Consider the following 57,671-nt stretch of genomic DNA (forward strand, 5'->3'; position numbering starts at 1 on the left):
ACTCACCGTAGGCGCGGGGCTGTTGTGGACGACCCGTCGACCGTGACCGTCCCGGTGCGGGTGAGCGCGTCGCTGCCGAGCCCGGCCAGTACGGTCATGAGACCCCGGCCGGGGAAGGCCCTGTCAGCAGTGACCCCGGTGGGCGTACAGCGACACGCGGGCGCCGTGCGGACGGAGCGTCCGGCACTCCTCGAACCCCTGGGACAGCGCGGCCCGTTTCGCCGCCTCGCTCGGCGACTCGTCCAACGGCTCGCCCTCGGGGTCGCTCAGGACGACGATCCGCTGTTCGTGGCGGATGCGGGAGCTGATGGTGGAAGCGGGCAGTTCGGTGCCGTAGAGCCATCCCGACCGGTCCGCGGTCCCGGTGCTCGCGAGGTCGTGCAGGCCCGTGAAGGTCTGCGGGCTGGTCAGTGACCACACGCGGCGGCGGCCCGGCTCGTAGAGCACGCCGTCTCCTGGCGCCGCCAGCTGCCGTACGGCGTGGGCGATGGCGGTGGCGTCGTCACGGCGGCTGTCGGGTGTGCGCAGGTGCGGGGAGTGGACCGACACGGCGAGGACCGCGAGGGCGACCGCCGCGAGCGCGGGCTTCCGGGTGCGCCGGCCGCGCAGGGACCGGTCGAGGACGGCGCCGACCAGGAGTGCCTGCCCGGCGATGCCGTAGAGGACGTAGCGGTCCACGAACAGGGGGTGGACGAGCGAGGCCAGCAGGAGGATCGCGCCGGGGAGCACGGCCAGCGGCAGGGCGATCCGGACCAGCCGGGCCTCACGGGAGTCGTCACCTGTTCCGGGAAACGGCAGCCCGCGCCACGCGCGGGAGTCGGCACCGGTCGCGGAGTACGGTGCCGGTCGCGGCAGCAGCAGGCGGGCGCACCACACGGAGACCGTGCCCGCGCCCAGGTACCAGGCCAGCCCCCCGACATCCACGCCGATCCAGGACACCTGCGCCGACTGGCCCGTGCTGAGCAGCGCGAGCGGCGCGACCCCGGCGACGGCGACGAACGCGGCGGCGGCCCAGCGCCGCCGTAGGTCCCGGGGCACCGCACAGACATGTGCGGCCAGGGCCAGCATCGCGAACTCGTGCAGGAGTCCCGCCGTCAGCATCAGGACCGTGTATCCGGCCCACGCCCAGGCGGACCGGCTGCGGATCGCGCGTATCAGGAGATACGTCGCCCATACGACGCACGCCGTGACCAGGGCGTAGGAGCGGCCCTCCTGGGCGAAGCGCTGCACCTGTGGTGTCACGGCGAACAGGACGCCGGCCAGCACCCCCGCGCGCGGCCCGGCGAGCCGTCGGCCGAGGACGGTGACGCCCGCGGTGGCGACGGCCGCGGCGGCCACCGAAGGCAGCCGCATCACCAGCAGCGGGTCCACCGAGCCGAAGACGCGGAACATGCCGTGCATCAGCAGGTAGTAGAGCGAGTGGACGAGGTCCACGTGCGCGGCCGTGGCCCGCAGCTCCGGGAGGGTGCGGTGGGCCATGTCGTACGTCACCGCCTCGTCGCGCCAGACGCTTCCGCCCCGCCGGACGCCCCACAGGCCGAGGGCGAGGGACAGGAGGGTGGGCAGGGCTATGCGGCCGAGCAGGTGGAGGCGCCGGCGCCGGGGGGCGGGATGAACCGGCGCAGGTGCGGTGACCCGAGGACGGAGAAGGGACGCGGTACTGATGGGTGGCTCCGAGGGGGTGTGCTGTCCACTCGTCGGGAAGGGGTGGCACGACGTCGGGGGACTGCGGGGCGATCGTGTGGATGGACGTCAGGGCCTCGACGACCTGACGGCGGCCGTGGCGATGTCGGCGACCGCCGGGGAGGCGCCGTGCCGGATGAGCGGGACACGCGTGGTTCCCCGGTGCCCGGTCCGCCGGAGTCCGGCTGACCTGACCGAGACTGGCAACCCGAGAGTTGACGCTCACCCCCCTCCACCAGGGAATTCAATCCGGCGAGGTATTCCGGGGGCCGATGCGTGGGGCCGCTCCGAGACTGTCGTCCCGGCCACATCGGGCGGGAACCACGTGACGTCCGTTCGGCGTGGAACGTATGTTCGTCGTCGTTGAACGTGCTTTTCGTGTGGTGTGCGGAAAATGTGGGGAAGTGGGTGAGCCCGTGGGGCGCCCGGAGACACCGGTGGACCGCGAGGCGGGTCCCGTGCAGCGGCTCGCCCATGAGCTGCGGGGGCTGCGCGGGGCGGCCGGGAGTCCGTCGTACCGGACCATGGCCGAGGCCGCCGAGTTCACGGCAGCAACGTTGTCAAAGGCGGCGAAGGGCGAGCGCCTGCCCTCGCTCGCCGTGCTCCAGGCGTATGTGCGGGCGTGCGGGGGCGACCCGGCGGAGTGGGAGTCGCGCTGGAAGGAAGCCGAGGCGGAGGTCGCCGGGCAGCGGAGGGACGATGAGGACGAGGTCCCGCCGTACCGGGGGCTGGCGCGGTTCGAGCCGGGGGACCGGGAGCTGTTCTTCGGCCGGGACCGGCTGATCGGGGAACTGGGCGCGTTGGTGCGCGGGCACCGGTTCGCGGTGGTGTTCGGCGCGTCGGGGAGCGGGAAGTCGTCGTTGCTGCGGGCCGGGCTGATCCCGCGGCTTCAGGAGGAGGCCGCGGAACTGGGGCGCCCGGCGGTGCTGCGGGTGTTCACGCCGGGGGCCCGGCCGGCCGAGACGTACGGGCATCTGCTGGCACCGGCGGACGGCGAGCCGGACAGTTATGTGGTCGTGGACCAGTTCGAGGAGGTCTTCACGCTCTGCCGGGACAAGGCGGAGCGGACCCGGTTCATCGACCTGCTGCTCACCGCCCGCGAACCCGGCAGCCGGCTGAAGGTGCTCGTCGCCGTACGCGCCGACTTCTACGCGCGGTGTGCCGAGCACCGGGAGCTGGCTCAGGCGTTGTCCGGCGCCGGGATGCTGGTCGGGCCGATGAGCGCGGACGAACTGCGGGACGTGGTGATCAAGCCCGCTCAGACGGCCGGGTTCGTCGTGGAGCGGGAGCTGGCCGCGCGGATCGTCGAGGAGGTCCTGGACGAGCCCGGCGGGCTGCCGATGCTCTCGCACGCCCTGCTGGAGACCTGGCGGCGCCGACGCGGCCGGATGCTGAGCCTCGCCGCGTACGAGACGGCGGGCGGGGTGCGCGGCGCGATCGCGGCGACCGCCGAGGAGGTGTACGGGAAGCTGTCCGAGGAGGAGGCGCGCACCGCCCGGCGGGTGCTGCTGCGGATGATCGAGCCGGGGCAGGGCACTCCCGACACCGGGCGTCCGCTGACCGGGGCCGAGCGGGACGAGTGGCGGGACCCGTCGGTCGGGACGGTGCTGGAGAGGCTGACCCGCGCCCGGCTGCTGAGCGTCGACGACGACGGTGTCCATCTCGCCCACGAGGCGCTGATCACCTGCTGGCCCAGGCTGCGCGGCTGGATCGAGGAGGACCGGGAACGGCTGCGGCACCACCGCCGGCTCACCGAGGCGGCCCGCGTCTGGCTGGAGCACGACCGGGACCCCGGCGCGCTGTACCGGGGCGCCCGGCTCGTCCGTACCGAGGAACTGTTCCCCGAACACGCCGACGACCCCGCGCTGACCGTCACCGAACGGGCGTTCCTGACCGCCGCGTTCGAGATCCGTGAGACGGAACACCGGGCCGCCGCCCGGACCAGGCGCCGGGCCCGGACCCTGGTATCGACGCTCTCGGCGGTCCTGGTGGTGGCGCTGGTCGCCGGTCTGGTCGCCTGGACGCAGCACCGCGACAACCAGCGCCGGAGCATCGACGACGCGGCCCGCCGGGTCGCCGAGGTCTCCGACTCCCTGCGCACCACCGACCCGCGTACCGCGCAACTGCTCGGCCTCGCCGCCTGGGGCACCGCCCAACTGCCGGAAACCCGGCGGGCGTTGCTCGGTGCCCTCGCCCAGCCCGAGACGGACGCCTTCACCGACCCCGCGCCCGGGAACAGCCCCCTGCGTTTCCTCACCGACTCGGGCCGCACCCTGCTCAGCGTCGACGGCCGCACCTGGCGGACCTGGAACGTGGTCACGCATCGCCGTATCGCCTCGGGCCGGCTGCCGGCCGGACGGGTCGCCTCGGCCTCGCCCGACGGACGGCTGCTCGCGGTCTACGAGGAGAGCGCCCAGGGCAACGGGGACGAAGGCCTCGTCAGGCTCTGGGACACGGTTACCGGACGGTGGACCGGCGGTGCGCCCCAGTCGACCGTCGCCGGGGTCGACTTCGGCGCCGACGCCCGCAGTTATCTGGAGAGCGGCCCGGACGACGACCGGGTGCGGCTGCGCTCGGTCAGGGACGGCCGGCTGCTGTTCGAGACCCTGGCCCCCGGCTCGGCGGACGTCGCCCCGAGCGCGGACGGGCGGCTGGTGGCCGTCTGCCCCTCCGGCCGCGCACCGCAGGTCTGGGACATCGCCCGCCACCACACGGTGCCCGGTGCCTGGGAGCAGGCCGGCGCGCTCTGCCACGACGACGACCGTTCCTCGGTGGTGTTCGACGGTGGCGGCCGGTTCGCCCTCGTCGACAGCGGCGGGGCGCACGTCTGGGACACCGCGTCGGGACACCAGGTCGCCCACTTCGCCGCTCGGGGCCTGACGTCCGCCGCCTTCAGCGAGGACGGCGACTTCCTGGCCACGGCGGACGGCACCGAGATCAAGGTGTGGCGGCTGTCCTCACCCGACACACCGGTCTTCCGGCACGCCCTGAACAACCAACTCCTCTACCAGGGCCTCACCTGGGACCCCGGCCACCCCCTCCTGCGCTATGTCGAAGGCGGCACCGTCCACACCCTCGACGTCACGGCGGCCGTCACCTCCGCCTGGACCGACCACCCCGTGGACAAGGTCCTGCTCAGCCCGGACGGCCGCACCCTGGCCACCGCCGAACGCACCGGCGGCACCTACCGCGTCCAACTCCGCGAGACCGGCGCCGGACACACGACACGGACGCTGCCCGCCCCTCATCTGCCCGTCTCCGACGATCCCGCCGATCCGGTCGACCCGTCCCACACGCTGGCCATGATGACGTTCAGCCCGGACGGCACCACCTTCGCCTACGGCATCGCCGCCCCCGGCCGGGACGCCACCACCCAGCCTGTCACGGTCTGGGACCTGGACGCCGCTCGTGAGCGCACCACGCCGGACCTGGCGACACCGAGATCCCCCGGGGCCGTGATCACCCTGGCCCTGGGCCCCGGTGGACGCGCCCTGCACGCCGTACGCGCGCCCCGTCTCGGGCACTTGAGCGACGAGACATGGGACACCGCCCGCCACCGACGAACCGCCGTGTTCCCGGCGGTGGACGGCAACCATCTCGCCGTCCGCCCCGATGGACGGCTGCTCGTCGGGGACAACCGCACGTTCCGCCTGCCCTCCGGTACGGTCGGTGCGCCCGACCTCGCCCAGGGCGCCGGGATCGGCGCCCTCACCTTCGCCCCCGACGGCTCCCGCCTCGCGGCCGGCGACGACACGGGCAGGGTCACCCTCTGGGACTCGACCGTCCGACACCGCGCCGGTGTCCTGCGCAACGTCTTCCCGGCCCCGCTCGGTGACTTCCCGGAGGCGGTCAGTGCCCTCGCGATCAGTCCCGACGGCCGCACCCTCGCCGTCGGCGGCGACGCCGGCACCCTCCAGCTCTGGGACACCGCCACCCGGCAACCCCTCGGCGGCCCCCTGACCACCCCCGGCGACTCCATCGACTCCCTGGCCTTCAGCACCGACAGCACGACTCTCTACGCCTCCTCCCTCCACGTCCCTGTCCAGCGCTACACCGTCGACCCGGCCCGGGCCGTCCCCCGGATCTGCGCGCGCACCGGGGGCGCCGAGCCGACCAAGGACCAGTGGCGCACGTACCTACCCGATGTGCCGTATCGGAGGGTGTGCAGGGGGTGAGGTGCCGACTGCGTCCGGCCAAGCCCGGGGGAACGGCACCCGCAGGGACGCGGTGGTGACCGGGGTGTGTTCGGCGGACGCGTGGAGGCGTCCGTCGCGGAGGACGGCCGCCCCGCTGCGGAGCATCGAGTCGACGAGTTCGGCGGCGAGCGCCTCGGGTGTACGGCCCAGGAGGCGTGCCGCGTCGGCCAGCCAGGCCCGGGCGTGGAGGTAGCACTCGGCCTCGGCGGTGGGCAGTCCGTCGCGGATCATCAGGGCGAAGGCGAAGATCCGCCGTGCGCCGTACCAGACCGCTCCGGCGGGGTCGTCGACGAGGCGTTGGGCGCGGCGCAGCGCGGCGCCGAACGCGGCGCCGGGGTCTTCGGGGATCGGGCCGTGGGAGGGCAGCAGGACACGCGGGGCGAGGTCGGCCAGTCGGTGCAGGGAGTCGAGTGCGGTGGTGGCCGCCTCGGGTCCGTCGAGGGCGAGGTTCACCCAGCCGACGTCGTAGCCGGACAGGGTGTCCCCGACCGCCAGCAGCCGTTCCTCGGGCTGCCACAGGCACAGGTGCCCGGGAGTGTGCCCGGGTGTGTCCACGACCTGCCAGTCGGTGTCCCCGAGCCGGAGGAGCTGCCCGTCGTGGAGTGGCCGGTCGACGGTGTAGGGGGCGACGGGCTGGTCGAGGTACTCCGCCAGGCAGCAGCCGGGATCACGGCGGCCAACGGCCTTGGCGTCCAAGGCACTTGCCGCCACACCGGCGCCCATCGCCTGGAGCCGCGCGTTTCCGCCCACGTGGTCGGAGTGCCAGTGGGTGTTGACGACCAGGGCGATGTTCCCGGCGCGGGCGTGTGCCCACGCTGCCGTCTCCTCCGCGTGACCGACGAAGCCGCTGTCGACGAGGGCGGGGCAACGGCCGTGCAGCAGAAGGAGGTTGGCGTCGGGGAACGGTCTGCGCTGCCAGGTCACCCAGGTGGGGAGTCGATCCGCAGCGCCCGCGCTCATCAGTGACCTCCTTGAGTGGTGGGCGAGTTGGCATGCGGGTCACCAGACGCCGGTACCGATCGGCAGCCATGGCTCACCACTCGGCCGGGCGCCCCTTGAGCTGCTGCCAGTAGCGCCGGTGGGCGTGCCGGGCCCGGTCGCTCGTCATCCCGGCGGGCAGCTCGGCGTCGAGCGGGTCGGCTAGTTCGGCGATGTCGCGCAGGGCGGCGGCCTGGCAGGCCCGCTTGGTGAACGCGTACTGCTCGACGCAGTCCTCGGGTGTCAGCCCGGCGACGGCGACCGCACGCTCCAGCAACTCCTCGGCAGGCACCACCTCGTGGACCATGCCCAGCGCGAGCGCCTGGTCCGGGGTGAAGATCTCCCCGAGCAGACAGGTGCGGGCGGCGACCGGATCGCCCCAGGCGTGGGCGAGCATACGGACGTAGACGGCGGGCATCGGGATGCCGATGGGCACCTCGTTGAGACCGAACCGCGTCGATCCGTCGGCGACCGCGACGCGGTAGTCGCAGACGGCGGCGGTGATCAGCCCTCCGGCGAAGGCGTGCCCGTTGACCGCGGCGACCGTGGGGCGCGGGTAGGTGAACAGGCGCATGTTGGTGGCCCGGTAGTCCTGGAACCAGGACGCGACGGCAGCCGGGTCGCCCGCGAAGAGCGGGAAGTGTTCGCCCAGGTCGAGACCGGCGGAGAAGCGGGCACCGGTGCCGGTCAGTACGACGGGGGACTGCGCGTGGTCGCGTTCGAGCCGGTCGAACGCCTCGTGCAGATCGGCGAAGAAGGCACGGTTCTGCGCGTTGACCGGGTTGGTCGTCATGGTCACGACGGCGACGCGACCGCGCCGCTCGATCGTCCAGCTCATGCTCGGTCTCCTTCGGTGCGGGGCGTGCCGCCTGGGTGCACACCGTCGGTTCGGGCCTCCAGCGCGCGGATCACCGCTGCCATGTCCTCGTCGCCGTGGCCCTGCGCGACGGTCTCGCCGAAGAGGGTGTGGCAGACGTCGAGGAGAGGGGAGGCCAGATCCGCCTTCCGGGCGGCCTCGGCGATCAGGCGGTTGTTCTTCAGTACGTCGGTCGCGGCGGCCTGCACGCTGAAGTCGCGGGCGACCAGCTTGGCCGCCTTGACGCGGGAGACGGCGCTGGCCATCGGGCCGGCGTCCAGGACGTCCCGGAGGAGGCGTTGGTCGAGTCCGTGCCGGTCGGCGAAGTGGAAGGCCTCGGCGAGACCGGTGGCCAGGGTGATGAGGAAGAGGTTGACCGAGAACTTCATCAACAGGGCGCCGGGGACCGGTCCGCAGACGAACGTCTCCCGGCACATGGGCGCGAGCAGCGGTCGTACGGCGGCCACGGCGTCGTCCTCCCCGGCCAGCATCGCCACCAACTCGCCCTGTTCCGCCGGGACTCGGGAACCGGAGACCGGGGCTTCGACGTAACTCCCGCCCGCGGCGCGGATGTCGTCGTGCAGGCTCCCCGAGTACTCGGGCGAGGTCGTGCCCATGTGGACGAGGGTGTGTCCGGCGACGCGGGTGGCGAAGTCCGGGGTGCCGCGCCCCAGGACGGTGTCGAGGGCGGTCTCGTCGGCGAGCATGAGGAACACGGTGCCGGCGCGCTCGAAGACCTCGGCGGGCCGCGCGGCCACCTCGGCTCCGGCGGCGCGCAGGGGCTCGTACCGGGCGGGGGTCCGGTTCCACACGACGAGGGGCGTGCCGGCACGGGCGAGGTTGAGGGCCATGGGCTGTCCCATGACTCCGAGCCCGATGAAACCCACGTACGCCACACCGCACCGCCATGTCCGCTCCGAGCCGGGACCGGGTCGTCCCGGCCACCGACTATGACAGCGGTCATGGTAGCCCCTTCCCGTGACGGTGGTCATAGAGTGGGGTTCCGGAAGGTTTGCGCAGGGGCTGGAGGGCGGGATGGCGGCGACGGAGACGGCCGGGCGTGGGCCGCGTGAGCGCATGGTGTTCAGCGCGGCGCAGCTCATCCGGCGCGACGGGGTCGGGGCCACGGGAATGCGGGAGGTCGCCGCGCACGCGGGAGCGCCGCGCGGTTCGCTCCAGCACTACTTCCCGGGCGGCAAGGAACAGCTGGTCAACGAGGCGGTGGGCTGGGCCGGGCGGTACGCAGGCAACCGGATCGCCCGCTTCCGCGCCGCGCTGCCCGAGGCGACGCCCAGTGGGCTGTTCGCCGCGATGGTGCGCCAGTGGACCGACGAGTACGAGGCCCTCGGCTTCGCGGGCGGCTGCCCGGTGGCCGCCGCCACGGTGGACTGCGCGGAGTCCACCGTGTCCACGCGGGAGGCGGCGGCCGACGCGTTCGCCGGCTGGACCGGGCACGTGGCCCTGGCGCTCGCGGACATGGGTGTTCCCGAGGAGCGGACCGGGGCCCTCGCCACGCTCATGGTCGGCTCCCTGGAAGGCGCGATCCTCATCGCCCGGGCCGAACAGGACGTCCGGGCCCTGACGACCGTGGCCCGGGAACTCGGACCCCTCCTGGACGCGGCCGTGGTCAGTACGGCCGACTGACCGGACGGCCGCGTCCAGGAGTGCGCTGCGCCTGCCCGAGCAGCGGAGGCCTCCTGCTGTACGCCGGATGTCGTGAGGAGCGGGCGGGCGACGCGCCGGGTCGTCGAGACGGAACGCGAAGATCCTGAATACGGCCGACGTCGGCAACGGTTCCGCCGGCGTGGACGTCAGCGCAGCCCGAAGCCTTCCGACCAGTCCGCGATCTCCCCGACCGTCGCGTTGCCCCCGCACACCACCAGTCCGAGCCGGGCGCCGTCCCCGACCCGCTCCAGCACCTGCCGGGCGGCGGGCAGCAGACAGCCCGCGGCGGGCTCGGTCCACACCTTGGCGTGCTCGGCGAGGTCGAGACACCCCCGCACGGCGTCCCGGTCGGAGACCGTCAGCACCTCGGTGACGAGGGCCGACACATGGTCGTACGTCAGCTGCGACACGGCCGGCGCGCTGAGCGTGGTCACGATCGACGACGGCGTGACGGGCACCGGGCCACCCGCCGCCAGCGCCGCGGACATCGCCTCGGCGCCCTCGGTCTCCACACCCCAGACCCGGATGCCGGGCCGCAGGGCGTGCAGGGCGGCGGCGATCCCGGCGATCAGGCCACCGCCGCCGATGCTGACCAGTACGTCGGTCAGTTCACCGGCGTCGTCCGCGAACTCCAGCCCCACGGTGCCCTGTCCGGCGATCACCACCGGGTCGTCGAACGGGTGGACCAGGGTCAGCCCCTCGTCCCGCAACCGGTTCACCAGCGCGAACGCGCTCGGCATGTCGTCGGCCGTCCGCAGCGTCGCGCCCGCCGCCTCCACCAGCGCGACGGACCGCGCCGACGCCGAACGCGGCATGACCACCGTCGCCTTCACATCGAGCGCCGCCGCCATGACCGCCAGCGCGATCCCGTGATTGCCGCCGCTCACGGCCACCACCCCGGCCGCCAACTCGGCCTCGCCGAGCGACAGCAGCTTCGCCGTCGCACCGCGCGCCTTGAAGGAACCCGTGCGCTGCAACAGTTCGAGTTTCGTCGCGACCGGGACACCGAGCAGCTCGGAGAGCCCGAAGCTCTCCACGGTCGGGGTGCGTACGACGTGTCCGGCGATCCGCTCGGCGGCGGCTTCGATGTCCGAGATGCCGATCAAGGCAGTCATCCTTCCGGCACGGGGACAGGTGACCCGTGCCGCCTCGACCCTGACGCGGAAAGGACGCACAGGTCAACACGTTTCGGAGGGCGCGGCGCACCAGGATCTCCAGCGACGCCCGCAGGCCGCCCACGGGCCCGGTCTCAGTGCGGCTGGGCCTTCTGCGGGGTCACCTCGCTGGGCCGTACGACGACGAACCCCTCGCCCTGGAGCATGAGTTGGACCGCCTCGCCGGAGCCGCCGCGCAGCATCGAGCCGATGGACTGCGAACGGTGCAGCGAGGTCTGGAGGTTGGCCGACCAGCCGACCACCGCGTCCGTGTCGACGAACACCGGGTACTGCGGCGAGACGGGTATGACCAGCGGGTTGCCCTCGCAGACCAGGCCCAGCTTGCCCTGCCCCGTGAAGACGCTGTTGAAGAGGCCCCCGCCCGCGATACCGGAACCCTTCACCGTCTTGATCGCGTACGACAACGAGGCGTCGAAACACAGCACGTTGCGGCCGTTGACGGTGAACTCGTCACCGGGGTCGATCTCGACCACGAAACAGTTCTGCGCCTCGTGCGCGAACCACGCCTCGCCCTGCCCGCGCACCGCCATCAACGGCAGGCCCTCCCCGGTGACCGCGCGCTTGAGCATGCCGCCCACGCCCTGGCCCTTGCGCTCGAACTGGAGGTTGCCGCGGTAGGCGATCATCGCCCCCTGGCGGGCGAGCATCTCGCCGTTGACCGCGTACCTGATGCACTTGGCATTCTCCACGGTCATGCCCGGCGCGGTGGCCGGCTGCACCATGTGCTCACTGGAAAACAGATCACCCTTCATGCGGGCATCCTGACCCGGAAGATCTCGTTCCGCCAAGATCGTGGAGGGGGTCGGCTCTCTCGCGCGGTCAGGCGCCGAAGAGTTGCGTCCAGTACGTCCCCATCTGCCCGCCGCCCGCGAAGCCGATGCCTATATGAGTGAAGTCCGGCTTGAGGATGTTGGCGCGGTGGCCGGGGCTGTTCATCCAGCCCTCCACGACCTCGGCGGGGGAGCGCTGCCCGCAGGCGATGTTCTCGCCGATCGTCCGCCTGCGCGAGCCTGCGGCGGCGGCCCGGTCCCAGGGCTGGGAGCCGTCGGGCGAGGTGTGCGAGTAGAAGGCGCGGGCCACCATGTCCGTGCTGTGCGCCTGCGCGGCGGTGGCCAGCAAGGGGTCTACGGCCAGGGGAGGCAGCCCGGCCCTGGCACGCTCCCCGTTGGTCGACTCGACGACTTGCGCCGCCGTTCGGGCCAGGTTGCCCGCGGTGATCGGCGTGGCCCACACCGCCGTCCAGTAGACGTCGCCGGAGCGGGGGCCGACGGCTTGGGCGAGACCTACGTGCGTGAACGCCCGCTCCAGCAGCGTGTGACGGGCCTGTTCGGTGCGGAGGCAGTAGTCGACGAACTCCGCGGGGGTGCGCGGGCCGGAGACCAGGTGTTCGCCGACGGTGAGGTACGCGTACCCGGCGTGGATCACCCGCTGGTACACCGAGGTGCCGTCCCGGCTCTCGGTGCTGAGCCGTCCCGCTGCGGCCATGTCGGTGGCGTGCGCCTGTGCGGCGGAGGCGAGGCGGGGATCGAGGGAGACGGGCGGGGAACCGGCGTCGGCACGCGCCGAGTCGACCAGGGGCAGGAAGCCCGTGGGGTCGGGTGCGGGGGAGGTGGTTCGGGATGCCGAGTGGGGTGGGGGCGCGTACGCCGATCGTCGCGGGTCGGGGACGGTGCCGGGTGCCGTGTCCTCGACGACGTCCACGCCGAAGTCCCGTGCGATACCGGCGAGTCCGTCGGCGTACCCCTGCCCCAGTGCGCGCAGCTTCCAGCCCGGGCCGCGGCGGTAGAGCTCGGCGAGGAGGAGGACGGTCTCCCGTTGGGGTCGGGGCGGGGTGAAGCGGGCGAGGGGGCGGTTGCCCGTGTCCGTGACGTGGAGGGTGGGGGCGGGCAGGCGGCCCAACGGGGTGTCGGGGTCGGCGGGGCTGATGACGACCGTGACGCGGGCGGCGCCGGTGCGGAGGCGGGTCGGGTCGACGGTCAGGGTGTCGCCCTGGAGGCGGGCTCCGGGTGCGGTCGGCTGGTTGTAGAACACGAAGTCCGCGTCGCCGCCGACCTTGCCGCCCTCGTCGGCGATCAGCGCCGACACGTCGAAGGGGCCGGGCACCCGCAGGGTGAGGGCGCCGCCCGGAAGGGGCAGATTACCGCCCGGCACCAGCTCGTTCATGGCACCGCCCTCGCTTTTCGTGTCCGGGGGAGAGTCCGGTGGGGGAGTCCGTCCTCCACTCAACGTCCCGTCGGGGCGCGAGGGTTCCCGTACGACGTGGGTGGGGGCCGCGAAGGAAAGGCCCCCACCGTCACGCGCACTCAGTCCCGGGCGATCCCCGGCGCGATGTCCTCGTAGGCCACCTTCCGTTCGGTGACCGAGGATCCTCGGCCGGTGAGTGGCGAGCCCTGGATCGCCTTTGTCCGCTTGCCGCAGAACGCCGATTCCAGGGTGCCCGCCATCGTGTTCAGGACCGTGCCGTTGTTGGAGGTGTTGGCCAGCGCGGTGAGGCTGCGGCGGCCGTCCTTCGAGGTGAAGGAGTAGGTGTAGAAACCCTGGACCGCGCCCGTGTGGCCGTACACGGAGACACCGCAGGACAGATCGCGGCGGCGCAGCCCGAGACCGTAGCGCGTGGTGCTGTTGACCTGAGTCCACCGTTCCATCTGCGCGAGCTGGGCCGCGGAGGTGAGCCTGCCGCCGAGCAGTGCGGAGAAGAAGGTGTTCAGGTCGTGCGTGGCGGAGATGATCGCGCCGGCGCTCTGCGCCCAGGAGACCGTCTGGTTCGTCGCGTCGACCAGCGGCGCGCCCGCCCGGTCCGGCGTGAGATAGCCGTGGGCGAACCGGCCCGGGATCTTCGTGTCCGGGTGGACGTAGAAGGTGTCGCGGAGTCTGAGCGGCTCGATGATGCGGTTGCGGTACTCGGTCCCCACGGAGTGGCCCGTCAGCTTCTCGATGAGCATTCCGGCGACCACGAAGTTGGTGTTCGAGTACGAGTAGGCGGCGCCCGGCGCGTTGGTGCGCGCGTGCCGGAGCGAGAGCTGCACCAGCTGCCGGTAGGTGAAGACCTTGTCGCGCACGGCCTCGAAGCCGGAGACCGAGCTGGCGAACAGGGTGTTCGTGTAGTCGTAGAGACCGCTGCGGTGGCTCAGCACGTGGCGCACGGTGATCCGCGTGTCGGGCAGCAGACCGGGGAGGTAGTGGTCGACCGAGGTGTCCAGGTTCAGCTTGTGCGCGTCGACCAGTTGGAGCAGGACGACCGCCGAGAACGACTTGGTGACGCTGCCGATGCGGAAGCGGTCGGCGTCGCCGATGGCCCGGCGTGTCGCGCGGTCGTCGATGCCGGCGGCTGCCGTGCGGACGGTTCCGCGGTCGTCGATCCGGGCGATCGCCCCGGGCGCGCCCTGTGTCGTGAGTGTGCGCAGTACGGCGCGGAGGCCCGCCATGTCGGGGGCCGGAAGCGTGGCCGCCGCGGTGCTCGTGGTGTCCGACCCGTGGGTCGCCGCCTGCGCCGGTACCGCCGTGAGCGTCAGCAGCGCCGCCGCCGACGCCGTGGCCCTGCGCACCGTTCTGTAGACCGTCCGGTCCATCCGGTTCTCTCCCGTCCTCTGTATGCGAGATCGGTCACAGTCGCGCGAGGCAACCTTCTCGCATCCCGTCACATCTCCACAGTCGACGCACAGTTGGTCATTCGCTGATCACTGAGCGACGTGGATTCGCAAAGTATTGCCATGAAAGGTGCGGAAAGCGTTCATTTCCGCTTTACATGTGCATGACCGATCCATAAGGGTTTCGTCCCGGGGCCCGACCAGCCCCCTGGGCGTGTTCAACCGCGCCCTGTCTCAAGGCGGTTGGTGATCCCGGCCGCCTTCGAACGGAGGAGCCCTCATCCATGCGTAGACCCCACATACGCAGCCTGGCGGTCGCCGTCGCGGTGACGACGGCCGCCACGGGGCTGGCCGGAACGGCCTTCGCGGGACCGGCCACGGGGACGGACCGGGCGGTGGCGTCCACCGACGCCACCACTGCCGCGTCGGTCGTCGGCGCCGCGCGTGCCGCCGCCTTCGCGCACGCGTCGGCGACCGGTGTCACACAGGGCGACGAACTCCGGGCCCAGGACGTGATGATCGACCCCGAGGGCGCGCGGCATGTCCGCTTCCTGCGCACGCACCAGGGCATGCCCGTCCTCGGCGGCGATCTCGTCGTCCATCTGTCCCACCGGCTGGCCTACACCGGCGTCACCCGCGCGGCCGACCACAGCGTGAAGCCCGCCACCACGCAGGCGAGGCTGACGGCCGACCAGGCCGAGGCGAAGGCCGCCGCCGTCGCCGAGGGCGACGCGGGCACCGCCGAACTCGTCGTCGACGCCCGGACGGGGGGAGCCGCCCTCGCCTACCAGGTGCCCGTCAGCGACAGCGGCACCGCCGAGGCCGCCGGCACGCGCACGGTCGTCATCGACGCCGTCACCGGCAAGGTCCGCAGCAACACCCCCGACAGCGACGAGTTCCTCTCGCCCGAGCTGCTCGACACCCTGCGCGAGCGCGGCCAGACCCTGAACCCCGCCACCGGGACCGTCGCACCCGCGACGGCGCTGACCGGAGCCGCCGCGACCCGCGCGGTGCACTACCCCGTCACCGCCTCGGGCACCGGCAGCTCCCTCTTCGCCGGCAAGGTGCCGCTGACCACCACCCGCACGGCACGCACCAGCTACCTCCTCAAGGACCCGACCCGCTGGGGCACCGAGACCCGCGACGCCAAGGGCCAGGAACTGGAGAACTTCGCACAGGGCAAGAAGTTCACCAGCACCACCAACAAGTGGGGCAACGGAGCCGTCTCCCACCGCGACAGCGCCGCCGTCGACGCCCAGTACGGCATCACCAAGACGCTGGACTTCTACAAGAAGACCTTCGGCCGCAAGGGCATCGAGAACAACGGCAAGGCCGCCCGCGGCATGGTCCACTTCGGCAAGAAGGTGGGCAACGCGTTCTGGGACTCGACCTGCGACTGCATGCTGTACGGCGACGGCGACGGGGACATGCTCAAGAAGCCGCTCGTCGTCCTCGACGTCACCGGCCACGAACTCACCCACGGAGTCGTGGACGCCACCGCCAAGCTGGAGCCGACCCGCGTCGACGAGAACGGCAACCAGTACGGCGAAGCGGGCTCCCTGAACGAGTCCCTCGCGGACATCTTCGGCTCCAACGTCGAGTTCAGCGCCAACAACGCGAAGAACCCGCCGAACTACCTGATCGGCGAGAAGCTCGGCCTCACCCAGAAGTTCCTGCGGCGGCTCGACCACCCCTCCCTCGACAAGCTCGAAGGCGCCATCGACTACTGGTCGCCGCAGACCTACGACGCCGAGGTGCACGCCGGCTCCGGTGTCTCCTCGCACGCCTACTACCTCCTCGCGGAGGGCAGCGGACGCAAGACGATCGGCGGCTTCGCCTACGACTCGCCCACCTACGACGGGTCGACGGTCACCGGCATCGGCCGCGCCAAGGCCACGGCGATCTTCTACCGCGCGCTCACCCGCTACATGGTGTCCACCACCGACTTCCACGACGCGCGCCTCGCGACACTGCAGGCGGCGGCGGACCTCTACGGCGCGAACAGCGTGGCGTACCAGACCGTCGACCAGGCCTGGGCCGCCGTGAACGTCACGGTCGCCAACACCCCTGCCGCCAGGCACTGATGACCCTCCGGGTGCCCTGCCACGAGCGGGGCACCCCGACCCCCGGCCTCAGAGCCACTGCTTCTCGACCTCCTCGGACACGGTGAACACCGCCTCGCAGGAAGGGCAACTGGCCTTCCCGAACACATACGTCAACGCCGTCGCGACCTCCGTCTGCCCGAACTCGACCGCCTCGCCGTGCAGCCGCGCACCGATGCCGTCGAGCTGGTCGGGCGTGGCCGGTACGAGTTCCGTGCGGCCCTCCGTGTCCTCCTTGCCCGCGCCCGTCACGTAGTCACCGGCCGAGGTGAAGATGCCGTACGAGCCGAACGCGACGAAGAGACCCTCCTCGCACTCGGGGCATTCGAGGTCGTACTCCTCGCTGTTCACCCCTTCCAGGGCCTCGGCCCACACGCTGCTGTCCTCGAAGGCGAGCACGGCCATCTGCAGGTAGACGAAGGTGTGCGAGTCCTGCGACGGGTCGGCGCGCAAACGGCGTGCCACGGCGAGGAGTTCGGCTATCTCGCGCGCGTACCGCTTGCGGCAGAGCTCGTCCGGGTCCGTGGTGATCAGCCCGGCCATGGTGACCGCCTGTATCGGCCCGCCAGGTGCCCGGCCCAGCGCGATGTCGACGAGCACGGGCATCGCCGCCCAGCTCGCGTCGTAAACAGAGCCCTGGTGGCACAGCGACCCCCACAGCTCCTGCCACACGTCGTCGTCCTCGGTGCCGCCGAGGCGTGCGAACAGGCCCGGGATGTTCTCGGCGCTGCCGTAGGCGTGGGTCAGCTCGGACCAATCGATCGTCGTCATACGGCGATTGTGCCGTCCGGCACTGACAACGCGACCCCGGCCCGCACCAACTCCGCTCAGGCGCCGCACAACATGCCTTCGACGAATCCTGCTTCTTTTATTGACGACGGAAAAGAAGGCATCTAGGTTCCGGCCATGCGCTCGATCCCCCGTACCGAGTCGTTCCCGGCCCATACGCCGGCCGTCTCCCAGGTGTTCACGATCGTCCTGTCCCACGGCCCCCTCACCCGTCTCGAGGTGGCCCGCAGGGCAGGGCTGTCGGCGGCGGCCGTGACCAAGGCGGTCCGGCCGCTGATGGAGGCCGGGTACCTGGCGGAGGGTGCCGACGAGGACGCGCCCCCGGCGCTCGGGCGGCCCGCGAACCTCGTCCGGGTCGACGGCGGGCGCGCGCTGTTCATCGGGGTCAAGGTGACCGGCGACGAGATCATCGGCGTCCTCACCGACCTGTGCTGCCGCATCCGCGTCGCCCGCCATGTGCCGCTGACCGACCACGATCCCAAGGCGGTGCTGACGTCGATCGCGGACCTGACCCAGGAACTCCGCACCGAGGCCGACGACCTCGGCGTACGGGTCCTGGGCCTGGGACTCGCCGTCTCCGGCGACGTGGACCGCGCGGAAGGGGTCGTCCGCTACTCGCCGTTCCTGGAGTGGCGTGACGTACGCCTGGCCGAACTCGCCGCCATGACCACCGGGTTGCCGGTCACCGTCGACAACGACGTACGCGCGCTGACCGTCGCCGAGCAGTGGTTCGGTGCCGGCGCGGGCCTCACGGACTTCGCCGTGGTGACCGTCGGCGCCGGCATCGGCTGCGGACTGGTCGTGCACGGCCAGGTCGTCGCCGGCGCCCACGGAGTGGCCGGCGAGATCGGCCATGTCGTCGTCGACCCCGCCGGGCCCCGCTGCCACTGCGGCAACCGCGGTTGCGTCGAGGCGATCGCCGGGGACGCGGCGATCGTCGCCCGCGTCCGGGAGGTGACGGGGGTCCAAGTCGCCAACACAGAAGAGGCGTTGGCCCTCGCGCACCACGGCGACACCGGAGCACGCGAGGTGTACGCACGGGCCGGGGACGCCATCGGCCGGGGCATCGCGACCGTGGCCAACCTGCTCGGCCCCGAGCGCGTGATCATCTCCGGCGAGGGACTCGCCGCCTACGACCTGTTCGCCGAGCAGATCCGCGACTCCTTCGCCGAGGCCGCGTTCGGCTCCGCCGCCCGGTGCGACGTACAGACCCGCCCCCTGCCCTTCGACGAGTGGGCGCGCGGAGCCGCCGCCACCGCGATCCAGTCCTTCATCCGGTCGGACACCTGACCAAGCCCCGCACGATCACACTCCTACCCGCACGAGGAGCCCGACGATGTACTCGCTCACGCCCGTTCGCGCCCTGAGAGCCATGGTGGTCCTGGCCCTCACCGCCGGCTTCGCCACCCACATCCCCGCCGCGCACGCGGACACGGCACCGACCGTCGCGGCCAAGCCCTATATGGGCTGGTCGAGTTGGAGCATGCAGTCGTCCAAGTACCCCGGCCTCAACCCGGACGGCGACTACAGCTACCTCACCGAGGCGAACGTCACCAAGCAGACCGACGCGCTCGCCGCCAAGCTGAAGAAGTACGGCTACGACCACGTCAACATCGACGCCGGCTGGTGGCGCGACAACAGTTGGAAGCCCGAGTACGACCAGTACGGTCGACAGGCAGCCGACCCCAAGCGCTTCCCCAGCGGCATGAAGGCCGTCGCCGACCGCATCCACTCCAAGGGTCTCAAAGCCGGCATCTACCTGCCGGCGGGCCTGGAGAAGGAGGCCTACAACGGCGGCAACACGCCGATCCGGAACGCCGACGGCTGCACCACCGCCGACATCGTCTACAGCGACCTGCGCACCACCAACGGCTGGGACAGCTCGTACAAGCTCGACTTCTCGCGGCCCTGCACCCAGAAGTACATCGACTCGCAGGCACAGTTGATCGCCGGCTGGGGATACGACTACCTCAAGCTCGACGGTGTGGGCCCGGGTTCGGGGAAGAGCGGTGACCAGTACGACAACGTTGCCGACGTGGCCGCCTGGAACAAGGCCATCACGGCCATCGGACGCCCGATCCACCTCGAACTCTCCTGGTCCCTCGACTACGGGCACGCCGCCGACTGGAAGAAGTACTCCAACGGCTGGCGCATCGACACCGACGTCGAGTGCTACTGCAACACCCTTGTCAGCTGGGAGAATTCGGTCGACGACCGTTGGGACGACGCCCCGGCCTGGACCGGCCAGGCGGGCCCCGGCGGCTGGAACGACCTCGACTCCCTCGACGTCGGCAACGGCGCGATGGACGGCCTGACCAAGGCGGAACGCCAGAGCTACGCGACCCTCTGGGCCGTGGCCAAGTCCCCGCTCTTCACCGGTGACGACCTCACCCGCCTCGACGACTACGGCCTCTCCCTGCTGACCAACCGCGAGGTCATCGCCGTCGACCAGAGCGACGCGCCGCCCGCCCGTCCCCTCACCCCCTCGGACTCCCAGCAGGTCTGGGCCGCCAAGAACCCCAACGGCACTTACACCGTCGCCCTGTTCAACCTCGCCGACGCCCCCGCCGCCGTCTCCGCGAACTGGACGGCCCTCGGCTTCACCGGCAAGGCCGCCGTCCGTGACCTCTGGAACCACGAGGACCTCGGCACCTACACCAACAAGGTGACCCAGGCCCTGCCCGCCCACGGCTCGCGCCTGTTCACCGTCACCCCGCACGGCAGCGCCGTCACCACCACCGCCTACGAGGCCGAGGCCACCACCAACACCCTGAGCGGCAACGCGAACATCGCCGACTGCTCGGCGTGCTCCGGCGCCCACAAGGTCGGCAACCTCTACCTAGGCGGCAAGCTCACCATCAACAACATCGTGGTCGCCAAGGCCGGCACCTACCAGGTGAAGATCGCCTACGTCAGCGGTGACGCCCGCTCGGCCCTCATCTCGGCGAACGGCAACGGCGCGACCAGCCACAAGTTCCCGTCCACCGGCGACTGGGGGACCGTGGGGACGGTCAGCGTGCCGGTGACCTTGAAGGCGGGCGCCAACACCGTCACCTTCGACAGCGGTTCGGGCTACGCACCGGACATCGACCGGATCGACGTGCCCAAGTCCTCCTCCTGAGCCGACCCTTTCGGAGACCGTCATGTCCCGTGCACTGCCCGACCTGCCCAGACGCGACCTGCTCGCGCTGGCCGCGGCCACCGGCGCCCTCGCCGGCCTGCCCGCCTTCACCGCCTCGGCCGCACCGCAGCGACCCACCAACACCCCGACCGGCAGCGTTACTTCACGCAACACCCTGTGGTGGCAGGCCCCCGCCGACGACAACTCGATGATCGAACAGGGCCTCCCCCTCGGCAACGGCCGGCTCGGCGCCCTCGCGAGCAACGACCCCGGCCACGAGGTCCTCCTCGTCACCGACGCCACGATGTGGACCGGCGGCCTCAACGACACGCTCGACTCGGACGGCCAATTCCCCTACGGCCGCGACGACTTCGGCTCCCTCACGCTGCTCGCCCGGCTCACCGTCGACATCCCCGACCACGACCTGGGCGCGGTCTCCGGCTACCGCCGCACCCTCGACCTCGAACAGGGCGTGGTGAGCGCCTCGTACGTCCGCTCCGGAGTGACGTACAAGCGGCGGATGTTCGCCAGCCGCCCCGACGACGTGATCGTCCTGCACTTCACCCAGAGCGGCGGCGGACGCCACACCGGCATCGTCGATCTGGCGGGCACGCACGGCGAACCGGCCGGTGACGCCCGCTCGTTCGGCGGCACGCTCGCCAACGGTCTGCGCTACGGGGCCGCCGTCACGGCGTACGGCACCGGCGGCAGCGTCACGGTGAACGGCACGCGCGTCGCCTTCTCCGGCTGCGAGGACGTCACCGTCGTACTGAGCGGCGGCACCAACTACGCGCCCAACGCGAAGGCCCACTACCGCGATCCGTCCCTCGACCCGCGGCAGCTGGCCCGCACCAAGGTGAGCGCCGCCGCCAAGCACTCGGCGGACACGCTGCTGCGCACCCATGTCGCCGACCACAGCGCACTGTTCGGGCAGTTGGACATCTCGCTCGGCACCTCGTCCGCCGACCAGCGCGCCCTCGACACCTGGGAGCGCGTCCAGGCCCGCGCCCGGGACGGCGAGCCCGACCCCGAACTGGAGGCCGCCTACCTCCAGTTCGGCCGGTATCTGATGATCGCCGGCTCCCGGGGGAGTCTGCCGACGGGCCTCCAGGGGAACTGGCTCGACGGCAACAACCCCGACTGGATGGGCGATTACCACACCGACATCAACATCCAGATGAACTACTGGATGGCCGACCGCGCCGGACTGTCCCAGTGCTTCGACGCGTTCACCGACTACTGCGTCGCCCAACTCCCGGACTGGACCGACCTCACCCGCAGGCTCTTCAACGACTCCCGCAACCGCTACCGCAACTCCAGTGGGAAGAACGCCGGTTGGACCGTCGCCATCTCCACCAACCCGTACGGCGGCGGAGGCTGGTGGTGGCACCCGGCCGGAAACGCCTGGCTGAGCAACACCTTCTGGGAGCACTACGAGTTCACCGGCTCGCGCGCCCATCTCGCGAAGATCTACCCGCTGCTCAAGGGCGCCGTCGAGTTCTGGGAGGCGCGGCTGCTCACCACCACCCTGCCCAGCAGCTCGAAGGAGGTGCTCGTCGCCGACAGCGACTGGTCTCCCGAGCAGGGTCCGCTCGACGCGAAGGGCATCACCTACGCCCAGGAACTGGTGTGGGCGCTGTTCGGCAACTACTGCGTCGCGGCGGCCGAGTTGAAGAAGGACACCGGCTACGCGGGCACGATCGCGGGACTCCGCAAGAAGCTGTACCTCCCGGTGGTGAGCCCCAAGACCGGCTGGCTGGAGGAGTGGATGTCCCCGGACAACCTCGGCGAGACCACCCACCGGCACCTGTCCCCGCTCATCGGACTCTTCCCCGGCGACCGCATCCGCCCCGACGGCTCCACCCCGAAGGACATCGTCGACGGCGCCACCGCCCTGCTCACCGCCCGCGGCATGGACAGCTTCGGCTGGGCCAACGCTTGGCGCAGCCTGTGCTGGTCCCGGCTGAAGAACGCCGACAAGGCCTACCAGTTGGTCGTCAACAACCTCCGCCCGTCCACCAACGGCAGCAACGGCACCGCCTCCAACCTCTTCGACATCTACCAGGTCGAGGCGGGCCGCGGCATCTTCCAGATCGACGCCAACTTCGGCACCCCCGCCGCGATCATCGAGATGCTGCTCTACTCCCGCCCAGGACACCTGGAACTCCTCCCCGCCCTCCCCGACGCCTGGGCCGCGTCCGGCTCCGTCACGGGCGTCGGCGCGCGCGGCGGCTTCGTCGTCGACCTCCACTGGCGGGACGGGAAACCGACCGAGGTGAAGATCCGCAGCATCAACGGCCGGACCACGACGGTCGCCCACGGTGCCACCACCCGGACGGTGCGCCTCACGCCGGGCGCGTCCGTCACGCTGCGGGACTTCGCCCGATGACGGCCCGACGAGCACTGCTGCGCCGGACGGCGGCCCTCCTCCTGCTCGCCGCCGCCTTCCAGGCCGGACCGGCACACGCGCAGACGCAGGTGAAGGCCCTGAACGACCCGAAAGCCGTCATCACCTGGGGAGCGAGCGCCGACCACCTCGGTGACGGTGTCGCCGACCGCAGCTACCGCCTGATCGTGCACACCAGTGTCGCGGGCGGCGATCTGCGGATCCGGCTCTCCAACGCCTTCGGCGACCGGCCGGTGACCTTCGACACCGTCTACGCGGGCCGCCAGCAGACGGGCGCCGCGCTGGTGCCCGGCTCCAACCGGCGGCTCACCTTCGGCGGCGAGCGGTCGGTCACGATCCCCGCGGGCGCGGTCGCCTACAGCGACCCGCTGACCGGCAGGCTGCCCGCCGCGACCAATCTGGTGGTCAGCATCCACACCCCGGACGCGGCGGGCCCGGCGACCGGCCACGGCATGGCCATGCAGACGTCGTACGCCACCCAGGGCGACCACACGGCCGACGAGGGCGCCACCGCCTGGACGGACACCATCGGCTCCTGGTACTACCTCGACGCCGTGTCCGTACGGCCGGGTGCGGGCACCGGAGCCGTGGTCACGCTCGGCGACTCCATCACGGACGGCTGGGCGTCCACCACGGACCAGAACCGCCGCTGGCCCGACTACCTGGCCCGGCGGCTCCAGGGCGCCCACACGGCTGTCAAGGGAGTGGCCAACGAAGGGATCTCGGGCAACAAGGTCCTCGCCGACGGCGCCGGGCAGAGCGCCCTCAACCGGCTGCAACGCGATGTGCTTTCCCAGCCCGGCGTCCGCACGGTGTTCCTCTTCGAGGGCGTCAACGACCTCAAGGCCCACTCCGGCGTCACCGCCCAGGACCTGATCGCCGGCTACCGCGAGATCATCGACCGGGCGCACGCGGCCGGGAAGTGTGTCGTCGGCGCCACGGTCGGCCCCTTCAAGGGCTGGTCCGAATGGGACCCGGCGGCCGAGGCCGTACGCCAGGAGGTCAACCAATTCATCAGGAGCAGCGCGGAGTTGGACGCCGTCACCGACTTCGACCACATCCTCCGCAGCCCCTACGACCAGGAGAGGATTCTCCCCTTCTTCGACGGCGGTGACCATCTCCACCCCAACGACAAGGGGATGGCGGCCATGGCCGACGCGGTCGACCTGAAGAGTCTCGACTGCGCGAAGCGAGGTTCAGTGAAGTGAGGTTCAGTGACGTGAGGCTCAGCCGGACGCCGTGGCCTCCGGGGTGATGAGCCCCTGGCGGTAGGCGATCGCCACCGCCTCCGTACGGCTCGCGGCGCCCAGCTTCGCGAGGATGTTGGAGACGTGGACGCTCGCCGTCTTGCCGGTGATGAACAGCTCCTCGCCGATCTGGCGGTTGCTGCGGCCGAGGGCGAGCAGCCGCAGCACGTCCTGCTCGCGGGCCGTCAGCGGCGAGGGGCGGTCCCCGGAATCCGGCGCGGGGTCGCCCAGGCGGCCACGGCGGACGAGTGTGTCCAGCTGTGCGAGCAGGGGCGCGGCACCGAGCCGCGCGGCCGTCTCCCGTGCCGCACGGGCCTGGGCGGTCGCCTCCTCCCGGCGGTCGGCCGCCAACAGGGCTTCGGCGAAACGGAATTGGCAGCGGGCCCGCTCATAGGCGTCGCCGTAGTCGAAGGCGGCCACCGTCCTCTCCCAGGCCACCGCGTCCGGTCCCGTGACCGCCCGCGCCCACTCCGCCTCGGCGCGGGCCAGCCACGCCAGGCCCTCCGGCCCCTGCGGACGGCCGCCGCGGCCCTCCTTCGCGACGGCCCGTGCCAGGTCGACGAGTTCCGTCGCGGTGTCCGTCCAGCGCCGCACCCCCGCCTCGTCATCGGCCGGCCGCAGGGCGACGGCACGGTCGGCGACCGCGGACAGGGCGAGCGCGGCGAGCCGGACCGTGACGTCGGGACGCCGCCCGGAGTCGTCGGTGAGCGCCGTGACCGCGGCCCGCATCCGCTCCACGGCCGCCTCCGGATCGCCCTCAAAGGCAGCGGCATCGGTCAGCACGATGCCCGACACCAGCGCGGCCATCCAGTCGAACGGCCCCTCCAGCAGCGCACGGGCCCGCTCCGCGGCCTTCAAGTCGCCGCGCGCCAGCGCCACATACAGCGCGGGTCCCATGGTGAAGCCGCCCGCGTGCGGCAGCACCTCCGCGTCGCTCGCGGCGGCCTTCACACACTCGTCCCAGCGGCCCAGCGTGTACAGCACGAGGAGCTGGAGATACCGCATCTCCAGCGGATACGGCGACGACAGCAGCCCGGCGCGACGGGCCCGGTCCAGTCCCTCGGTGAGCGAGGGCAGTGACTCCTCCAGGTCCCCGGACTCGAAACTGCCGATGGCGAGGTTGAACAGGGCGCGCATCTCCACGGGCGCGTGTCCCGCCCGCCGGGCCAACTCACGTGCCTCCGCGAGCCGTTCGCGGCCCTCCCGGGTGCGCCGGCCGCCCCCTTCGAGACCGGCCAGCGAGATCAGCAGATCGGCCCGGGCGTCGGCCAGTTGGAGTTCCTCGGCGACGCGCAGGGCCTGGCGGGCGACCCGCAGCGCGATCTCGTCCTCGCCGACCTGACGCGCCGCCAACACATGCGTGGCCGCCGCCCACACCCAGGTCCGCGACGGTGGTTCGGCGGGGATCATCGCCAGGGCCTCGCTGCTGTAGGCGAACGCGGCCGTGAGACTGTCGACGCCGATGAGATTGCCGGCCAGGGTGTAGCGGACCCGGGCGGCCAGCTCGGAGTCCGCGTCCTGGCCGATCCCCGCGAGCGCCGACCGGGTGAGGGAGACCGCGCGGTGCGCGTCCCCGGCGTGCGCCGCCGCCGCAGAGGCGCGCAGGGTGAGGGTCACGCTGTCGGTACCCTCGCCGGCGGGCCGGGCGGCCGGGTCGACCGAGGTCCACAGGTCGAGGGCGGTTTCGAGATGCCGTAGCTCCTCGGCGGGCGCGCCGACGCGCTGGGCGTGGTCGGCGGCCTCCAGGGAGGCGGCCAGTGCCTCGGCCAGGTCGTGGCTCTCGCGGTAGTGGTGGGCGCGCTCCGCCGCGCTCTCGGCCGGATGGCCGCGCCCGGCGAGGAGACGGGCGAACCCGCCGTGCAGCCGCGAGCGCTCGCCGGGGAGCAGATCGGCGTAGACCGCCTCGCGGGCGAGGGCGTGCCGGAAGGAGTACGTGTCACCCTGCCCGGGGACCAGGAGCTGCCGCTCGACCGCTTCCCGCAGCGCCGACTCCAGCTCGTCCTCGGGGAGTTGGACCGCGTCCCGCAGCAGGTCGTACTCGACCCGGCGCCCGGCGACGGCCGCGGTGCGCAGCACCTGTTGGGCGGTGTCGGAGAGTTGCTCGAACCGGATCAGCAGGACGTCGGCCAGACCGCTCGGCACCCCGCCCGCCTCCGCGTCGGTCGCCGCGAGCAACTCCTCGGCGTAGAAGGCGTTTCCCTCGGCGCGCTCGACGATCCGGCGGACCGTGCCGTCCGGCACCGGACCCGTGCGCAACGCGCGCACCAGCCGGGCGACCTCCGCGTCCGCCATGGGCCGCAGCTCCAGGCGCTCCACGGCGGGCAGTCGCACCAGCTCGGCGAGGAGCGGCCGGAGGGGATGGCGGCGGTGGAGGTCGTCCGCGCGGTAGGACGCGAACACCGCGAGGCGGTGGGTGGGGGCGCCGCCCGCCGGGCGTTGCAGGATGCCCCGGCTGAGCAGGAAGCGGAGCAGATCGCGGGAGGACTGGTCGGCCCAGTGGAGGTCCTCCAGGACCAGGAGCAGGGGAGCGATGTCGGAGAGGTCGGCCAGGAGTCCGGCGATGCCCTCGAAGAGGCGCAGCCGGCCGCCCGCGTCCCGTGCCGCGTCCGTACCGGCACCGAGGAGGCGGTCGACCGCCGGATGCGCGGCCAGGGCGGCGGCGAACCGCTCGTCGTCGGCGAGGACACCGAGGACCTCGGTGAACGGCAGATACGGCAGACCGACGTCACCGAGGTCGACACAGTGCCCGGTCAGGACCGTCATGCCGGCGTCCGCCGCCCGCGCCGCCACCTCGTCGAGGACCCGGGTCTTGCCGACGCCCGCGTCCCCGGCGATCAGCACGGCACCGGCCGTACCCGCGCGGGCACGCTCCAGCACACCGGCGAGGCGGGCGAGTTCCTCGTCCCGGCCGATGAGCGGCGCTGCTGCTACGGATGGCGACACGTCCCCATCCTGGCACGCGCCACCGACAACGCACCTGGCCACCGGGCGGGAGACGGCCCCCGCCCGGCGAGCGGGTTCAGCGCAGGGTCTCGGCCCAGTTCGCCGGCACGCGTCCCGCCGGACCCGGCACCGGCTGGTCCGCCGGGTGGCTCACCGGGCCGGTGAGTTCGGGACCGGAGTCGTACAGCTCGGAGGTGGTGAAGTTCCAGAACCAGTCCTCGCGCGGCTCGTAGCTCTGGATGAACGGGTGCCCCGTAGACTGGTAGTGCGCCGTGGCGTGCTTGGAAGGCGAGTCGTCGCAACAGCCGACGTGACCGCACTGCGCGCACCGCCGGAGGTGGAACCACCAGCCCTCGGCCGCGTCGCACTCCACGCAGCCCGCGCCGCTCGGCGGGACGCTGGGGTCGATTCCGGTGACGTCGTTCATGCGGACTCCTCGGGCGTCTCGTTGTCCGTGGCGGTGAGGGGGAGCAGGACCTGGAAGCGGGTGTCGCCCGGTACCGACTCCACCTGGAGCGTGCCGTGGTGCTTGTTCACGACGATCCGCCAGGAGATGTCCAGACCGAGTCCCGTGCCCTCGCCGACCGGCTTGGTGGTGAAGAACGGGTCGAAGATACGGCTGCGGATCTCCTGCGGCACACCGGGCCCCGTGTCGCGGAACTCCACCATCAGCTGGTCGCGCACCAGCGCCGTCCGCACGGTCAACGTGCCTTCCCCGCCTGCCTCGTTCATGGCGGAGACCGCGTTGTCGATGAGGTTCGTCCACACCTGGTTGAGCTCGGCAGGGTAGGCCGGGATCTTCGGGAGTGTCCGGTCGTACTCCTTGACGACCTTGATGCGGTCGCCGACCTTGCCGCCGAGCATCAGCAGGGTGCTGTCGAGGAGTTCGTGCACATCGGCGACCTGGTAGGGCGCGCGGTCCAGCTGCGAGTACTGCTTGGCGGCGCCGACGAGGTTGGAGATACGGGCCGTGGAGTCCTCGATCTCCGTCATCAACAGCTCTGTCTCCACCGTGTAGTTGAGCCAGCCGATCGCGCCCGGCAGGATCTCCTCGTCCACGGCCGCCGCGACCTGGTCGAGCCACTCGACGTCGAGACCGGCCTGCACGAACGTCGGCGCGATCTGCCAGGACTCCATGACACCGTGGTCGTCGAGCCAGTCCGTGAGCTGGTCCTCGCGGTCCGAGGCCTCCAGCGGGCTCAACGTCTGTGCCTTGGCGACCCGTTCGGCCGTGCGCTCCTGGATGTCGATGAGGTTGGCGAGGTCTTCGCGCGAGTACGGGCCGGAGGAGATGACACGGAGTTTGTGCCGCATCTTCGCCACCCGCTCCCGCAGCGTCGAGGTGGCCCGGACGGCAGCGGCGGCGGGGTTGTTGAGTTCGTGCGTGAGCCCGGCGGACAACGAGCCCAGCGCCAGCAGCCGTTCACGCTGGCTGATCGCCAACTGGCTGCTCTTCTGGCCGAAGAAGAGCCCCTCCAGCAGATGGACCGCCATCGGGAACCACTCGCTCATGATGGCCGCGAACGTCTCGGCGGGCAGCACGAAGAACCGCGTCGGCTCCGTCACCCGCATCGAGTTGAGGTACACCTGCTGCACCCGGTCCCCGATGTAGGCCTGCATCGCGCCCGTGTACACGCCTCGTTGGGAGGTCCGCGCGACCTCCACGTCGTCGCCGCCGACCCGGCGCGACAGTACGACGGTGCCCTCGATCATGACGTAGAAGCAGGTGGCGGGGTCGCCCTCGGTGTAGACGGGCCCGGCCTCGAACAGCTCCACCCGCCCGTCGCAGCACAGCCTGCCCAGCTGCTCCGGCGTCAGCTTCTCGAACAGGAACAGCGTGCCGATCTCCTGCGCGCTGCACGGCAGCACTTTCCCGCTCATGACTGCTCCAGGTAGCGGTGGACGAGCATCACGGCCATGGCTCCCTCTCCGACGGCGGACGCGACGCGTTTCGCGGACTCGGCGCGCGCGTCGCCCGCCACGAACACGCCGGGAATGTTGGTCTCCAGGTGGTACGGCGCCCGGTCCAACTCCCAGCTCGCGGGCGGCTTCCCGTCCGCGCTGAGGTCGGGCCCGGCCAGGATGAACCCGCGTTCGTCGCGCAGCACCGCGCCGTCCAGCCAGTCGGTCAGCGGGGCCGCGCCGATGAACACGAACATCCACTGCGCGTCGACGAGTTCGGTCTTCCCGCTCTCGGTGTCGCGCAGGGTGAGCTGCTCCAGATGGTCGGAGCCGTGCGCGGCCTCGACGACGGTGCCGGTGCGGACCGAGATGTTCTCCGCCTCGTTGATCTGCTGGATTAGGTAGTACGACATCGACGCGGCCAGCGAGGGCCCGCGCACCAGCAGGGTCACCGACTTGGCGCCCCGGGCCAGGTACATCGCCGCCTGGCCCGCCGAGTTGGCGCCGCCGACGATGTACACGTCGTGGCCCTGGCAGGAGGCGGCCTCGGTCAGCGCCGAGCCGTAGTAGACCCCGCAGCCCGTCAGATCGGGCGTGCCGGGCGCCTCCAACTGCCGGTAGGACACCCCGGTCGCCAGGATCACGGCGTGCGCGGCGACCGCGGAACCGTCCGCGAACCGCACGACCCGCGCCGACCCGTTGGCCTCCAGCCCGGTCACCTCGCGCGCGGTGAGGATCTCGGCGCCGAACTTGGCGGCCTGCCGCCGTGCCCGATCGGTGAGTTGGGCCCCGGACACGCCGTCCGGGAAGCCGAGGTAGTTCTCGATCCGCGAACTCTGCCCGGCCTGTCCACCGGTGGCCGACCGCTCCACGAGAACGGTCCGCAGCCCTTCGGAGGCCCCGTACACGGCGGCGCCCAGCCCTGCCGGTCCGCCGCCGATGACGACGAGGTCGTAGAAGTCGGCCGTGGGCGTGGTCGCGAGCCCCACCTGCGCGGCCAGCTCGGGCGCCTCCGGCTCGACCAGCACCGAGCCGTCGGCGGTGATGACGAGCGGCAGCCGCTGCCCGTCCTGCCCGGCGGCGGACAGCAGTCGCAGCCCCTCCGGGGTGTCGGCCGAGTACCAGCGGTACGGCACCTGGTTGCGGGCCAGGAACTCGCGCACGTCCGAGGAGCGCGCCGACCACCGGTGTCCGACCACCTTCGTGGCGGGCACGGGCCGGTAGTCGCTGTTCCGCCACGCCTCCAGGAGGTCGTCCAGGACCGGGTAGAGCTTCTCCTCGGGCGGGTCCCAGGGCTTGAGGAGATAGTGGTCGAGGTCCACGACGTTGATCGCGTCGATCGCCGCGTCGGTGTCCGCGTAAGCGGTCAGCAGCACCCGGCGCGCGCCGGGATAGACATCGAGGGCCTGCTCCAGGAACTCGATGCCGTTCATCTGCGGCATGCGGTAGTCGGCCAGGATCACGGCGACGAGATCCCCGCGCAGCTTCAGCTCGCGCAGCGCGTCGAGCGCGGACTCACCGGACTCCGCGCGCACGATCCGGTACGACTCGCCGTAGCGCCGCCGCAGGTCACGGGCGACGGCACGGGAAACTCCCGGATCGTCGTCCACGGTCATGATGACGGTCCGCGCGGCTTCGGCGGCCTGTGCCATACGTCTCCCACCCCGAGTGGTCGGATTCACGGCACGGCGGCGCCGTTGCCACCGCGCCGGCTCCGACCATCGTATGTTCGATCGCCGCGCCGCGCTCCGGTACACCCGAGACGACGGGCCTCAGGGGCGCCGGGAGCGCAACACGCAGAACTCGTTCCCCTCCGGATCCAGCAGCACCACCCACGACTGCTCGCCCTGCCCGACGTCCCCGGTCCGTGCCCCCAGCGCCAGCAGCCGGATCACCTCGGCCTCCTGGTCGTCGGGCCGGAAGTCCAGGTGCAGCCGGTTCTTGACCGTCTTGCCCTCGGGCACGGGCGCGAACAGCAGCCCGGGCAGGCGGTCCGGCTCCGGCCGGATCTCGAACTCGTCCGGCGCCTCGCCCACCACCACCCACCCGAGCGCCTCGGCCCACCAGCGTCCCAGCGCGACGGGATCGGCCGCGTCCACGACCACCTGCTCCCACTCCAAGGTCATGCGGGCAGGGTAGTGAAGACTGGGGCCGACACTGGTGAGCGCAACACAGGGAGGCTACGGGATGACACGCCCGATCACGGCAGGGGTCGACGGATCGGCGGAGAGTCTCGCCGCACTCGCCTGGGCGGGCCGGGAGGCCGTACGGCGGGGGCTGGCGCTGCGCGTGGTGCACGTCTGGCGGTACGAGCCGCATCAGGCCCTCGACACCGGGGACCGGGAAACCCAGGACCGCTGGGTGCGGGACGCGGCGGCCGAGGCCGCCCGGACGCTCAGCGAACGCCACCCGGGTCTGGCCGTCACCACCGACGTCCTGGAGGGCGACCCCGTCGACGCGCTCACCGCCGCCGCTGCCGACGCCGAACTGCTGGTCCTCGGCTCCCGCGGACACGGACCCGTCGTCGGCTTCCTGCTCGGTTCCGTCGGACAGCAGGTCATCGCCGATTCCGTACGACCCGTCGTGCTCGTGCGCGCCGGGGACGAGGCCTCCGGGGAGGCCGCCGGGCGCGAGATCGTCGTGGGTCAGCAGGGCGACCCCGAGGACAGCGCCGCCGCACTGGGTTTCGCCTTCGAGACGGCGGCGGCGCGCGGCGCGACCGTCCGGGCCGTCCGGGCGTGGACCCTGCCGCCGGTGTTCGCCTACAGCCCCGGCTCCCTGAAGCTTCTCGACGACGCCGGCGGCCTGGAGCCGTACGAGAAGAAGGCCCTCGCCGAGGCGCTGGAGCCGTGGCGGGAGCGCTTCCCCGATGTCCCGGTGGTCGAACACGTGGAGATGGGCAGCGCGGGGCAGGTGCTGCTGTCCGCCGTGGGGCGCGCCCAGTTGATGGTCGTCGGGCGGCGCGCCCACCGTACGGCCGTGGGCGCGCGGATCGGCTCGGTCGCGCACGGGGTGTTGCACCACGCGGAGTGCCCGGTTGCCGTCGTGCCGGCTGTCTGACCTCGGGCGGACTCGGTCCGGATGTCGTCGGCGGGCAGCGGGACACCCTTCCCCACCGAGCGGACGGTCCTCGGCGCGGGGCAGGTGCCCTCGACGGGGTGTACGCGGTGGGGCAGTCGCGCCCGTCGGCCAGGCGCCGTGCGGCGTCCGGGGTCGGGCCGGCGACGGCGGAGCGGCGGACGCCGGGCAGACGGCGGGCGAGGGCCTCGGCAGGGAAGGAACCCGTGCGGCCCGCGCCCACCAGGCCGACGGCGAGGGGCAGTTGGGTGGTCATGGGGGTTCTCATCAGAGCCGTTTCCATCCGGCTGGAGCCGTGCGGATCCGGGGCGGGTCAGACCGTGAACGCGGTGCGGAAGCGGTCCAGGGCGCGTTCGCTGTCGCCGTCCGAGGCCCATGCCTCCATCGCGACCGTGCCGTCGTAGCCGAGGTCGGCGAGGGCGCGGGCGATCGCCGGGTAGTGGATCTCGCCGGTGCCGGGCTCCTGGCGGCCGGGTACGTCGGCCACCTGGATCTCGCCGATCAGGTCCAACTCGTGGGCCCTGCGGACGAGTTCGATGAGGTTTCCCTCGCCGATCTGCGCGTGGTAGAGGTCCAGGTTCATCCGCAGGCCCGGCCGGTCCACCGCCTTGACCAGGGCCAGGGTGTCGGCGGCCGTCGCGAACGGTACGCCGGGGTGGTCGACCGCGGAGTTGAGGTTCTCCAGCGTGAAGGTGACCCCGTGGCTCTCGCCCAGTTCGGCGAGGCGGGTCAGGGTGCGGTGGGCGGCGATCCACATCGGGCCCGTGGGCTCGCCGGTCACCGGAACCACCGGCAGGCCCTCGGAGTCCAGCCCGGTGCCGTGCAAGTTGAGCCGGGGGCAGCCCAGTTGGTCGGCGGCCTTGACCGACTCCTCGGCGGTGCGCAGGAGTTCGGCGGCGCCCGCCTCGTCGGTGAGGCTGCCCCGGATGTAGCCCGTCATCGACGAGAACTCGGCCGGGGTCCGCGTGAGCGCGTCCAGGTCGTGCCGGGTCCAGTCCCAGATCTCGACCTGGAAACCGGCCTCGTGGATGCGCCGTGCCCGCTCGTGGATCGGGAGGTCCCGGAAGACCATCTCGGCACAGACCGCCAACGTGTACATGACTGCTCGCCCTCTTCTAGAACGTTCTAGATGGCAGTAGTACGCCATCGCCCGGTGCCCGTGTCAAGCCTTCGCGAGAGGCGCTTCCAGAACGTTGCAGTACCTTCGGAGCAGCGACGTCGCACGCTTTTCGCAGCCGCTACGATCCCGGCAGGAACGCACCTCGACCGGAAGGACATCCGTGCCGCCCACCCCCGAGGTCCCCGACGGCAAGCGGCCCACCCTGGCCCATGTCGCGGCCCGGGCGGGCGTGTCCGTCGCGCTGGTCTCCGTCGTGATGCGCGGGGCCTACGGCGCGAGCGCCGCCACCCGTGAGCGGGTGCTCAAGACCGCCGAGGAGATCGGTTACCGGCCCGACACCCGGGCCAGGGTGCTGCGCAGCAACCGCTCACGTCTGCTCGGCGTGCAGTTCGGGCTGCGCCATCCCTTCCACACCGACCTGGTCGAGGGCATCTACGCCGCCGCCGAACCCGCCGGCTACCAGGTCGCCCTCAGCGCGGTCGCGCCCACGCGCGGGGAGCGGCAGGCCGTGGAGGCGCTGCTCGCCGACCGGTGCGAGGCCCTTGTCCTGCTGGGCCCCGAGGTCCCGGCCGCCCGCCTCGCGCACCTCGCGACCCAGGTACCGGTCGTCTCGGTGGCCCGGCGGCTGCGGCCCGCCCCGCCGGCCGTGGACGTCGTCCGCACCGCCGACGACGAGGGCGCCCGCCAGGCCGTGGACCACCTCGTCGCCCTCGGCCACCACGTCATCGCCCACATCGACGGCGGCCGGGCACCCGGCGCCGCCGACCGCCGCCGCGGCTACCGCACCACGATGCGCCGCCACGGCCTCGACGACCACGTCCGCGTCCTGCCCGGCGGGCTCACCGAGGACGACGGCGCCCGAGCCGCCCGCACCCTGCTCGCCGAAGCCCGGACCTCCCGGCCCAGCGCGGTCCTCGCCTTCAACGACCGTTGCGCCACGGGCGTACTCGACACCTTCCTGCGGGCCGGTGTCACCGTCCCCGGCGAGATCTCCGTGGTCGGCTTCGACGACACCAGCCTGTCCCGGCTCGCCCACATCGACCTCACCACCGTCGCCCAGGACATCCCGCGCCTCGCGGAACTCGCCGTCGGCCGCGCCATCGCCCGCCTCGACGGGGAGGCGGTACCGGACGGCGAACAGGTCGTCCCGCCCCACCTCGTCGTCCGCGGCACCGCCGCCCCGCCCGGCACGCGCTGAGCCGGGTCACTCCGGCGAGGTCGGCTCCAGGGTCTCGCGCACCTTCGGCAGGATGTTCTTGAGGTAGTCCTCGACCGCCGTGTCCAGGCCGATGTCGTGCTGGGCGTGCTCGGACATGTACCAGCGGTGTTCGAGCAGCTCGTGGTAGATCTCGGCCGGGTCCATCGAGCCGCGCAGTTCCAGCGGTACGGCCCGCACGGTCGGCCGGAACACGTCCCGCACCCACCGGTGCGCGAGCACCTCGGGCCGGGCGGCGAGCGGGTCACCCGGGGCGTAGTCGTCCTGGGTGGCCATCCATGCCTCCAGGTCGTTCAGGAGCCGCCGCGCCTGGTTCTCCTCGGCGTCCAGGCCGGTCAGGCGCAGCAGTTGACGCTGGTGGTGGCCCGCGTCGACGACCTTGGGCACGAAGGTGACCGTGTCGCCGTTCGACGAGTGCTCGATCTGCATCTCGGCGACGTCGAAGCCCAGCTCGTTCAGGCGCCGGATCCGGCGTTCGATGAAATGGTGCTTGCCCGCCGGGTACACCGAGACGCGGGTCAGCTCCTCCCACAGCCCCTGATAGCGGGCGCAGATCTCCGTGCCGAACTCGATCGGGTCGACGGAGGGGTGCAGCGCCCCGGACGCCTCCAGGTCGAGCAGTTCCCCGCTGATGTTCACGCGGGCGAGGTCGAGGTCGTACTCGCGCTGCCCGTCGCTCAACCGGGGGTGCAGGTCGCCGGTCTCCGCGTCCACCAGGTAAGCGGCGTAGGCGCCCGCGTCCCGGCGGAACAGCGTGTTGGACAGCGAGCAGTCGCCCCACGCGAACCCGGCCAGATGCAGCCGCACCAGCAGGACGGCCAGGGCGTCCATCAGCCGGTGCATGGTCGCAGGCCGCAGTGTCGTCTCGAACATCGAGCGGTACGGCATCGAGCCGCCCAGGTGCCGGGTGATCAGTACCGGCTCCAGGGGCTCGCCGTCGGCGTCCGCGCGCCCGGTGACCACGGCGAGCGGGTCCACCGCCGGGATGCCGAGCCGGTCCAGGTCGCGCAGCAGGTCGTACTCGCGCAGCGCGGGCCGCTCCGCCAGCTCCTTGACGGCTATCACCTCGCTGCCGGCGCGGGCGTAGCGCACGACGTGACGGGAGATGCCGCGCGGCAGCGGCACCAGGTACTCCTCGGGCCACTCCTCCAGGGGAACGTCCCACGGCAGTTCCAGCAGGAGGACCGGATGCTCCGGGTTGGTCGCGTTGATCTGCAGTGCCATGAGGTGACCCTAAAGGGCGTGTTCGCGAGCGCGCTGCGCCGCCTCACGGACCGGACCGTTGTGGAGGGGGCCGTGGCCGGGCAGCAGGGTGTCGGCGTCCAGTGCTTCGATGACGTCCAGCGAGGTCACGGCACGGTCGCGCTCGTGGTGGAACATGTCGGGCAGCAGCTGCGGTCCCTTGATCCGGGAGGTCGGATGTCCGCTCACCAGGGCGTCACCGGAGATCACGATCCCGCTGTCCGGGAGATGGAAGACACAGTGCCCGCTCGTGTGGCCGGGGGTGTGCACGGGGACGGGCCTTCCGGGCAGGTCGAGCGGGCCGTCCGCACCCGGGAACGCCTCGGGGGCGGCGACGGGATGCTGTTCGATGCCTCCCGAGCGCAGCGCGTGCACCACCCACGGCAGCACTCCCGGACGCCAGCCGTTCTTCAGGACCGTCGCCACACTCACCTGCTGGAGGAACTCCCTGCGGGCGTGCGGTACTTCGGCCTCGTGGAGCAGGACCGGCGTTTTGTAGGTGTCGCGCAGGTACTCGGCGGAGCCGAGATGGTCGTTGTGGGCGTGGGTGATCAGCACCGCCGTGACCTTCTCCGGTGAACTGCCCACCTGCTCAAGGGAGTCGAGCACGAGCTGACGGTCCCCGGGGTACCCGGTGTCCACCAGCGTGGCCGCGTCACCGTCCGTGAGGATCACCCAGTTGGTGTTGCTGCCGTGCACCAGATAGGCGCCGTCGGCGACTTGGCGTACGTCTGCCCGCATGACCGTCCTTTGTCGCGTGGTGATGTGCGAAGAAGGCCAGCCAATCAGACGTGTGTCGTGCGGGATCGCGCGGGGGGAAGCCGCCTCCGGCACCGTCCGCCGGAGGCGGCCCCCGCGTGCGTCCGAAAGCGGCCGCCTCTCCGCCTCAGCGCACGCCGTGCGGGCGGAACTGCACGCTGATGCGCGGTCCCGCGGCGCGGGTGGTCTTGGGCACGCAGTGCTCCCAGGTCCGCTGACAGGAGCCGCCCATCACGACCAGGTCGCCGTGCCCCAGCGGGCGCCGCACCGACTCGCCGCCGCGCAGCGGACGCAGCAGCAGGTCACGGGGCGTGCCCACGGAGAGGATCGCCACCATCGTGTCCACGTGCGCACCCCGCCCGATCCGGTCGCCGTGCCAGGCCACGCTGTCCCGGCCGTCCCGGTAGTAGCACAGCCCGGACGTGGTGAAGGGCTCGCCCAACTCCCGTGCGTAGTAGGCCGACAGCGCGTCCCGTGCCTCGGCCAGCACCGGGTGCGGCAGCGCGTCGCCGTCGCCGTAGAAGGCGAGCAGCCGCGGTACGGCCACGACCTGGTCGTACATCTGACGGCGCTCCGCGCGCCACGGCACCTCGGCGGCCAGCTCCTCGAACAGGGCGTCCGCGCCGCCGAGCCACCCGGGCAGCACGTCGATCCAGGCGCCGGGACCCAGCGCGGTACGGCGGATCCCGTCGAGGGGGCCGAGGCGGAGCTGGTCGGTCTGGTCGAAGAGGGAGCCCTGGAGGTGGTGCGCGGTCATGGGACCAGCGTACCTCTTATTCGAATACCTGTTCCCATGCGAACTCCCCTCTTTCGATACATCGATGTATCGGATACATTCACGTATCCGATACGGACGTGGAGGTCCGGGCATGGTGGTGGAGGCGACGACGCCCAAGCGCGTGACCAGGCGCAGGGTCCGCACCCGCGCCAACCTGCTCGACGCCGCCTTCGCCGTGTTCGCCGCGAAAGGGTTCGGCCGGGTCTCCATCGAGGAGGTCTGCGAGGCCGCCGGTTACAGCAGGGGCGCCTTCTACTCGAACTTCGGCAGCCTGGACGAGCTGTTCTTCGCGCTCTACCAGGACCGGGCCGACCTGATCGCCGAGCAGGTGGCAGGCGCGCTCGCCCTCGACGGACCCGACCTCGACGTGCCGGCCGCCGTGGACCGGGTCACCGAGGTACTGCTCCTCGACCTGGACTGGCTCCTGGTGAAGACCGACTTCCTGGTGCACGCGGCCCGGGACCCCGCCGTGGCGCAGACCCTGCTGGGACACCGGGCGCGGCTGCGCGGGGCGATCGCCGACCGGCTCACCCGGGCCCGCGGCCTCGCCGAACTGCCCGCCGTACTCCCCGACGTGGACGCGGCGGCGTACGCCGTGGTCGCCGCGTACGACGGGGTCACCACCCAACTGCTGCTGGACAAGGACGTGGAGCACGCCCGTGTCTGGCTCAAGCAACTGCTCACCGCCCTGCTGACCGACGGCAGCGGCACCCCCGAACGAAACCCCCACTGAACCCAACGAGAAGGGCAACGGTCGCCATGGATGCGGACGTCATCGTCGTCGGAGCGGGTCTCGCGGGCCTGGTCGCGGCCCACGAACTGACCAGCCGGGGACGCAGGGTCGCCCTCGTCGACCAGGAGAACGCCAACAACCTCGGCGGGCAGGCGTTCTGGTCCTTCGGCGGGCTGTTCCTCGTCGACTCGCCGGAACAGCGCCGCCTCGGCATCAAGGACTCCTTCGACCTGGCCTGGAACGACTGGCAGGGCAGCGCAGGCTTCGACCGCGTCGACGACGAGGACTCGTGGGCGGTGCGCTGGGCGCGCGCCTACGTGGAGTTCGCGGCCGGCGAGAAGCGGCCCTGGCTGGAGAGCCACGGCATCAAGCTGCTCCCCACGGTCGGCTGGGCGGAGCGCGGCGACCTGCGCGCCCACGGACACGGCAACTCCGTCCCGCGCTTCCACGTCACCTGGGGCACCGGCACCGGAGTCGTGGAACCCTTCGTGAACTACGCCAGGCAGGCCGCCCGCGACGGACTGCTCACCTTCTACTACCGTCACCAGGTCGACGAGTTGGTGCTGGAGGAGGGCGAGGCGCGCGGCGTCCGCGGCACGGTCCTCGCCGATGACGACTCGGCCCGGGGCGTCTCCTCCAGCCGCGAGGCGATCGGCGAGTTCGAACTCACCGCCCGCGCCGTCGTCGTCACCACCGGCGGCATCGGCGCCAACCACGACATCGTCCGCCGGTACTGGCCCGAGCGTCTCGGCACCCCGCCCGCGCAGATGGTCACCGGCGTACCGGCCTACGTCGACGGGCGGATGCTCGACATCAGCGCCGAGGCGGGTGTACGGCTCGTCAACCGCGACCGCATGTGGCACTACACCGAGGGCCTGCAGAACTGGAACCCGGTCTGGCCAGGACACGGCATCCGCATCCTGCCCGGCCCGTCCTCCCTGTGGTTCGACGCCCTCGGCCGCCGCCTGCCCGACCCGTGCCTGCCGGGCTACGACACCCTCAGCACCCTCAAGTACCTGCGCACCACCGAGGACTTGGCGGACCACGACCACTCCTGGTTCATCCTCACCCAGAAGATCATCGAGAAGGAGTTCGCGCTGTCGGGCTCCGAGCAGAACCCCGACATCACCGCCAAGGACAAGAAGGCGGTGCTGCGCGACCGGCTGCTCGGCAAGGGCGCCCCCGGCCCGGTGGACGCGTTCCTGCACAAGGGCGCGGACTTCGTGACCGCCGGCAATCTGGAGCAACTGGTCGAGAAAATGAACCAGTTGACGGACAAGCCGCTCCTGGACGCGGCCGTGGTGCGGCGCCAGATCGAGGCCCGCGACCTCCAGATGGCCAACCCGTACAGCAAGGACTCCCAGATCCAGGGCATCCGCAACGCCCGCCGCTACATCGGCGACCGCCTCGGCCGTGTCGCCACCCCGCACCGCGTCCTCGACCCGGCCGCGGGCCCGCTGATCGGCGTCAAGCTGCACGTCCTGACCCGCAAGACCCTCGGCGGCATCCAGACCGACCTCGACTCGCGGGCCCTGGGAGCGGACGGGCAACCGATCGGCGGACTGTACGCGGCGGGCGAGGTCGCCGGCTTCGGCGGCGGCGGCGTGCACGGCTACAACGCCCTCGAAGGCACCTTCCTCGGCGGCTGCCTCTTCTCCGGGCGCGCGGCGGGGCGCGCGGCGGCGAAGCAGACTGCCTGACCGGGCGGCGCCGCGGCCCGTCTCCTCAGCTGTCGAGAAGGCGGGCCAGCACCGAGGCGTGACTCTCCTGCGGCGACCTGACCGCCGTCACCAGGGTCACCGGCCCCATCCGGACCAGGTTCCGCAAGGTGTGCAGGAGTTGAGCCGCCTCGGGATCGGCGAGCTCCGCCTCGTAGCGGCTGCTGAACTCGTCGTAGGAGCCCTCGCCCGCGTGGTACCAGCGGCGCAGTTCGGTCGACGGGGTGAGGGCCTTGGGCCACTCGTCGACGCGGGCCGCGTCCTTGGACAGGCCGCGCGGCCACAGCCGGTCGACCAGGACGCGCACGCCGTCCTCCGGCTCGGGCGGATCGTAGATACGGCGCACGCGGACGGTCACGGGCGGGGCTCCCTCGGGTCGCGGTCGTGCCGCGAGCCTACGTGGAGGATCGGGCGCGGGCGGGGAGCCGACGTGCCGGCGTCGAGGGGCGAGACGACTGGCCGCCGCTCAGTGCGCGAGTTTCAGTTGCTTGATCTGGGCCGGGGTCAGGGCCCGGTCGTAGACGCGTACGTCCCTGATGGCGCCCGGGAAGAAGTCGACGGGGTCGCCGTTGTACTTGGCCCGTCCGACGACCAGGGATCCGCCCGCCGTGGTGGTGTCGGCCACGGTTCTCTCCTGTACGCCGTCGACGTGGATGCGGAGCCGGCGCGCGGGGCCGTCGCACACGCCCACGAGGTGGGTCCAGACACCGGCCACGGGAGTGGTGTGGGCCACCGCGCGCTGCGTGGCGCCGGCGAAGGCCCACTGCTGGTCGTCGCCGGAGTACTGGAGGTAGAAGCAGCTGTGCTGATCGGCGTCCTGACTGATCGCGGTGGCGAAACCGCCGGGGAGCGCGCTCAGCCGCACCCAGGCCGCCACCGTGAAACTGCGCCCCTCGCTGGTGTCGATCACCGGCCCGGCGGTGACGATCTGACTGCTCGTGCCGTCGAACACCGCGGCGCCGTCCTGCCATCGCACGTCGGTCGCGGTGCCGTCGTTGCCGCCGACGGTGTCACGGGCGACCTGGCCGGAGGTCGCGTCGAGGGGCCAGTACCCGACGGGCTGGGGGAGGGGGACGGCGGTGGCGGACGGCTTCGGCGACACGTGGGCCGCGGAGCCCTTCTTGTCGTCCCCGGAGCGGGTGAGCCACAGGCCGGTACCGACGCCGAGCACGGCGACGGCCGTTCCGGCACCGGCGAGGAGAAGGCCCCGGCGCGTGGGCGCGGGTGTGGGCGCGGGCGCCGGGTGGGGCGGGGGCGGGCTGGTGTCGAGGCGGGTGGCGGGGTGGGGCAAGGAGGCCGTCGCCGTGGTGAACTGCGTGGGCGAGTACTCCCGTATGCCGCTCGTCCCCGCAGCGCCGACGCGGGTCGGTACCGGAGTGGTGGCGGGCGGTCCGACATGGGAGAGGATCTGCTGCGGGGTGGGGCGATGGGCCGGGTCCTTGGCCAGGCAGGCGCTGACGAGCGCGCGCAGGGCCGGGTCGGCGACGGAATCGACGTCGGGCTCTCCGTGCACGACCCGGTAGAGCAGGGCGGGGGTGGGCCCGCCGCCGAAGGGGTTCACGCCGGTCGCGGCGAAGGCCAGCACCGCGCCGAGGCAGAACACGTCGCTCGCCGGTGTGATCTCGGCGCCGGCGACCTGCTCGGGGGACATGAATCCCGGCGAGCCGGCCAGGAGTCCGGTGCCGGTGAGCGAGTCTCCCTCGACGCTGCGCACGATCCCGAAGTCGATGACTCTGGGCCCGTCCTCGGCGAGCAGCACGTTCGAGGGCTTGAGGTCGCGGTGGATCAGCCGCACGGAGTGGATCGACACGAGCGCCTCGGCCAGGCCGGCGGCCAGCGCGAACACGGCGGGCGGCGCGAAGGGCCCCTGCTCGATCACGGCCTGCTCCAGCGAGGGCCCGGCGATGTAACTGGTCACCAGCCAGGGCAGCGGCGCGTCCGGATCGGCGTCGATCACCGGCGCGGTGAACGCCCCGCTCACGGACCGGGCGGCCTGCACCTCCCGCCGGAACCGCGCCCGGAACTCCGGCCGCCGCAACAGCTCGGCGTGCACCACCTTCACCGCGACGAGCCTGCCACCGGGCGAACGCCCCAGATAGACCCGCCCCATCCCGCCCGCACCGAGGCGGCTGATCAGCTGGTACGCCCCGACCGATCCCGGGTCGTCCGACTCCAGCGCTGCCACAACTGCCTCCTGATGCACCTGCCGTACTACATGGGCGCGGGACAGCATAAGGGCAGCGGCCGACCTGTTTGTCGAAATCCCGTACGCGATACGGGAGTTCGGACATCGGTCAATGCGCCGCGCCGCGAACACCGGGTACGGACGGCGCGACAGGCGGCGGTTGTACGTCTCTTTGCCTCGCAGGAGGGCTCCTGGCGGAGCGGGCGGCCTAGTCTCTGAGACGAATGATCACCCCCCTCACTCTGTAGGAGCGCATGTGACGCAACCACGGCAGCAGTCCACCAGACGCACCGCTGTCCTCCGCCGCAGCGCCGTCGTCGGCACCGTCCCCGTCGCCCTCGCGGCGCTGCTCGCGGCCGCCGCGCCCGCGGGCGCCACGACGATCGGCTCGTCCGGCGCGGGCGACCCGTACTTCCCGCTCTCCGGCAACGGCGGCTACCACGTCGCCCACTACGATCTGACGCTCCGTTACGACCCGGCGAGCCGCCGGCTCGACGGCAAGGCGGTCCTCACCGCCCGCGCCACCGAGAAGCTCAGCCGCTTCGACCTCGACTTCAAGGGCCTCAAGGTCACCGGTCTCACCGTCGACCGTGCCAAGGCGGACTTCCGCCGAGACGGACAGGAACTCGTCGTCACCCCGCGCCGCGCCGTGCGCAAGGGGCAGACGTTCCAGGTCACCGTCACCTACAGCGGCATCCCCAAGCAGGTCACCGACCCGGACGGCTCGGCGGACGGCTGGATCGCCACCGACGACGGTGCCTTCGTCGCCGGTGAGCCGCAGGGCGCGATGACATGGTTCCCGGCGAACAGCCACCCCAAGGACAAGTCGTCGTACGACTTCACGATCACTGTCCCGCAGGGGCGCACGGCGGTCGCCAACGGTGTGCTCGTCGGGCAGAGGACCGCGCACGGCAAGACCACGTTCCGCTGGCACGCGCCCGAGCCGATGGCCGCCTACCTCGCCACGGCGACGGTCGGGAAGTTCAAGGTCGAGCAGTACACCACCGCCGACGGCGTGAAGGTGTACAACGCCGTCGACCCCCGCGAAGCCACCGCCGCCGCGCCCGTGTTGAAGAAACTGCCCTCCGTCCTGGAGTGGGAGAGCAAGCTGTTCGGCCCGTACCCGTTCCGCTCGGCCGGGTCGATCGTCGACCACGCCCCGGACGTCGGCTACGCCCTGGAGACGCAGGGGCGGCCGGTCTACGACTCGGCGCCGGACCTCAGCACCCTCGTGCACGAGAACGCCCACCAGTGGTTCGGGGACTCCGTGTCGCTGACCGCCTGGAAGGACATCTGGCTCAACGAGGGCTTCGCGACCTACGCGGAGTGGCTCTACAGCGAGCAGCACGGCGGCAAGACCGCCCAGCAGACCTTCGACGCGCTGTACGCCCGCAAGGCGACCGACGACCTGTGGGCGTTCCCGCCCGGCGACCCGGGCAGCGGTGCCAACATCTTCGGCACGCCGGTGTACGCGCGCGGCGCCATGGCCCTGCACGAACTGCGCCTGGCCGTCGGCGACAAGACCTTCTTCGCGATCCTGCGCGCCTGGGCGGGCGAACATCGCTACGGGCACGGCACCACCGCACAGTTCGTCAGCCTGGCGGAGCGGAAATCGGGCACACACCTGGACGCCCTGTTCCACACCTGGCTCTACACGAAGGGCAAGCCGGCCCAGCCGTAAGAGCTGACGAGTTCCTCACATGTGTCGGTCATCGTCGACTCATGATCAGTCGTATGTCCCCGGTCGCGCTCGTCGCCGTGTCCCTTCTTCTGACGGGATGCGGCGGCGGTGCGGTGGCGGCGACGGACCACGCCTCCGGCTCCGCTCCCGCCTCCTCCCCTTCGCCCGCGTCCCCGTCCTCGCCCTCGTCGGAGATATCCGCCGAGGCCGCCCCGCGCCAACTGCCGGGCGTGGGGCCCCGGATGCTGGCCCTGATACCCGCCGACACCCGTCAGGTCGTCCTGGTGACCGGCCGGGGCGCGCACTCCCCCCTCTCCACCCTCGCCCTGTACGAGCGCACCGACAACGGCTGGCAGCAGACCGCCAGTTGGGCCGCGCACAACGCGCTCAGGGGCTGGTCAGGCCACCACATGGCCGGTGACCTGCGCTCACCGATCGGCGTCTACGCCCTCACCGACGCGGGCGGGCTGCTGAAGAACCCCGGCAGCAAGCTGCCGTACAGCCACTCCTCGGGCTTCGTCTCGCCCGGCACCGGCTTCGAGGGCGAACCGCTCGCCGGTTCCTTCGACTACGTGGTCGCCATCAACTACAACCGGCAGCGCGGCACTTCACCCCTCGACTGGACCCGCCCCCTCGGCTCCTCGCGCGGCGGCGGCATCTGGATCCACGTCGACCACGGCGGCCCCACCCACGGCTGCGTCAGCATCGCCGAGGACCACATGAAGGAACTGCTGCGCACCCTGGACCCCGCGCTCCATCCCGTCGCCGTCATGGGCGACTCCGCCGCCCTCTCCCGCTGACCGCTTAGGATCCGCCAGGTGTGCGCACATGTACTGGTCGCCGAGGACGACGCGATGCAGGCCGAGCTGATACGACGCTCCCTGCTGACGGAGGGCCACACCGCGACCGTGGTCCACGACGGGGCCGCCGCCATCGCGGCGGCCCGCGAACTGAGACCCGACCTCGTGGTGCTCGACCTCATGCTGCCCGTGATCGACGGCTTCGGGGTGTGCCGGGTGCTGCGCGGCGAGGACGACATCCCCGTCCTGATGCTCACCGCCCGCTCCACCGAGGACGACGTCCTGCTCGGCCTGGAACTCGGCGCCGACGACTACATGACCAAGCCCTACAGTCCGCGCGAGCTGATGGCCCGCATCCGCACGGTCCTGCGGCGCAGCGGCCGGACCACCGAGGACCGCCAGGAGGCCACCGTCGCACGGGCGGCGGGCCTGTCCGTCGATCCGCTACGGCACGAGGTGCGCTGCGACGGGGTGCCCGTCGACTGCACGCCGGCCGAGTTCGAGATCCTGCTGGCGATGACCGCCGAGCCCGAACGGGTCTTCTCCCGGCGGCAGTTGCTCCAGTACACCCGGGGCCTGGACCGGGCGTCCACGGAACGGGCGGTCGACGTCCACATCATGAACCTGCGCCGGAAGATAGAGGCCGACCCGCGCCGGCCGGTCCGGCTGCTGACCGTGTTCGGCGTCGGCTACAAGCTGCGCGGCGGTCGCGCGTGACGCCCCGGATACCGCTGCGCAAACGGCTCCTGGTCCGGCTGCTCGTCGCCACCGTGCTGATCGCCCTCTGCTCGGTCGGCGCGACGGCCTGGCTGGCGGTGGAGACCACCACCCGGGCCATCCAGGAGGAACAGGGACAGGACCTCGCGGACGACATGCGCATCCTCGCGCGGCTCAGCGGATACGCCGCGACCCACCCCGACTGGAAGGGCGTCACGCCCACCGTCCGCGCGCTGTCGAAGAAGATGGGCCGCCGCATCGCCCTCACCTCTTCCGACCGCACCCTCATCGCCGACTCAGCCCCGCGCGGCACCTCCCTGCCGCCCCGCGCCGCCGCGAGCGTCGACCCCCTGCACACCGACACGTACACGGAACAGGGCGCACAGCTCAGCGGCCTCGACCCCCGGGTCGTGGGCCCGTACCGGCTGCCCACCGCCGAGCGCCTGCTGCTGCGGAAACTGGCCGTGGTGCGGCTGGCGTGCTTCGCTCAGTACGGCCTCGACTCGAGTATCGCGACGACACCGAGCGGCCGTCCCGTCATCGTCGAGCCGGAGGGGACCCGCGCCGCCGACTATGTGCCGGAGCGGTGCGCCGACGGGAAACTGGAAGCCCCGACCGCCACCGAGACCGCGGCCCTGAGGAACCTGACCGTGCGCACCCGCGCCTGCCTCCAGCAGCAGGGCATCGTCGACAGGAACCCGATGTACTTCTCGGTCGACATCACGGAGAAGAGCCTCGACTCCCGTTACCTGCCGGGCGCGTACGCCAAGGTGGGCGACACGGCGGACATGCGGACGGTGAAGACCTGCAGCGACAACGCCCGCCGCGCCCAACTCGCCCCCTACGTAGCCCCGGTGGCCGAACTCTTCCTGGGCGGCGGCGACACCACCGCACCCCGCTTCGACGTCTCCCCGGCGAACAAGGCCAAGGTCGTCGGCGCTGCGGCGGCCGTACTGGCGCTCACGGTCCTGGTGACGGCGGTCGTCGCCACGAGGCTCGTACGACCCCTGCGCGCACTGACCGAAGCGGCCCAGCAGCCACCGGAGTTGCACGTCCGGGTGCCGGTCAGGAGCCGGGACGAGACCGGCATCCTCGCCGAGGCGTTCAACGACCTGACCGAACGCCGGGAACGCATGGAGGCCCAGCGCAAGGCCATGGTCAGCGACATCGCCCATGAACTGCGCAGCCCCCTCACCAACATCCGCGGCTGGCTGGAGGTCACCCGGGACGGCTTCGTCGAGGCCGACCCGGCACTCCTCGGCTCCCTCCACGAGGAGGCGATGGTCCTCCAGCGGGTCATCGACGACCTCCAGGACCTCGCCGCCGCCGACGCCGGCACCCTGCGCCTGCACCGCGAACCCGTGCGCGTCGAGGACCTCGTCGACCAGATCGTCGCCGCCTACCGCGTCACCGCCGACACGGCCGGGGTCGCCCTGACCGGCAAGACCGACAACTCCCTCTGGCTGGAGGCGGATCCGGTACGCATGCGCCAGGTGCTCGGCAACCTCGTGTCCAACGCGCTGCGCCACACGCCCGCCGACGGCACCGTCACGCTGACGACTTGGCGCGACGGTGACGACATCGTCCTCACCGTCGCCGACACCGGCACCGGCATCGCGCCCGAGAACCTCCCGCACGTCTTCGAGCGGTTCTGGCGTGCCGACCAGTCCCGCAGCCGCCGCACCGGGGGCAGCGGCCTGGGCCTGTCCATCGTCCGGGACCTGGTCGCCGCCCACGACGGCACGGTCGAGGCGGCGAGCGCCCCCGGCGCGGGCTCCGTCTTCGCCCTGCGCCTGCCCAACTCCCGTGCACCGGAAGGGGATTGAAGACCGTTCAACTCCCGGCCGCCGGGATGTGATTGACGCCCCGTCAACTCCGCTGGGTGAGCGCGGTCACTGCTCCCGCAGGCCCCACGGTGAGCCGTACGCCGTCAGCAGGTCCAGGAACGGGCCGGCCGGGAACGCCTCCGGGCCCAGCACGCCCGAGCCGGTCCACGCGCCCGTGGCGAGCAACTCCAGGGCGATCACCGGGTTGATGGCCGTCTGCCAGACCACGGCCTGGGAGCCGTACTCCGCCATCGACCACTGGTTGTCGACCACGTGGTAGAGGTACACCTCGCGCGGCGCGCCGTCCTTCGTGCCGCGCACCCACGTGCCCGCGCAGGTCTTGCCGTGCATACGGTCGCCGAGGGTCGCCGGGTCGGGCAGACAGGCGGCGACAACGTCCCGCGGCGACACAGCAGTCGGTCCCGCGGCACTCGGCACGGTGACCGGCTCGGTGCGGTCCAGGCCCAGCAGGTGCAGGGTCTTCAGAGTGTCGATGAACTGATTGCCGAGGCCGTACTTGAAGGTGACCCGCTTCGCGTCGACCCAGCGCGGGACGAGCAGCACCTCCTCGTGCTCCACGTTGACGCACTCGACGGGGCCGATGCCCTCGGGGAAGTCGAACACCTCGGGCTCGCTGAACGGTTCCGTGGTGAACCAGCCGCGGCCGGCCTCGTAGACGACCGGCGGGTTCAGACACTCCTCGATCGTGGTCCAGATGGAGAAGGAGGGCGCGAAGTCGTAGCCGTCGACGGTGAGGTTCGCACCGTCGCGGATGCCGATCTCCTCGATCTCGTCGAAGAGTTCGTCGGCTGCGTACCGCGCGAACACGTCCGAGAGCCCCGGCTCCACGCCCATCCCGACGAGCGCCAGCGCACCCGCCTTCTCCCAGTCGTCGGCCTCCGCGAACTGCGCGTCCCCGAGCTTGACCCCGCACTCCTCGTACGGACGCTCGGGGTGCGGCCGGGACAGCGACATTGCCATGTCGAGATAGTTCGCCCCGGCGGCCCGCGCCGCACGGAACAGGGGCAGGACGAAGCGCGGGTCGGTCGCGTTCACCAGCACGTCGCACTCGTGCGCACGCAGCGCCGCCCCGACGGCCTCCTCGTCGCTCGCGTCCAGCCGCGCGGCACGGAACCGGGCGCCGGCGTCCCCGAGCGCGGCGACCGCCGCCTCCGCACGGGACAGGTCGTGGTCGGCGACCACCATCGCGTCGAAGAACGGACGCCGGGCCGCGATCCGGGTGATCGCGGTACCCACACCACCGGCTCCCACGAGCAGTACACGCATGGCGAGAACTCCTTCACTGCCGATATCTCACCGGCGATACAACGCCGGTCGCACGGATAAGGTCAATGGCGTTGGCATAAGGACGGCGAGGAGACACAGGGAGGCCGCGATGCCGAAACCGGTGGTGTCCGAGGAGAAACGGCGACGGCGCCGTCCCACCAAGAGCGGCACGGTCCTGTCCGAGCGGCTGATCGTCGACACGGCCCTGCGCATGCTGCGCGAGCACGGCAGTGCGGGCCTCACCGCCCGCCGCCTGGGCCTCGCCCTGGACGCCGACCCCAGCACGCTCTACCGCTACTTCCGCGGCATGGACGAACTGACCCTGGCCATCGGCGACGCCCTCGTCGGCCGGGCGCTGCGCGGCTGGGAGCCGACGGGGGAGTGGCGGGCCGACCTGCGCGAGATCGGCTTGCGCATCCACGCCGTCTACGTGGCCCACCCACAGGCCGCCCAGCTGACGGCGAGCCGCGTCACCGGCCGCCCCAACGAACTGGCCGCCGACGAGGCCGTACTGGACGTCCTGCGCACGGCCGGTTTCCCGCTGCCCGACACCGTGCGGATCTACCACGCGTTCATCGACCAGACCCTGGCCTTCGCCGCCCTCGACGCCGCGTCCCTGGCCCTGCCGAGCGCGGCCCTCCGCGCCGACGAGGCGATGTGGCGCTCGACCTACGCCCGCCTGCCCCGCACCACCCACCCCCGCATCGCCGAGGCGGCCCCGCTGCTGGCGACCCGCATGGTGGAGAGCGCGTATCCGACGGCACTGGAGATGCTGCTGGACAGCGCGGCCCTCCGGCTGGCCAACCTCGCAGCGTCTCCGCCGCCGTCTCCGTGACCGCCACGGCAGCCAGGGCGGGCGAGTCCCGCTTCCACTGCTGCCCGTACAGCGGTACGTCGGCCGCCACATCGCCTCGTCGGCGCGGAGGGCCGCGCCGCCGGGCCGTCCTCACCTGTCCGGCGATGACCTGGCTCGACCCGCACGTCTACCTGGACGCCGTCTTCCCGCTCGGCTCGATCGCCGCCGACCGCGGCCCGCTCCGCTGGACCTTCGGACCCGGCGCGGTGTGTGCCGGCCTGTGCTGGTTCACCGCGCTCGGCTTCGGCGCCCGCCTGCTCAGCCGCTTCCTCGCCAGGCCCGCGGCCTGGCGGGTCGTGGACGGTCTGGTCGCCGCCACGATGATCGGTCTCGGCGCAACACTGGCCGCCGGGGCGTGAGACGGCGGATTCGGCAGGCGCAGCCGGTGCTGCGATAGTGAACCCCGGCCGATTAGATGTAGCGAGCAACCAGGAAGCCAGTGGACACGAGCGAGAGCACCGACAGCGGCACGGAACCGGAGTCGGCGAAGGCCGAGGAACCCGCGCCAGAGCCCCGGCGCGGCTGGCGCCGCTGGGCCATGGACACCCGCCCGCTGCGCATCCCCGCCTACCGCCGCCTGTGGTCCTCGACCATCGTCACGGCCGTCGGCAGCCAGCTCACCGCCGTCGCCGTACCCAAGCAGATCTACGACATCACCGGCTCCTCCGCCTGGGTCGGCGCCGCCAGCATGGCCGGGCTGCTGCCGCTCATCGTGTTCGCGCTATGGGGCGGCTCGCTCGCCGACAGCATGGACCGCCGCAAGCTGCTCCTGATCACCAACAGCGGCATAGCCGTGACCTCGGTGCTGTTCTGGGTGCAGGCAGTCACCGGGCTCGAATCGGTGGCCGCGCTGATGGTGCTGCTCGCGATGCAGCAGGCCTTCTGGGGCCTCAACGCGCCCGCCCGCAACGCCTCCATCGCCCGCCTGGTGCCCGCCGGGCAGCTGCCCGCCGCCAACGCCCTCGGCTCGACCGTGATGCAGACCGGCCAGGTCGTCGGACCGCTCCTCGCGGGCGCCCTCATCCCGGTGATCGGCCTGCCCGAGCTGTATCTCATCGACGCGCTGGCCCTGTGCGTCACGCTCTGGGCGGTCGTCCGGCTGCCCTCTCTGCCGCCCCTGGAGTCCGCGACACCGCGCCGCGCGGGCCGGCGGGAGATCGTCGCCGGCTTCCGCTACATCTCGCTGCACAAGGTGCTGCTGTTGTCCTTCCTGGCCGACATCATCGCGATGGTCTTCGGCATGCCCCGCGCCCTGTTCCCACAGCTCGCCGCCCAGACCTACGCGCCCTACGGGGAGGGTCTCGCCCTCGGCATGCTGTTCGCGGCGATCCCCATCGGGGCGGTGGTCGGCGGACTGTTCTCCGGCACGTTCTCGCGGGCGCGCCGGCACGGCTGGATGGTGATCGGCGCGGTCGTCGCCTGGGGCGCGGCCATCACCGGCTTCGGCCTGAGCAGCAACCTGTGGATCGGCGTGGCGTTCCTGGCCGCCGCCGGGGTCGCCGACATGGTCTCCATGGTGTTCCGCGGGGCGATCCTGCTGTCCGCCGCGACCGACGAGATGCGCGGCCGTATGCAGGGTGTCTTCACCGTCGTGGTGGCGGGCGGGCCCCGTCTGGCCGACGTCCTGCACGGCACGGCGGGCTCGGCCTTCGGGCCCCGCACGGCGGTCGCCGGCGGCGGCATCCTGGTCGTCGTCATCATGCTGACCCTGGCCTTCACGGTCCCGGCACTGCGCCGCTATCGCGTCTGAGGGCGCGCTCAGACATGCCGATGGAGCGCGTAGTGCTCCATCAGCCTGCCCCGGGTCAGCTCCAGCCGGTGCGCGAGGATCTCCGCGACGATCCGGACCAGGGACAGCCCGAGCAGCGGATCCTCCACGCACAGGGCGAGAACGGCCGACGCGTCGAACTCGTAGGCCCGTACGGCACTGAACGCCTCCGCGCCGAAGTCCCACCGGTACGGCGGGAACAGCCACGACCAGCCGAGCAGGTCGCCCGCCCCGAGTGTGCCCACGGTGACCCGTTGGTCAGGCGTCACCCGCTGGTCGAGCGAGACCGCGCCGGAGCGGATCACCCAGAAGCGGTCGGCCGTACCGCCCGCCTCGAAGATCCTGGAGTCCTCGGCGAACGAGACCTCGTGCGCGAGCTCCATCAGCCGTTCGCGCTGGGTCTGGGGCAGCGCGGTCAGCAGTTTTATCGCTTTGGTCATGGCACAGGGCTCCTCGCCGGCAGCGGATCCGGAATTCTCCCTACGCCCATTTGAGCCTCTGCCGGCGTCCCGGGCACCTCGGGGGACGGAATCAGGGCATGAAAAAGCCCTGGCTGGACGGGGGAGACCAGCCAGGGCCGTTAAGCGGTGGCGCCGGAGGACCGTAGAGTCGACTCCGTGACCACGTGTGAATGAACCGTAAACCATCCACGGGCATTTCGTACCCACCTGAACCGGTCGCGTGACCGGTTTCACTTCGCGGGATGCCGGCCGGGGGTCACGATCTCGTCCAGTACCCGCAGCACGACCTCGTAGGCCACCTCCCGCACGGGGTCGCCCTGTTCCGACCAGGTGTGCGCCTCCCGGGCGGCGAAGGCCCTGGCCCGCTGGATACGCCGCAGCAGTTCGTCCGAGTCCACGACATCGCTCATGTACACCGTCTACCCCCGTAGGCGGAGTTCACTGTGCGGGCGCGCCGATCGGCACATCGAGCGGGCGGGCCAGGCCCACCACGGCCTCGTCCAGGCGCTGCAGATGCCGCAGCACGCGGTCGGTGACGCGGCCGTAGCGCGGGGTGCCGGGCGTACCGGGGCGCAGCAGGGACGCGATGCTCGGCCCGGTCTCGATCTCGCCCACGGGATCCTCGCCGGCGACGTGGGCGCCGATCACCCCGATGTTGTGCGCGATCCGGCGCCCCGCCGCACGCAGCCGGGGATCGGCCGCTATCGACGGATGAGTGGGCAGCAGCTCGGCGGTCGCGGCCAGATAGCGCGCGTGATAGGCGCAGGTCTCCAGCAGCGCGACGACATACCGTGCCGTGTCCCGCCGGGCCCGCAACGGCGTGATCGGGTGGGTGAGCGGCTGCGTGGAGGCGCTCAGGTCGGCCAGTGCCTGGTCCAAGTCCCGTGCCTTGTCGAGCAGTTCGGCCGCTGCCCCGCGGCTGAGCTGGTCGACCGCGGCCTCGGTGACATCCGTGAGCCGCGCCAGCACGGTACCGAGGAGTTCGTTCGTACGGCGGTCCGTGTGCACCGGCAGCACCAGCGCCGCCGCGACCACCCCGCAGGCCGCGCCGAGCGCCGTCTCCTCGATCCGCAGCACCAGCACGGACGCGCTGTAGGTGTGCAGCAGCGTGTAGAGCAGGCCCAGCATCGCGGTCACGAAGAAGGACATCAGCGTGTAGGACAGGGGTGCCGTGTAGAACATCGCGAAGATGAACAGCAGCACCAGCGCGAACGCCGTCCACGTGTGGTGCCCGACCAGGCCCGCCAGACCGATACCGGCGACCACACCCAGGACCGTGCCCAGCAGCCGCCGGTAGCCCTTGACCAGGATCTCGCCGGTGGACGAGGTGTTGAGGAACACGATCCAGCAGGTCAGCACCGCCCAGTACCAGCGCTGGCTGGACAGGAACTCGCCGCCGATGATGGCCAGCGAGGATCCGACGGCGACCTGCACGGCCGCTCGCGTGGTCGGCCGCCGCAGCCCCGTGCGCTCGGCGTCCTCCCGTTCGGCCTCCTCGCTGCCCGCGATGGCGACGTCCTCCGCGTCCAGCTCCTCGCGCGAGCGGGTCGTCGCCGGTGTGTCCTCGGACTCGTCCTGCGGCCCGTCCACGGCGATCCGCAGCCCCAGCACAGCCCGCCCGGCCTCACCGATGCCCCGGAACACGTCCTGCACGGCGTCCGAGGCGGGCGGCAGGTTCTCCTCCTCGCGATAGCCCAGCAGCCGGTTGCGCACACGGGCCAGCGCGGTGCCGGCGTCCGAGCCCGACGGCCGCAGCACGAGCAGCCGCAGCGACTCCAGATCCCGGCGCAGCGTGTCGGTCGTCTCGTCCCGCCTGGGCAGCCGCTCGCCGGCGGGGACGGGTGCGCCCGGCAGATGCAGGGTCAGCGTGTGACCCCGTTCGGCGCTGCGCGCGGTCAGCAGCAGGAGTCCGAGCCGTTCGGCGGCGACCTCGGCGTCGGCGATACGGCGCTGCACGAGCCGTGCCACCGTCTCGTCGGAGGTCCCGTCCTCCAGCCGGCCCTGGATCAGCAGCGCCGTCTCGTGCAGCCGCGCGGTGCCCTCGCGTACGTCGGCGAGGGCCTTCTCCATGTCGTCGGGACCGGCGTCGAGCAACGCGAGCTGCGCGGTGACGAGTTGGGCGAACCGCGCCCGGAACGCCTGCCGCAGCCGGTCCAGCGTCCCCGTGGGCGTCTCCGGCACCAGCGCGAACCGCACCAGCGCGCTGCACACGAAGGCGACGCCGAGCACGCCGTACAGCCGAGGCAGTGCGGAGACGGTCACGCCGACGAACAGGGACAGGAAGTAGATCTGGAAGCCGATCAGGCCGAGGGCCGTGCCGCGGTCGCCGAAGCGGCGGCTGTAGACGGCGCCGAAGATCAGCAGGACGAAGAAGACGTCACCGGCGACCACCCGCGAGTTCAGCAGCGCGCTCAGCGACACCGAGGCCAGCGCCACCGGCAGCCCCAGCGCGAGCGTCACCGCCTGCTGACCGCGCTGCTTCTCGCGGATGGCGAACGTGGAGACCATCGCCGCCATCGCCCCGGCCACCAGATGCGGCACCGAGGCACGCGGCAGGGAGAGCACGGCCAGCGTGAGCGCGATCGAGGCCACCGTCCGCAGCCCGGCCGTCAGCCGCAGCAGTCCGGGATCGGACGCCGCGACGCGATACCGCATCCGTGCCCACGCCGCCCGTCCCGCTGCCCTCACGCCGCCGTACTCTCCCCAGGTTCACGCCAAGATCCGTGACACCGATGCTACGGCTCCTGGGACCCGGCCCCTTCGACGCGCTCCCGCACCTGCTCCGGCGAGAGATACGAATCGGTGTACTCGAAGTCCTTCAGCGTGGCCGGTTTCCGGGCCTGGAAGCCGGTGCGCACGAAGTCGTCGCCGGCCACCGCGTTCAGCGTCCAGTTCGTCGCGACACGGACCTTGGCGACGCCGGTGCGCAGCGCCGACCAGTGGTAGCCGCGGGCGACGACCTGGGCGGGCAGACCGCGCAGTTCGATGCCCAGCGGCTTGGACACCGCGTCCTTGCCGCCGAGGTCCACCACGAGCCCGAGGTCCTTGTGGACGTACGGCTTCAGCGGCTGGTCGCGCAGGGTCGCGATCACGTTGTCGGCGACCACCTTGCCCTGCCGCATGGCGTGCTGCGCGGTCGGCGGGCAGATCGCGCCGTCCCCGCCCTTGGCCTCGTCCGGCACCGCGCCGGAGTCACCGAGCGCGAACACCCCGTCGTGCCCGGGGAGGTTCATGTCGGCGGTGACCGCGAGCCGCCCCCGAATCGTTTCCGCACCGAGGGTGGCGATCAGCGGGCTGGCGACCACACCGGCCGTCCAGATCAGCGTCCGGGTCGGCACCACCCGCCCGTCCGTGAAGGTGACCTCCTCCGGCCCCGCCTTGGCGATGGAGACACCCAGGGAGATGTCGATACCGCGCTTGGTCAGGATCTCCTGCGCGCTCCTGCCGAGCTTGTCGCCCAGCTCGGGCATGAGCTTCGGCGCGATGTCGATGAGGTGCCACTTGATCAGACCCGGGTCGATACGCGGATAGCGCTTGACCGCGGCGTGCGTCAGCTTCTGCAGACAGGCGGCCGTCTCGGTACCGGCGTAGCCGCCGCCGACCACCACGAACTGCAGCCGCGACGCCTTCTCCGCCGGGTCGTCGCTCGCGTCCGCGAGGTCCAGCTGTGTGATGACGTGGTCGCGGATGTAGGCGGCCTCGGCGAGGGTCTTCATGCCGAAGGCGTGATCGGTCAGCCCGGGGATGTCGAAGGTGCGGGTGATGCTGCCGGGGGAGAGCACGATGTAGTCGTAGGGCTCGTTCACGATCTCGTCGTTGATCGTGCGGATCACACAGACCTTCGCCTTGATGTCCACGCCGATGGCGCCGCCCGGGATGATCCGGGTGCGGTACTTCTTGCTGCGGCGCAGCGAGACGGCGATCGACTGCGGGGTCAGGACGCCGGAGGCGACCTGGGGCAGCAGGGGCAGATAGAGCTGGTACGAGAACGGCGTCACCAGGGTGACGTCCGCCTCGTCGGTGTTCAGATTCCGTTCCAGGCGGCGAACGCACTCCACTCCAGCGAAGCCTGCGCCAACCACCAGGATCCTCGGTCGTGTCACGGTGTTCATCCCTTCTGCGGCTCCGGGCGGTCTGCCTCGACGCCGTACGCCTGCCCCTGGATCGCTGCTTCGCACACCCACATCGATCCCACCGTGCCGGAAGCCGTTCCGCCAGCTGAGCGCGGCAGGCAGACGTACGCGTGGAGCACCAGCATGCCCCGCCGACGCCCTCCGTACGCCGCGGACGCGTGAACAAAAGGCATACCGGAATGACCTTCGACCACCCCGTCGACGACCGGTACGGACCGTAGAGTGCGTGCCATGTCGCACACGCAGCCCGAGCCCGGGTCGGGCTTCCGCACCGAGAACATCGACGCCGGCAACGTGACGCGCCTGGTGGCCGCCCTCGACGTACAGGAAGCCAATCCCGGCGTACGACGCCTGCGGGCATGGGCGCACGAGGCGCTCGCCCCGCGCTCCGGCGAGAGTGCCCTCGACATCGGGTCCGGTACCGGCTCGACGACCCGTGAACTCGCCGCGGCGGTGGGGGACACCGGGTCGGCGCTCGGCGTCGAGCCCAATGCCGGGCTGCGCACGATCGCCCAGGAACGCGCCGCCGAGGCGGGCAACCCGGCCCGCTTTATGGACGGCTACGCGGTACCCCTGCCCGTGCCGGACGCCTCCGTGGATCTCGTCTGGTGTGAACGGGTGCTCCAGCACCTAGAGGAGCCGGACAAGGCCGTCGCCGAGATGGCCCGTGTGCTGCGCCCCGGCGGACGCGTGGCCCTGCTCGACACCGACTGGGCGACCACGATCCTGCACCCCGGGGACCCGGAGACCATGGCCGCGTTCATCTCGGGCGCGCTCGCCGGGGCGGCCAACCCCTATGCGGGACGCCGGCTCGTCGGCCAGCTCGGCGCGGCCGGTCTCGTCGTCGACGACCGCGGTTCCCAGGCGCTCCTCCAGGACCACCGGTCGGTCGTCTGGCCGCTGATCCGCATGCTCGGCGAGTCCGCCGTGCGCCGCGGCGCGCTCACCGAGGCCCAGCGCGACCGTGCCTACGCCGACCTCACCGAGGCCGCCGAACAGGGCGCGCTGCACATGTCCGTGACGATGTTCGCGGTCGTCGCCCACCGCCCGGAGTGACCCCCGGCCGGTGACCTCAGCGGAACACGTTGTCCGCGTCGTCCCAGCCGGTGAGCTGCTCGTCGGCCGTCGACTGCCGCGGGGTACGCGCGCGTGCCTGGTACATCGCGTCGATCTCGAACGCGTAGTGCCGCACGATCGCGTCCCTGCGCAGTTTCATCGACGGCGTCAGCAGCCCGCCCGCGACGTCGAACGGCTGCGGCAGCACCCGGAACACCCGGATCGACTCGGCGCGCCCCACAGGGCTGTTGGCGGCCGCCACGGCCCGCGTGATCTCCTCCCGCAGCGCGTTCTCCTCCCGCGCCTCCCGGCCCCGCGCGTCGCTCTGCATCGCGAGACCGGCCCGCCAGTGCGCCACGAACTCCGGGTCCAGGGTGAGCAGCGCACCCACACAGGGACGGTCGTCGCCCACGACCACCGCCTGGTGGATCAGGGGATGCATCCGCAGCCGGTTCTCCAGCGCGGCAGGCGCCACACTCTTGCCGCTGCTGGTGATGATGATGTCCTTCTTGCGGCCGGTGATCGTCAGATACCCCTCGGTGTCCAGCCGCCCGATGTCCCCGGTCGCCAGCCAACCCCCGTACAGCGCGGCCCGGGTGGCCCGCTCGTCGTTGATGTAGCCCTGGAACACCGAAGGGCCGTGGACCAGGATCTCCCCGTCCTCCGCCACCCGGATCTCCGTGCCCGGCAGCGCCTGCCCGACGGTGCCGATCTTCTCCCGGCCCAGCGGCTGCATCGTGACCCCGCCTGCGGTCTCCGTGAGCCCGTAGCCGTCGTGCACGAGGATGCCGATGCCCGCGTAGAACAAGGACAGTTCACGGCTCAGGGACGAGCCGCCCGACGTGGCGCGGACCACCCGGCCGCCCAGCGCGGAGCGCAGTTTGCGGTACATGGTCCGCTCGAACACGGCGTGCTGGAGCCGCAGATCGAAACCGGGTCCCGAACCCCGGCCGAGTCGCTGTCTCTCCTCGGCCGCGGCGAAGTCCCGCGCGGTCGCCGCCGCCCGCTCGAACAGGGCGCCCCGGCCGGTCTGTTGGGCCGTACGGAGAAAGTTCTTGTAGATCTTCTCGAAGATGGACGGCACCGCGTACAGATAGGTGGGCCGGAACGTGCGCAGCGCCGACACCAGCGCCGCCTCCGTCATCTCCGGCTCGTGGGCCATCACCCAGCCGCCGCGTATGCACAGGGCCTGGATCATCAGGCCGTACACGTGGGAGAAGGGCAGGAAGGCCAGGACGGCCGGCTGTTGCCCCGGGGGTGCCGCCGTGTGCGACCAGCCCGCGAGCAGTGTGTCGCAGGGGCTGGCCAGGCTGCGGTGGCTCAGCGCGCAGCCCATGGGACGGCCCGAGGTGCCCGAGGTGTAGGCGATGACCGCGGTCGAGTCCGGCATCACGATCCGGCGCAGCGAGTCCACCGTGGTCTGCGGTATGTACGTGCCCCGCTCGACGAGTTGGGGCAGCGCCCCGGCGTCCAGCTGCCAGACGTGCCGCAGCAGCGGCAGCGCTGCACACACCGTGCCGACCGTCATGATGCCCTGCTCGTCCTCCACGACCACGGCCACGCAGCCGGCGTCCCGCAGCATCCACTCGACCTGCTCCCGCGAGGA

The 57,671-nt window shown here is 71.8% G+C and carries 44 protein-coding genes and 1 pseudogene (1 of these 45 running past the window's edge); 19 read left to right on the forward strand and 26 right to left on the reverse strand.

Annotated elements, in window-relative coordinates; translation table 11 throughout:
* Nucleotides 1–123 precede the first annotated feature (123 nt).
* A complete protein-coding gene (locus ACIQBL_RS47390) occupies nt 124–1,479 on the reverse strand; it encodes a glycosyltransferase family 39 protein (protein WP_401955117.1) in 1,356 nt (451 codons plus the stop codon).
* 620 nt (nt 1,480–2,099) lie between these two features.
* Here ACIQBL_RS47390 and ACIQBL_RS47395 point away from each other — a divergent pair.
* Entirely contained in the window at nt 2,100–5,858 is a 3,759-nt protein-coding gene (locus ACIQBL_RS47395) for a WD40 repeat domain-containing protein (protein ID WP_401955207.1), read from the forward strand.
* Here ACIQBL_RS47395 and ACIQBL_RS47400 read toward each other — a convergent pair.
* The 3 genes from ACIQBL_RS47400 to ACIQBL_RS47410 all read right to left on the reverse strand — a co-directional run bounded on the left by ACIQBL_RS47400 (nt 5,820) and on the right by ACIQBL_RS47410 (nt 8,609).
* Nucleotides 5,820–6,839: an MBL fold metallo-hydrolase gene (locus ACIQBL_RS47400; RefSeq protein ID WP_401955119.1), complete on the reverse strand. Its 1,020-nt coding sequence runs from the start codon at nt 6,837–6,839 to the stop codon at nt 5,820–5,822. The genes ACIQBL_RS47395 and ACIQBL_RS47400 overlap by 39 nt on opposite strands.
* A 73-nt stretch (nt 6,840–6,912) precedes the next feature.
* Nucleotides 6,913–7,695 carry an enoyl-CoA hydratase/isomerase family protein gene (locus tag ACIQBL_RS47405; protein WP_401955121.1) on the reverse strand — a complete coding sequence of 261 codons (783 nt, stop codon included), beginning with the start codon at nt 7,693–7,695 and terminating at the stop codon, nt 6,913–6,915.
* Entirely contained in the window at nt 7,692–8,609 is a 918-nt protein-coding gene (locus ACIQBL_RS47410) for an NAD(P)-dependent oxidoreductase (protein ID WP_401955123.1), read from the reverse strand. The genes ACIQBL_RS47405 and ACIQBL_RS47410 overlap by 4 nt, the downstream gene beginning before the upstream one ends.
* Nucleotides 8,610–8,748: 139 nt before the next feature.
* Between ACIQBL_RS47410 and ACIQBL_RS47415 the strand changes: the two genes are divergently transcribed.
* The gene (locus tag ACIQBL_RS47415; RefSeq protein WP_401955125.1) at nt 8,749–9,357 is read left to right on the forward strand and encodes a TetR/AcrR family transcriptional regulator; all 609 of its coding nucleotides are present in this window, start codon (nt 8,749–8,751) and stop codon (nt 9,355–9,357) included.
* 167 nt (nt 9,358–9,524) lie between these two features.
* Here the strand turns inward: ACIQBL_RS47415 and ACIQBL_RS47420 are convergent, their stop codons facing one another.
* The 4 genes from ACIQBL_RS47420 to ACIQBL_RS47435 all read right to left on the reverse strand — a co-directional run bounded on the left by ACIQBL_RS47420 (nt 9,525) and on the right by ACIQBL_RS47435 (nt 14,122).
* A complete protein-coding gene (locus ACIQBL_RS47420) occupies nt 9,525–10,484 on the reverse strand; it encodes a pyridoxal-phosphate dependent enzyme (protein WP_401955127.1) in 960 nt (319 codons plus the stop codon).
* Between the two features lie 143 nt (nt 10,485–10,627).
* The gene (locus ACIQBL_RS47425; RefSeq protein ID WP_401955129.1) at nt 10,628–11,305 is read right to left on the reverse strand and encodes an AIM24 family protein; all 678 of its coding nucleotides are present in this window, start codon (nt 11,303–11,305) and stop codon (nt 10,628–10,630) included.
* 67 nt (nt 11,306–11,372) lie between these two features.
* Nucleotides 11,373–12,716: a CAP domain-containing protein gene (locus ACIQBL_RS47430; RefSeq protein ID WP_401955131.1), complete on the reverse strand. Its 1,344-nt coding sequence runs from the start codon at nt 12,714–12,716 to the stop codon at nt 11,373–11,375.
* Between the two features lie 140 nt (nt 12,717–12,856).
* The gene (locus ACIQBL_RS47435; protein ID WP_401955133.1) at nt 12,857–14,122 is read right to left on the reverse strand and encodes a serine hydrolase domain-containing protein; all 1,266 of its coding nucleotides are present in this window, start codon (nt 14,120–14,122) and stop codon (nt 12,857–12,859) included.
* 302 nt (nt 14,123–14,424) lie between these two features.
* On the opposite strand from ACIQBL_RS47435, the gene ACIQBL_RS47440 reads away from it, so the two are divergent.
* Nucleotides 14,425–16,224, forward strand: coding sequence for a M4 family metallopeptidase (locus ACIQBL_RS47440; protein ID WP_401955135.1), 1,800 nt, complete (start codon nt 14,425–14,427; stop codon nt 16,222–16,224).
* A gap of 48 nt (nt 16,225–16,272) precedes the next feature.
* Here ACIQBL_RS47440 and ACIQBL_RS47445 read toward each other — a convergent pair whose 3' ends face one another.
* Complete coding sequence (locus tag ACIQBL_RS47445; RefSeq protein WP_401955137.1) at nt 16,273–17,013, reverse strand: hypothetical protein; 741 nt, start codon at nt 17,011–17,013, stop codon at nt 16,273–16,275.
* Between the two features lie 135 nt (nt 17,014–17,148).
* Between ACIQBL_RS47445 and ACIQBL_RS47450 the strand changes: the two genes are divergently transcribed.
* Genes ACIQBL_RS47450 through ACIQBL_RS47465 form a run of 4 tightly spaced genes read left to right on the forward strand, consistent with a single transcriptional unit; the run spans nt 17,149 to nt 23,767 of the window.
* The gene (locus tag ACIQBL_RS47450) at nt 17,149–18,321 is read left to right on the forward strand and encodes an ROK family protein (RefSeq protein ID WP_401955139.1); all 1,173 of its coding nucleotides are present in this window, start codon (nt 17,149–17,151) and stop codon (nt 18,319–18,321) included.
* A gap of 46 nt (nt 18,322–18,367) precedes the next feature.
* Nucleotides 18,368–20,152 (forward strand): alpha-galactosidase D, encoded by a 1,785-nt coding sequence (locus ACIQBL_RS47455; RefSeq protein WP_401955141.1) that lies wholly within the window; start codon nt 18,368–18,370, stop codon nt 20,150–20,152.
* A 22-nt stretch (nt 20,153–20,174) separates the two neighbouring features.
* Nucleotides 20,175–22,541, forward strand: coding sequence for a glycosyl hydrolase family 95 catalytic domain-containing protein (locus ACIQBL_RS47460; RefSeq protein ID WP_401955143.1), 2,367 nt, complete (start codon nt 20,175–20,177; stop codon nt 22,539–22,541).
* The gene (locus ACIQBL_RS47465; RefSeq protein ID WP_401955145.1) at nt 22,538–23,767 is read left to right on the forward strand and encodes an SGNH/GDSL hydrolase family protein; all 1,230 of its coding nucleotides are present in this window, start codon (nt 22,538–22,540) and stop codon (nt 23,765–23,767) included. Before ACIQBL_RS47460 ends, ACIQBL_RS47465 begins: the two co-directional genes overlap by 4 nt.
* Before the next feature lie 18 nt (nt 23,768–23,785).
* On the opposite strand, the gene ACIQBL_RS47470 is transcribed toward ACIQBL_RS47465, so the two are convergent.
* From ACIQBL_RS47470 to ACIQBL_RS47490, 5 genes are all read right to left on the reverse strand, one after another.
* Nucleotides 23,786–26,749, reverse strand: a complete 2,964-nt coding sequence (locus ACIQBL_RS47470) for an AAA family ATPase (RefSeq protein ID WP_401955147.1) — start codon at nt 26,747–26,749, stop codon at nt 23,786–23,788.
* 76 nt (nt 26,750–26,825) lie between these two features.
* Nucleotides 26,826–27,176: a UBP-type zinc finger domain-containing protein gene (locus ACIQBL_RS47475; protein ID WP_401955149.1), complete on the reverse strand. Its 351-nt coding sequence runs from the start codon at nt 27,174–27,176 to the stop codon at nt 26,826–26,828.
* The gene (locus ACIQBL_RS47480; RefSeq protein WP_401955151.1) at nt 27,173–28,630 is read right to left on the reverse strand and encodes an ATP-binding protein; all 1,458 of its coding nucleotides are present in this window, start codon (nt 28,628–28,630) and stop codon (nt 27,173–27,175) included. The genes ACIQBL_RS47475 and ACIQBL_RS47480 overlap by 4 nt, the downstream gene beginning before the upstream one ends.
* On the reverse strand, nt 28,627–30,303 hold the full coding sequence (locus tag ACIQBL_RS47485) for an FAD-dependent oxidoreductase (RefSeq protein ID WP_401955153.1): 1,677 nt from the start codon (nt 30,301–30,303) through the stop codon (nt 28,627–28,629). The genes ACIQBL_RS47480 and ACIQBL_RS47485 overlap by 4 nt, the downstream gene beginning before the upstream one ends.
* A 120-nt stretch (nt 30,304–30,423) precedes the next feature.
* Nucleotides 30,424–30,777: a VOC family protein gene (locus ACIQBL_RS47490; protein ID WP_401955155.1), complete on the reverse strand. Its 354-nt coding sequence runs from the start codon at nt 30,775–30,777 to the stop codon at nt 30,424–30,426.
* A 61-nt stretch (nt 30,778–30,838) separates the two neighbouring features.
* Here ACIQBL_RS47490 and ACIQBL_RS47495 point away from each other — a divergent pair, with 61 nt between their 5' ends.
* A complete protein-coding gene (locus ACIQBL_RS47495; RefSeq protein ID WP_401955157.1) occupies nt 30,839–31,711 on the forward strand; it encodes a universal stress protein in 873 nt (290 codons plus the stop codon).
* 331 nt (nt 31,712–32,042) lie between these two features.
* Here ACIQBL_RS47495 and ACIQBL_RS47500 read toward each other — a convergent pair whose 3' ends face one another.
* Nucleotides 32,043–32,828, reverse strand: coding sequence for a TIM barrel protein (locus ACIQBL_RS47500; RefSeq protein ID WP_401955159.1), 786 nt, complete (start codon nt 32,826–32,828; stop codon nt 32,043–32,045).
* Nucleotides 32,829–33,009: 181 nt separating this feature from the next.
* Here ACIQBL_RS47500 and ACIQBL_RS47505 point away from each other — a divergent pair, with 181 nt between their 5' ends.
* Nucleotides 33,010–34,047 carry a LacI family DNA-binding transcriptional regulator gene (locus ACIQBL_RS47505; protein ID WP_401955161.1) on the forward strand — a complete coding sequence of 346 codons (1,038 nt, stop codon included), beginning with the start codon at nt 33,010–33,012 and terminating at the stop codon, nt 34,045–34,047.
* Nucleotides 34,048–34,053: 6 nt separating this feature from the next.
* Here ACIQBL_RS47505 and ACIQBL_RS47510 read toward each other — a convergent pair whose 3' ends face one another.
* From ACIQBL_RS47510 to ACIQBL_RS47520, 3 genes are all read right to left on the reverse strand, one after another.
* On the reverse strand, nt 34,054–35,289 hold the full coding sequence (locus tag ACIQBL_RS47510; RefSeq protein WP_401955163.1) for a DUF4032 domain-containing protein: 1,236 nt from the start codon (nt 35,287–35,289) through the stop codon (nt 34,054–34,056).
* 9 nt (nt 35,290–35,298) lie between these two features.
* Complete coding sequence (locus tag ACIQBL_RS47515) at nt 35,299–36,048, reverse strand: MBL fold metallo-hydrolase (protein ID WP_401955165.1); 750 nt, start codon at nt 36,046–36,048, stop codon at nt 35,299–35,301.
* A 145-nt stretch (nt 36,049–36,193) separates the two neighbouring features.
* Nucleotides 36,194–36,823, reverse strand: a complete 630-nt coding sequence (locus ACIQBL_RS47520) for an alpha-ketoglutarate-dependent dioxygenase AlkB (RefSeq protein WP_401955167.1) — start codon at nt 36,821–36,823, stop codon at nt 36,194–36,196.
* A 112-nt stretch (nt 36,824–36,935) separates the two neighbouring features.
* Between ACIQBL_RS47520 and ACIQBL_RS47525 the strand changes: the two genes are divergently transcribed.
* Both ACIQBL_RS47525 and ACIQBL_RS47530 read left to right on the forward strand, forming a co-directional pair.
* On the forward strand, nt 36,936–37,577 hold the full coding sequence (locus tag ACIQBL_RS47525) for a TetR/AcrR family transcriptional regulator (protein WP_401955169.1): 642 nt from the start codon (nt 36,936–36,938) through the stop codon (nt 37,575–37,577).
* A gap of 26 nt (nt 37,578–37,603) precedes the next feature.
* On the forward strand, nt 37,604–39,277 hold the full coding sequence (locus ACIQBL_RS47530; RefSeq protein WP_401955171.1) for an FAD-binding dehydrogenase: 1,674 nt from the start codon (nt 37,604–37,606) through the stop codon (nt 39,275–39,277).
* A gap of 25 nt (nt 39,278–39,302) precedes the next feature.
* Here the strand turns inward: ACIQBL_RS47530 and ACIQBL_RS47535 are convergent, their stop codons facing one another.
* Both ACIQBL_RS47535 and ACIQBL_RS47540 read right to left on the reverse strand, forming a co-directional pair.
* Nucleotides 39,303–39,653, reverse strand: coding sequence for a DUF488 domain-containing protein (locus ACIQBL_RS47535; RefSeq protein ID WP_401955173.1), 351 nt, complete (start codon nt 39,651–39,653; stop codon nt 39,303–39,305).
* 108 nt (nt 39,654–39,761) lie between these two features.
* Nucleotides 39,762–41,480, reverse strand: coding sequence for a LamG-like jellyroll fold domain-containing protein (locus ACIQBL_RS47540; RefSeq protein WP_401955175.1), 1,719 nt, complete (start codon nt 41,478–41,480; stop codon nt 39,762–39,764).
* Nucleotides 41,481–41,736: 256 nt separating this feature from the next.
* Here ACIQBL_RS47540 and ACIQBL_RS47545 point away from each other — a divergent pair, with 256 nt between their 5' ends.
* Genes ACIQBL_RS47545 through ACIQBL_RS47560 form a run of 4 tightly spaced genes read left to right on the forward strand, consistent with a single transcriptional unit; the run spans nt 41,737 to nt 46,504 of the window.
* Nucleotides 41,737–43,161, forward strand: coding sequence for a M1 family metallopeptidase (locus ACIQBL_RS47545; RefSeq protein ID WP_401955177.1), 1,425 nt, complete (start codon nt 41,737–41,739; stop codon nt 43,159–43,161).
* Nucleotides 43,162–43,202: 41 nt separating this feature from the next.
* The gene (locus ACIQBL_RS47550; protein WP_401955179.1) at nt 43,203–43,961 is read left to right on the forward strand and encodes a L,D-transpeptidase family protein; all 759 of its coding nucleotides are present in this window, start codon (nt 43,203–43,205) and stop codon (nt 43,959–43,961) included.
* A gap of 18 nt (nt 43,962–43,979) precedes the next feature.
* Nucleotides 43,980–44,678 (forward strand): response regulator, encoded by a 699-nt coding sequence (locus tag ACIQBL_RS47555; RefSeq protein WP_401955181.1) that lies wholly within the window; start codon nt 43,980–43,982, stop codon nt 44,676–44,678.
* Entirely contained in the window at nt 44,675–46,504 is a 1,830-nt protein-coding gene (locus ACIQBL_RS47560) for a sensor histidine kinase (RefSeq protein ID WP_401955183.1), read from the forward strand. The genes ACIQBL_RS47555 and ACIQBL_RS47560 overlap by 4 nt, the downstream gene beginning before the upstream one ends.
* Nucleotides 46,505–46,570: 66 nt before the next feature.
* Here the strand turns inward: ACIQBL_RS47560 and ACIQBL_RS47565 are convergent, their stop codons facing one another.
* Nucleotides 46,571–47,791 carry a saccharopine dehydrogenase family protein gene (locus ACIQBL_RS47565; RefSeq protein ID WP_401955185.1) on the reverse strand — a complete coding sequence of 407 codons (1,221 nt, stop codon included), beginning with the start codon at nt 47,789–47,791 and terminating at the stop codon, nt 46,571–46,573.
* A gap of 109 nt (nt 47,792–47,900) precedes the next feature.
* On the opposite strand from ACIQBL_RS47565, the gene ACIQBL_RS47570 reads away from it, so the two are divergent.
* From ACIQBL_RS47570 to ACIQBL_RS47580, 3 genes and pseudogenes are all read left to right on the forward strand, one after another.
* Nucleotides 47,901–48,626, forward strand: a complete 726-nt coding sequence (locus ACIQBL_RS47570) for a TetR/AcrR family transcriptional regulator (RefSeq protein ID WP_401955187.1) — start codon at nt 47,901–47,903, stop codon at nt 48,624–48,626.
* Between the two features lie 89 nt (nt 48,627–48,715).
* Nucleotides 48,716–49,006 (forward strand): annotated as a pseudogene (locus ACIQBL_RS47575) (LysE/ArgO family amino acid transporter); the annotation flags it as partial.
* A gap of 80 nt (nt 49,007–49,086) precedes the next feature.
* Nucleotides 49,087–50,397, forward strand: coding sequence for an MFS transporter (locus ACIQBL_RS47580; protein ID WP_401955189.1), 1,311 nt, complete (start codon nt 49,087–49,089; stop codon nt 50,395–50,397).
* 8 nt (nt 50,398–50,405) lie between these two features.
* Here ACIQBL_RS47580 and ACIQBL_RS47585 read toward each other — a convergent pair whose 3' ends face one another.
* The 4 genes from ACIQBL_RS47585 to ACIQBL_RS47600 form a co-directional block, all read right to left on the reverse strand.
* Nucleotides 50,406–50,855, reverse strand: a complete 450-nt coding sequence (locus tag ACIQBL_RS47585) for a cyclic nucleotide-binding domain-containing protein (RefSeq protein ID WP_401955191.1) — start codon at nt 50,853–50,855, stop codon at nt 50,406–50,408.
* A 251-nt stretch (nt 50,856–51,106) separates the two neighbouring features.
* Complete coding sequence (locus tag ACIQBL_RS47590) at nt 51,107–51,286, reverse strand: hypothetical protein (protein ID WP_401955193.1); 180 nt, start codon at nt 51,284–51,286, stop codon at nt 51,107–51,109.
* Nucleotides 51,287–51,314: 28 nt separating this feature from the next.
* Nucleotides 51,315–53,531 carry an FUSC family protein gene (locus tag ACIQBL_RS47595; protein WP_401955209.1) on the reverse strand — a complete coding sequence of 739 codons (2,217 nt, stop codon included), beginning with the start codon at nt 53,529–53,531 and terminating at the stop codon, nt 51,315–51,317.
* Nucleotides 53,532–53,611: 80 nt separating this feature from the next.
* Complete coding sequence (locus ACIQBL_RS47600) at nt 53,612–54,988, reverse strand: NAD(P)/FAD-dependent oxidoreductase (RefSeq protein ID WP_401955195.1); 1,377 nt, start codon at nt 54,986–54,988, stop codon at nt 53,612–53,614.
* Between the two features lie 252 nt (nt 54,989–55,240).
* On the opposite strand from ACIQBL_RS47600, the gene ACIQBL_RS47605 reads away from it, so the two are divergent.
* Nucleotides 55,241–56,065 carry a methyltransferase domain-containing protein gene (locus ACIQBL_RS47605; RefSeq protein WP_401955197.1) on the forward strand — a complete coding sequence of 275 codons (825 nt, stop codon included), beginning with the start codon at nt 55,241–55,243 and terminating at the stop codon, nt 56,063–56,065.
* Between the two features lie 16 nt (nt 56,066–56,081).
* Here ACIQBL_RS47605 and ACIQBL_RS47610 read toward each other — a convergent pair whose 3' ends face one another.
* Nucleotides 56,082–57,671, reverse strand: partial view of an AMP-dependent synthetase/ligase gene (locus ACIQBL_RS47610; RefSeq protein WP_401955199.1) — the 3' portion only. Its footprint extends 318 nt past the window's final position; only the last 1,590 of its 1,908 coding nucleotides appear in the window; its start codon lies off the right edge, out of view — the gene reads right to left on this strand; its stop codon occupies nt 56,082–56,084.

Origin of the sequence: Streptomyces sp. NPDC088350 (genome assembly GCF_044753545.1) — a bacterium.
Classification (GTDB): domain Bacteria; phylum Actinomycetota; class Actinomycetes; order Streptomycetales; family Streptomycetaceae; genus Streptomyces.

Excerpts from the sequence above, each read along its gene's own strand:
- ACIQBL_RS47405 (WP_401955121.1), bottom strand. The coding sequence starts at position 7,695 with ATGAGCTGGACGATCGAGCGGCGCGGTCGCGTCGCCGTCGTGACCATG.
- ACIQBL_RS47565 (WP_401955185.1), bottom strand. The coding sequence starts at position 47,791 with ATGCGTGTACTGCTCGTGGGAGCCGGTGGTGTGGGTACCGCGATCACC.
- ACIQBL_RS47430 (WP_401955131.1), bottom strand. The coding sequence starts at position 12,716 with ATGAACGAGCTGGTGCCGGGCGGTAATCTGCCCCTTCCGGGCGGCGCC.
- ACIQBL_RS47520 (WP_401955167.1), bottom strand. The coding sequence starts at position 36,823 with ATGACCGCGCACCACCTCCAGGGCTCCCTCTTCGACCAGACCGACCAG.
- ACIQBL_RS47390 (WP_401955117.1), bottom strand. The coding sequence starts at position 1,479 with ATGGCCCACCGCACCCTCCCGGAGCTGCGGGCCACGGCCGCGCACGTG.
- ACIQBL_RS47425 (WP_401955129.1), bottom strand. The coding sequence starts at position 11,305 with ATGAAGGGTGATCTGTTTTCCAGTGAGCACATGGTGCAGCCGGCCACC.
- ACIQBL_RS47530 (WP_401955171.1), top strand. The coding sequence starts at position 37,604 with ATGGATGCGGACGTCATCGTCGTCGGAGCGGGTCTCGCGGGCCTGGTC.
- ACIQBL_RS47490 (WP_401955155.1), bottom strand. The coding sequence starts at position 30,777 with ATGACCTTGGAGTGGGAGCAGGTGGTCGTGGACGCGGCCGATCCCGTC.
- ACIQBL_RS47400 (WP_401955119.1), bottom strand. The coding sequence starts at position 6,839 with ATGAGCGCGGGCGCTGCGGATCGACTCCCCACCTGGGTGACCTGGCAG.
- ACIQBL_RS47460 (WP_401955143.1), top strand. The coding sequence starts at position 20,175 with ATGTCCCGTGCACTGCCCGACCTGCCCAGACGCGACCTGCTCGCGCTG.
- ACIQBL_RS47480 (WP_401955151.1), bottom strand. The coding sequence starts at position 28,630 with ATGAGCGGGAAAGTGCTGCCGTGCAGCGCGCAGGAGATCGGCACGCTG.
- ACIQBL_RS47590 (WP_401955193.1), bottom strand. The coding sequence starts at position 51,286 with ATGAGCGATGTCGTGGACTCGGACGAACTGCTGCGGCGTATCCAGCGG.
- ACIQBL_RS47475 (WP_401955149.1), bottom strand. The coding sequence starts at position 27,176 with ATGAACGACGTCACCGGAATCGACCCCAGCGTCCCGCCGAGCGGCGCG.
- ACIQBL_RS47515 (WP_401955165.1), bottom strand. The coding sequence starts at position 36,048 with ATGCGGGCAGACGTACGCCAAGTCGCCGACGGCGCCTATCTGGTGCAC.
- ACIQBL_RS47485 (WP_401955153.1), bottom strand. The coding sequence starts at position 30,303 with ATGGCACAGGCCGCCGAAGCCGCGCGGACCGTCATCATGACCGTGGAC.
- ACIQBL_RS47500 (WP_401955159.1), bottom strand. The coding sequence starts at position 32,828 with ATGTACACGTTGGCGGTCTGTGCCGAGATGGTCTTCCGGGACCTCCCG.
- ACIQBL_RS47550 (WP_401955179.1), top strand. The coding sequence starts at position 43,203 with ATGATCAGTCGTATGTCCCCGGTCGCGCTCGTCGCCGTGTCCCTTCTT.
- ACIQBL_RS47455 (WP_401955141.1), top strand. The coding sequence starts at position 18,368 with ATGTACTCGCTCACGCCCGTTCGCGCCCTGAGAGCCATGGTGGTCCTG.
- ACIQBL_RS47595 (WP_401955209.1), bottom strand. The coding sequence starts at position 53,531 with ATGCGGTATCGCGTCGCGGCGTCCGATCCCGGACTGCTGCGGCTGACG.
- ACIQBL_RS47585 (WP_401955191.1), bottom strand. The coding sequence starts at position 50,855 with ATGACCAAAGCGATAAAACTGCTGACCGCGCTGCCCCAGACCCAGCGC.
- ACIQBL_RS47450 (WP_401955139.1), top strand. The coding sequence starts at position 17,149 with ATGCGCTCGATCCCCCGTACCGAGTCGTTCCCGGCCCATACGCCGGCC.
- ACIQBL_RS47570 (WP_401955187.1), top strand. The coding sequence starts at position 47,901 with ATGCCGAAACCGGTGGTGTCCGAGGAGAAACGGCGACGGCGCCGTCCC.
- ACIQBL_RS47440 (WP_401955135.1), top strand. The coding sequence starts at position 14,425 with ATGCGTAGACCCCACATACGCAGCCTGGCGGTCGCCGTCGCGGTGACG.
- ACIQBL_RS47445 (WP_401955137.1), bottom strand. The coding sequence starts at position 17,013 with ATGACGACGATCGATTGGTCCGAGCTGACCCACGCCTACGGCAGCGCC.
- ACIQBL_RS47415 (WP_401955125.1), top strand. The coding sequence starts at position 8,749 with ATGGCGGCGACGGAGACGGCCGGGCGTGGGCCGCGTGAGCGCATGGTG.
- ACIQBL_RS47600 (WP_401955195.1), bottom strand. The coding sequence starts at position 54,988 with ATGAACACCGTGACACGACCGAGGATCCTGGTGGTTGGCGCAGGCTTC.
- ACIQBL_RS47435 (WP_401955133.1), bottom strand. The coding sequence starts at position 14,122 with ATGGACCGGACGGTCTACAGAACGGTGCGCAGGGCCACGGCGTCGGCG.
- ACIQBL_RS47510 (WP_401955163.1), bottom strand. The coding sequence starts at position 35,289 with ATGGCACTGCAGATCAACGCGACCAACCCGGAGCATCCGGTCCTCCTG.
- ACIQBL_RS47465 (WP_401955145.1), top strand. The coding sequence starts at position 22,538 with ATGACGGCCCGACGAGCACTGCTGCGCCGGACGGCGGCCCTCCTCCTG.
- ACIQBL_RS47605 (WP_401955197.1), top strand. The coding sequence starts at position 55,241 with ATGTCGCACACGCAGCCCGAGCCCGGGTCGGGCTTCCGCACCGAGAAC.
- ACIQBL_RS47495 (WP_401955157.1), top strand. The coding sequence starts at position 30,839 with ATGACACGCCCGATCACGGCAGGGGTCGACGGATCGGCGGAGAGTCTC.
- ACIQBL_RS47525 (WP_401955169.1), top strand. The coding sequence starts at position 36,936 with ATGGTGGTGGAGGCGACGACGCCCAAGCGCGTGACCAGGCGCAGGGTC.